General features: G+C 42.0%; 52 protein-coding genes (1 of these 52 cut by a window edge). 17 read left to right on the top strand and 35 right to left on the bottom strand.

Annotated elements, in window-relative coordinates; translation table 11 throughout:
- Positions 1–907: the beginning of a bifunctional DnaQ family exonuclease/ATP-dependent helicase gene (locus HMPREF9421_RS05145; protein WP_006595941.1), read on the bottom strand. The gene continues 1553 nt to the left of window position 1, outside the view; the window shows 907 of its 2460 coding nt (coding positions 1–907); the start codon lies at positions 905–907; its stop codon lies off the left edge, out of view.
- A gap of 158 nt (positions 908–1065) precedes the next feature.
- Between HMPREF9421_RS05145 and HMPREF9421_RS05140 the strand changes: the two genes are divergently transcribed.
- A complete protein-coding gene (locus tag HMPREF9421_RS05140; protein WP_006595940.1) occupies positions 1066–1707 on the top strand; it encodes an MBL fold metallo-hydrolase in 642 nt (213 codons plus the stop codon).
- Between the two features lie 38 nt (positions 1708–1745).
- On the opposite strand, the gene ftsX is transcribed toward HMPREF9421_RS05140, so the two are convergent.
- The 3 genes from ftsX to prfB form a co-directional block, all read right to left on the bottom strand.
- Entirely contained in the window at positions 1746–2672 is a 927-nt protein-coding gene (gene ftsX, locus HMPREF9421_RS05135; protein WP_006595939.1) for a permease-like cell division protein FtsX, read from the bottom strand.
- On the bottom strand, positions 2665–3357 hold the full coding sequence (ftsE, locus tag HMPREF9421_RS05130) for a cell division ATP-binding protein FtsE (protein ID WP_006595938.1): 693 nt from the start codon (positions 3355–3357) through the stop codon (positions 2665–2667). Before ftsE ends, ftsX begins: the two co-directional genes overlap by 8 nt.
- Before the next feature lie 42 nt (positions 3358–3399).
- A protein-coding gene (gene prfB, locus HMPREF9421_RS05125) for a peptide chain release factor 2 (protein ID WP_111674402.1) occupies positions 3400–4495 on the bottom strand; the annotation gives its coding sequence in 2 pieces (ribosomal slippage) (positions 3400–4422 and positions 4424–4495; 1095 coding nt in all).
- Positions 4496–4692: 197 nt separating this feature from the next.
- Between prfB and HMPREF9421_RS05120 the strand changes: the two genes are divergently transcribed.
- The gene (locus HMPREF9421_RS05120; protein WP_006595936.1) at positions 4693–5550 is read left to right on the top strand and encodes a metallophosphoesterase; all 858 of its coding nucleotides are present in this window, start codon (positions 4693–4695) and stop codon (positions 5548–5550) included.
- Between the two features lie 56 nt (positions 5551–5606).
- Here the strand turns inward: HMPREF9421_RS05120 and HMPREF9421_RS05115 are convergent, their stop codons facing one another.
- The 3 genes from HMPREF9421_RS05115 to HMPREF9421_RS05105 form a co-directional block, all read right to left on the bottom strand.
- A complete protein-coding gene (locus tag HMPREF9421_RS05115; RefSeq protein WP_006595935.1) occupies positions 5607–6275 on the bottom strand; it encodes an MIP/aquaporin family protein in 669 nt (222 codons plus the stop codon).
- Positions 6276–6398: 123 nt separating this feature from the next.
- Positions 6399–9083 (bottom strand): cation-translocating P-type ATPase, encoded by a 2685-nt coding sequence (locus HMPREF9421_RS05110; RefSeq protein WP_006595934.1) that lies wholly within the window; start codon positions 9081–9083, stop codon positions 6399–6401.
- 194 nt (positions 9084–9277) lie between these two features.
- Entirely contained in the window at positions 9278–9661 is a 384-nt protein-coding gene (locus HMPREF9421_RS05105) for a YwiB family protein (RefSeq protein ID WP_006597388.1), read from the bottom strand.
- Positions 9662–9771: 110 nt separating this feature from the next.
- Here HMPREF9421_RS05105 and HMPREF9421_RS05100 point away from each other — a divergent pair, with 110 nt between their 5' ends.
- The 4 genes from HMPREF9421_RS05100 to HMPREF9421_RS05085 are packed head-to-tail and all read left to right on the top strand — an operon-like array spanning position 9772 to position 14279.
- Positions 9772–11082 (top strand): HD domain-containing protein, encoded by a 1311-nt coding sequence (locus tag HMPREF9421_RS05100; RefSeq protein WP_006595932.1) that lies wholly within the window; start codon positions 9772–9774, stop codon positions 11080–11082.
- On the top strand, positions 11072–11881 hold the full coding sequence (yidA, locus tag HMPREF9421_RS05095) for a sugar-phosphatase (protein ID WP_006595931.1): 810 nt from the start codon (positions 11072–11074) through the stop codon (positions 11879–11881). Before HMPREF9421_RS05100 ends, yidA begins: the two co-directional genes overlap by 11 nt.
- A complete protein-coding gene (locus HMPREF9421_RS05090; protein WP_006595930.1) occupies positions 11881–13095 on the top strand; it encodes an aminoacyltransferase in 1215 nt (404 codons plus the stop codon). The genes yidA and HMPREF9421_RS05090 overlap by 1 nt, the downstream gene beginning before the upstream one ends.
- 8 nt (positions 13096–13103) lie before the next feature.
- Positions 13104–14279, top strand: coding sequence for an aminoacyltransferase (locus HMPREF9421_RS05085; RefSeq protein WP_006595929.1), 1176 nt, complete (start codon positions 13104–13106; stop codon positions 14277–14279).
- Between the two features lie 77 nt (positions 14280–14356).
- Here HMPREF9421_RS05085 and tpiA read toward each other — a convergent pair whose 3' ends face one another.
- From tpiA to ftsW, 4 genes are all read right to left on the bottom strand, one after another.
- The gene (gene tpiA / locus HMPREF9421_RS05080) at positions 14357–15115 is read right to left on the bottom strand and encodes a triose-phosphate isomerase (protein ID WP_006595928.1); all 759 of its coding nucleotides are present in this window, start codon (positions 15113–15115) and stop codon (positions 14357–14359) included.
- Positions 15116–15278: 163 nt separating this feature from the next.
- Positions 15279–16475, bottom strand: a complete 1197-nt coding sequence (gene tuf / locus HMPREF9421_RS05075) for an elongation factor Tu (RefSeq protein WP_006595927.1) — start codon at positions 16473–16475, stop codon at positions 15279–15281.
- A gap of 309 nt (positions 16476–16784) precedes the next feature.
- Positions 16785–19610: a phosphoenolpyruvate carboxylase gene (ppc, locus tag HMPREF9421_RS05070; RefSeq protein ID WP_006595926.1), complete on the bottom strand. Its 2826-nt coding sequence runs from the start codon at positions 19608–19610 to the stop codon at positions 16785–16787.
- A 28-nt stretch (positions 19611–19638) separates the two neighbouring features.
- Complete coding sequence (ftsW, locus tag HMPREF9421_RS05065; RefSeq protein ID WP_006595925.1) at positions 19639–20877, bottom strand: cell division peptidoglycan polymerase FtsW; 1239 nt, start codon at positions 20875–20877, stop codon at positions 19639–19641.
- 255 nt (positions 20878–21132) lie between these two features.
- Between ftsW and HMPREF9421_RS05060 the strand changes: the two genes are divergently transcribed.
- The 3 genes from HMPREF9421_RS05060 to HMPREF9421_RS05050 all read left to right on the top strand — a co-directional run bounded on the left by HMPREF9421_RS05060 (position 21133) and on the right by HMPREF9421_RS05050 (position 23193).
- Positions 21133–21996, top strand: coding sequence for a GH25 family lysozyme (locus HMPREF9421_RS05060; RefSeq protein ID WP_006595924.1), 864 nt, complete (start codon positions 21133–21135; stop codon positions 21994–21996).
- A 115-nt stretch (positions 21997–22111) separates the two neighbouring features.
- A complete protein-coding gene (locus tag HMPREF9421_RS05055) occupies positions 22112–22555 on the top strand; it encodes an aminoacyl-tRNA deacylase (protein ID WP_006595923.1) in 444 nt (147 codons plus the stop codon).
- A 14-nt stretch (positions 22556–22569) separates the two neighbouring features.
- A complete protein-coding gene (locus HMPREF9421_RS05050; protein ID WP_006595922.1) occupies positions 22570–23193 on the top strand; it encodes a histidine phosphatase family protein in 624 nt (207 codons plus the stop codon).
- Between the two features lie 313 nt (positions 23194–23506).
- Here HMPREF9421_RS05050 and lysS read toward each other — a convergent pair whose 3' ends face one another.
- The 4 genes from lysS to HMPREF9421_RS05030 form a co-directional block, all read right to left on the bottom strand.
- Positions 23507–24997, bottom strand: coding sequence for a lysine--tRNA ligase (gene lysS, locus HMPREF9421_RS05045; protein ID WP_006595921.1), 1491 nt, complete (start codon positions 24995–24997; stop codon positions 23507–23509).
- Between the two features lie 183 nt (positions 24998–25180).
- Positions 25181–26533, bottom strand: a complete 1353-nt coding sequence (locus HMPREF9421_RS05040; protein ID WP_006595920.1) for an ABC transporter permease — start codon at positions 26531–26533, stop codon at positions 25181–25183.
- Positions 26533–27228 carry an ABC transporter ATP-binding protein gene (locus tag HMPREF9421_RS05035; RefSeq protein WP_006595919.1) on the bottom strand — a complete coding sequence of 232 codons (696 nt, stop codon included), beginning with the start codon at positions 27226–27228 and terminating at the stop codon, positions 26533–26535. The genes HMPREF9421_RS05040 and HMPREF9421_RS05035 overlap by 1 nt, the downstream gene beginning before the upstream one ends.
- Positions 27212–28369: an efflux RND transporter periplasmic adaptor subunit gene (locus HMPREF9421_RS05030; RefSeq protein ID WP_006595918.1), complete on the bottom strand. Its 1158-nt coding sequence runs from the start codon at positions 28367–28369 to the stop codon at positions 27212–27214. Before HMPREF9421_RS05030 ends, HMPREF9421_RS05035 begins: the two co-directional genes overlap by 17 nt.
- 200 nt (positions 28370–28569) lie before the next feature.
- Between HMPREF9421_RS05030 and gor the strand changes: the two genes are divergently transcribed.
- Positions 28570–29919 carry a glutathione-disulfide reductase gene (gene gor / locus HMPREF9421_RS05025; RefSeq protein ID WP_006595917.1) on the top strand — a complete coding sequence of 450 codons (1350 nt, stop codon included), beginning with the start codon at positions 28570–28572 and terminating at the stop codon, positions 29917–29919.
- A gap of 364 nt (positions 29920–30283) precedes the next feature.
- Here the strand turns inward: gor and HMPREF9421_RS05020 are convergent, their stop codons facing one another.
- A complete protein-coding gene (locus HMPREF9421_RS05020) occupies positions 30284–31015 on the bottom strand; it encodes a cyclase family protein (protein WP_006595916.1) in 732 nt (243 codons plus the stop codon).
- A gap of 338 nt (positions 31016–31353) precedes the next feature.
- Positions 31354–31566, bottom strand: a complete 213-nt coding sequence (locus tag HMPREF9421_RS05015) for a YdbC family protein (protein WP_006597402.1) — start codon at positions 31564–31566, stop codon at positions 31354–31356.
- A 91-nt stretch (positions 31567–31657) separates the two neighbouring features.
- On the opposite strand from HMPREF9421_RS05015, the gene HMPREF9421_RS05010 reads away from it, so the two are divergent.
- Positions 31658–31987 carry a hypothetical protein gene (locus tag HMPREF9421_RS05010; RefSeq protein ID WP_040803002.1) on the top strand — a complete coding sequence of 110 codons (330 nt, stop codon included), beginning with the start codon at positions 31658–31660 and terminating at the stop codon, positions 31985–31987.
- 40 nt (positions 31988–32027) lie between these two features.
- Here the strand turns inward: HMPREF9421_RS05010 and HMPREF9421_RS05005 are convergent, their stop codons facing one another.
- Together HMPREF9421_RS05005 and HMPREF9421_RS05000 are read right to left on the bottom strand one after the other, a co-directional pair.
- The gene (locus HMPREF9421_RS05005) at positions 32028–33314 is read right to left on the bottom strand and encodes a peptidase U32 family protein (protein ID WP_006597406.1); all 1287 of its coding nucleotides are present in this window, start codon (positions 33312–33314) and stop codon (positions 32028–32030) included.
- A gap of 162 nt (positions 33315–33476) precedes the next feature.
- Positions 33477–34406: a peptidase U32 family protein gene (locus tag HMPREF9421_RS05000; protein WP_006597381.1), complete on the bottom strand. Its 930-nt coding sequence runs from the start codon at positions 34404–34406 to the stop codon at positions 33477–33479.
- Between the two features lie 131 nt (positions 34407–34537).
- On the opposite strand from HMPREF9421_RS05000, the gene HMPREF9421_RS04995 reads away from it, so the two are divergent.
- Positions 34538–34834, top strand: coding sequence for a DUF3270 family protein (locus tag HMPREF9421_RS04995; RefSeq protein WP_006595911.1), 297 nt, complete (start codon positions 34538–34540; stop codon positions 34832–34834).
- A 98-nt stretch (positions 34835–34932) separates the two neighbouring features.
- Here HMPREF9421_RS04995 and HMPREF9421_RS04990 read toward each other — a convergent pair whose 3' ends face one another.
- The 7 genes from HMPREF9421_RS04990 to HMPREF9421_RS04965 form a co-directional block, all read right to left on the bottom strand.
- Positions 34933–35403, bottom strand: a complete 471-nt coding sequence (locus tag HMPREF9421_RS04990) for a YtxH domain-containing protein (protein WP_006595910.1) — start codon at positions 35401–35403, stop codon at positions 34933–34935.
- A 15-nt stretch (positions 35404–35418) separates the two neighbouring features.
- Positions 35419–35802: a DUF948 domain-containing protein gene (locus tag HMPREF9421_RS04985; RefSeq protein ID WP_006595909.1), complete on the bottom strand. Its 384-nt coding sequence runs from the start codon at positions 35800–35802 to the stop codon at positions 35419–35421.
- Between the two features lie 11 nt (positions 35803–35813).
- The gene (gene lgt / locus HMPREF9421_RS04980) at positions 35814–36596 is read right to left on the bottom strand and encodes a prolipoprotein diacylglyceryl transferase (RefSeq protein WP_006595908.1); all 783 of its coding nucleotides are present in this window, start codon (positions 36594–36596) and stop codon (positions 35814–35816) included.
- Positions 36593–37525 (bottom strand): HPr(Ser) kinase/phosphatase, encoded by a 933-nt coding sequence (hprK, locus tag HMPREF9421_RS04975; protein ID WP_006595907.1) that lies wholly within the window; start codon positions 37523–37525, stop codon positions 36593–36595. Before hprK ends, lgt begins: the two co-directional genes overlap by 4 nt.
- 388 nt (positions 37526–37913) lie before the next feature.
- A complete protein-coding gene (locus tag HMPREF9421_RS04970; protein ID WP_006595906.1) occupies positions 37914–38189 on the bottom strand; it encodes a PspC domain-containing protein in 276 nt (91 codons plus the stop codon).
- A gap of 60 nt (positions 38190–38249) precedes the next feature.
- Positions 38250–38702, bottom strand: coding sequence for a SprT family protein (locus tag HMPREF9421_RS10325; protein ID WP_006595905.1), 453 nt, complete (start codon positions 38700–38702; stop codon positions 38250–38252).
- The gene (locus tag HMPREF9421_RS04965; RefSeq protein ID WP_006595904.1) at positions 38689–40815 is read right to left on the bottom strand and encodes a Tex family protein; all 2127 of its coding nucleotides are present in this window, start codon (positions 40813–40815) and stop codon (positions 38689–38691) included. The genes HMPREF9421_RS10325 and HMPREF9421_RS04965 overlap by 14 nt, the downstream gene beginning before the upstream one ends.
- A gap of 118 nt (positions 40816–40933) precedes the next feature.
- Between HMPREF9421_RS04965 and HMPREF9421_RS10960 the strand changes: the two genes are divergently transcribed.
- The 4 genes from HMPREF9421_RS10960 (at position 40934) to zwf (ending at position 44423) form a co-directional block, all read left to right on the top strand.
- Positions 40934–41080 (top strand): SPJ_0845 family protein, encoded by a 147-nt coding sequence (locus tag HMPREF9421_RS10960; RefSeq protein ID WP_006597372.1) that lies wholly within the window; start codon positions 40934–40936, stop codon positions 41078–41080.
- Complete coding sequence (locus HMPREF9421_RS04960; RefSeq protein ID WP_006595902.1) at positions 41077–41982, top strand: permease; 906 nt, start codon at positions 41077–41079, stop codon at positions 41980–41982. Before HMPREF9421_RS10960 ends, HMPREF9421_RS04960 begins: the two co-directional genes overlap by 4 nt.
- Positions 41979–42794 carry a TIGR03943 family putative permease subunit gene (locus HMPREF9421_RS04955; RefSeq protein ID WP_006595901.1) on the top strand — a complete coding sequence of 272 codons (816 nt, stop codon included), beginning with the start codon at positions 41979–41981 and terminating at the stop codon, positions 42792–42794. The genes HMPREF9421_RS04960 and HMPREF9421_RS04955 overlap by 4 nt, the downstream gene beginning before the upstream one ends.
- Before the next feature lie 162 nt (positions 42795–42956).
- On the top strand, positions 42957–44423 hold the full coding sequence (gene zwf, locus HMPREF9421_RS04950) for a glucose-6-phosphate dehydrogenase (RefSeq protein WP_006597382.1): 1467 nt from the start codon (positions 42957–42959) through the stop codon (positions 44421–44423).
- Positions 44424–44930: 507 nt separating this feature from the next.
- Here the strand turns inward: zwf and ftsY are convergent.
- From ftsY to yycF, 9 genes are all read right to left on the bottom strand, one after another.
- A complete protein-coding gene (gene ftsY / locus HMPREF9421_RS04945) occupies positions 44931–46601 on the bottom strand; it encodes a signal recognition particle-docking protein FtsY (protein WP_006595899.1) in 1671 nt (556 codons plus the stop codon).
- A complete protein-coding gene (locus tag HMPREF9421_RS04940) occupies positions 46601–47422 on the bottom strand; it encodes a Cof-type HAD-IIB family hydrolase (RefSeq protein ID WP_006595898.1) in 822 nt (273 codons plus the stop codon). Before HMPREF9421_RS04940 ends, ftsY begins: the two co-directional genes overlap by 1 nt.
- Positions 47419–48216, bottom strand: coding sequence for an HAD family hydrolase (locus HMPREF9421_RS04935; RefSeq protein ID WP_006595897.1), 798 nt, complete (start codon positions 48214–48216; stop codon positions 47419–47421). The genes HMPREF9421_RS04940 and HMPREF9421_RS04935 overlap by 4 nt, the downstream gene beginning before the upstream one ends.
- Positions 48206–51751 (bottom strand): chromosome segregation protein SMC, encoded by a 3546-nt coding sequence (smc, locus tag HMPREF9421_RS04930; protein ID WP_006595896.1) that lies wholly within the window; start codon positions 51749–51751, stop codon positions 48206–48208. Before smc ends, HMPREF9421_RS04935 begins: the two co-directional genes overlap by 11 nt.
- Positions 51742–52443: a ribonuclease III gene (gene rnc, locus HMPREF9421_RS04925; protein WP_006596983.1), complete on the bottom strand. Its 702-nt coding sequence runs from the start codon at positions 52441–52443 to the stop codon at positions 51742–51744. The genes smc and rnc overlap by 10 nt, the downstream gene beginning before the upstream one ends.
- Positions 52444–52601: 158 nt before the next feature.
- Positions 52602–52991 carry a YbaN family protein gene (locus HMPREF9421_RS04920; protein ID WP_006595894.1) on the bottom strand — a complete coding sequence of 130 codons (390 nt, stop codon included), beginning with the start codon at positions 52989–52991 and terminating at the stop codon, positions 52602–52604.
- A gap of 57 nt (positions 52992–53048) precedes the next feature.
- Positions 53049–53858, bottom strand: a complete 810-nt coding sequence (locus tag HMPREF9421_RS04915; RefSeq protein WP_006595893.1) for an MBL fold metallo-hydrolase — start codon at positions 53856–53858, stop codon at positions 53049–53051.
- Positions 53859–53866: 8 nt separating this feature from the next.
- A complete protein-coding gene (gene vicK / locus HMPREF9421_RS04910) occupies positions 53867–55213 on the bottom strand; it encodes a cell wall metabolism sensor histidine kinase VicK (RefSeq protein ID WP_006595892.1) in 1347 nt (448 codons plus the stop codon).
- Positions 55206–55907: a response regulator YycF gene (yycF, locus tag HMPREF9421_RS04905; protein ID WP_006595891.1), complete on the bottom strand. Its 702-nt coding sequence runs from the start codon at positions 55905–55907 to the stop codon at positions 55206–55208. The genes vicK and yycF overlap by 8 nt, the downstream gene beginning before the upstream one ends.
- Before the next feature lie 575 nt (positions 55908–56482).
- Here yycF and HMPREF9421_RS04900 point away from each other — a divergent pair.
- Complete coding sequence (locus HMPREF9421_RS04900; RefSeq protein ID WP_006595890.1) at positions 56483–57532, top strand: DUF389 domain-containing protein; 1050 nt, start codon at positions 56483–56485, stop codon at positions 57530–57532.
- Positions 57533–57671: the final 139 nt, after the last annotated feature.

Here is a 57671-nt window from a genome sequence, read left to right as displayed (position 1 = left end):
CCTTGGTTGGAACACTGACGACAATCTGGTCCCTTGTATGCGATAGTAAGGAAAGAAGGTAGCCATAGGTTTTTCCAATCCCAGTAGGTCCCTCGACAAAGGTTGCTACTTCTCTCGAAGACTGAAGACTTTCTTCAATTGACTGGGCAAACTCTTGCTGCAAGGGACGGGGTTCCATACCCATTAACTGGATATTAATAGCAAACTGATCAGAAAAATTCTTGGCATCTCTTTTGATCAGAAGCTTACGAAGAAAAATCCCATGGTGAGATGTCAAGTCCTCTTTATGAAAAGCTCCCGTATCCTCGAACGCATCCTCTATCAAGAGTCTCGACTCGTAAATCAGATTATCAGAAAATGACAGCAAGGTTTCCACCAATTCTCTTGGTAAGGAAGCAATCGTTTCACGAAGCTTAAGAAATAGCTGGGCGGTTGCTTGCGCATCAGAAATAGCTGAGTGGGCATGGTCTAGAGGAATCGCCAATTCTTCACACAGGCTACTTAAATTATATCTTTCTAGGGTTGGGAAAAAGACTTGGGCCAATTCAACCGTATCGATCCGGGGGGTTATGAGCTCAAAGCCTTCCCAAAACAATGATTCTGCCAAGAGATTGGCATCAAATTTGACATTATGAGCCACAAAGACAGCATCTTCAATCAGTTCGTATACTTGTCTGGCTACCTGTGAAAAGTCAGGGGCCTTCTTTAGTTGCTGATTGGTAATCCCAGTCAGTTGGCGAATATGTTCGTCTAGTTCCTCATGCGGATTGACATCAGTCTCATAGGTCTCTACAATCTGCCCATCTTGAATGATGACAATCCCGATTTGAATAATTTTTGCATTGCTGCTTGCACTGGTCGCTTCCAGGTCCACGACAGCATATTTTCTTTTAACATTCGTCGTCATAGCACTTAAAATTATATCATTTTCCGACTCGCTTTGCTTGGTATTTTATGACATTGAAAGGACCAAATCCAGCCAAGCGACAATTCTTCGGTTTCTAAAGGCGTTTTTGTCAGCTATTTTACAATATTTTTGATAGACTAATAGAGAAAGGAGCTCTTATGAAAATCCACCGCATTGTCAATCCCATCGCTTATGAAAACACCTACTTGCTTGAAAACGAGGACTATCTTCTGGTCGTTGATCCCGGGAGTGCCTGGGAACAAATTCGCAGCCGCATCGATCAACTCGCAAAACCAATTGCTGCTATTCTCCTCACCCATACCCACTACGACCATATCATGAGTTTAGAGAAGGTGCGGGAATCTTATGGCCATCCACCTGTTTATGTAGATGCTCATGAAGCAGCCTGGCTTCAAAGTCCTGTGGACAATCTTTCCGGACTAGACCGCCATTCTGATTTAATGGATGTGGTCTGTCAGCCAGCCGAAGAACTTTATGACTACCGAACAGATTATCATTTGAAGAATTTCCATTTTTATGTCCTTCACACACCAGGACATTCCATCGGAGGGGTCTCCTTGGTCTTTCCTGATGACCACCTTGTCTTGACAGGAGATGCCCTTTTCCGAGAAACTATTGGACGGACCGATTTGCCGACAGGAAGTGGTCCCCAACTCCTTGAAAGTATTGAGACACAATTGCTCACTCTTCCATCCTCTTACGCAGTATACCCAGGACATGGGAATGATACCACTATCGGTCATGAAAAAATGTTTAATCCCTTCTTTCGAAATCGATAAAAAAGGAAGTTCATCTGAACTTCCTTTTTTGTATATTCTTAAATCTTCAAGAAACGTCTCATTGAAATAGATGAGCCAATCGCTCCAATTAAAATACCGAGACCAAACAGTCCTCCGACCATAATCGGAACAAGAAGGTTTGGACTATATAAGAACAATTTCTGATCTTGTAGGGTATTGTACATAGACTTGTAGACAATATTATAGACATAATAAAGCAAGAGAGCTGGTGGAATTGCACCAATCAAGCCAATCCAGGCACCTTCCAGAAGGAATGGCGCACGAATATAGCCACTCTTAGCACCTACCAGACGCATAATCTTGATTTCTCGACTTCGTGAAATAATGGTAATCCGAATCGTATTAGAAATCAAGAAGACCGCGATAAAGATTAGTAAAGCGGCACCAATCAAGCCCCAAATACGGATGAAGTTCCCGAGAGCAAAGAGACGTTGAGTATCAACTCCCCCATCTTTTACTTCAGACACCCCTTCGATTTTCTTAGCGGCCTTGGAAACTTCTTTTACATACTTAGGAGCCGTTGTCTCTACAAAATAGGCATCATAGAGTGGATTGGCATCTCCGTCAAAAATTTTCCAGTTATTACCGGCAGTCTTGATCAAGTTTTCATATTGTTCTTCCTTGCTGGAGAACTCAACTTTATCAACATTCTTCATGGCTGTCAACGCATTATAGACTTTCTTGTAGTCCTCATTATCAACCATCTGGCCTTCTTTTTCGATCTGCTGGCTTTGATCTTGGATATCCTTGCGCATATAGACAACAATCCGTACACTATTTTGAATATCATCTGATAGCTTGATCGTATTCGCAATAACTGAGGCAAAAATCGCTACAAGTCCAAGTGTAATCATCACCGAACTAACTGCAGCAATGGTCATCCAGCCATTCCGTTTTAAACTTTTAAATGATTCAATGAGATGGCGGAAAAATCTTCTAATCATCGTATCCGTACTCTCCTTCCGCTTCATCCCGTACAACACGGCCATTTTCAATGGCGATAACACGGTGACGAAGTGTATTTACAATTTGGCTATTATGAGTCGCCATCAAAACAGTGGTACCTTGCAAATTAATTCGCTCTAAGAGGTTCATAATTTCCCAAGAGTTATCTGGGTCCAAGTTCCCTGTTGGTTCGTCCGCAATCAATACTTTAGGATTGTTGACGATGGCACGCGCGATAGCGATCCGTTGTTGCTCACCACCTGAAAGCTCATTTGGGAAGGAACGAACCTTGTGTTTCAAACCAACAAGGTCTAAAACTTCCATAACGCGTTTTTTAATGTTGCGACGACGCTCTCCGATTACTTCCATTGCGTAGGCAATATTTTCATATACGGTCTTTTTAGGAAGCAATTTGTAGTCTTGGAAGACTACCCCAACGTTCCGACGCAACATCGGAATATCGCGTTTTTTGATTTTATCTAAATCAAAACCAGCAACTTTCAAGCTACCTTTATCATGCTTCACCTCACGGTAAAGCAAGCGAATAAAGGTTGATTTACCTGCACCAGAAGGTCCTACAATATAGGCAAATTCTCCTGGTTCAATATGAACGGTCACTCCTCGAAGAGCTGTCGTTCCGTTGTCATACTTTTTGACAACATCTTTCATTTCAATCATTGACATGTATTGAAAATTCCTTTCCACATTTTATATAGAAGGAGGACTTTAATTGAGACGCCATTTTAAATAGGCATCAATAAAGCCATCAATATCTCCGTCCATTACTTTATCAACTTGGGCTACTTCATAGCTTGTACGGTGATCCTTCACCATGGTATATGGTGTAAAGACGTAGGAGCGAATCTGACTTCCCCAGGTGATTTCTTTTTTATCACCTTTTAAGGAATCTACTTCAGCTGCCTTCTTTTCTTGCTCCAATTGATAAAGTTTCGCCTGCAACATTTTCATTGCACGGTCACGGTTTCCGTACTGAGTCCGGTCAACCGTCGAAGCAACTACAATCCCTGTTGGGATGTGAGTCAAACGAACACCTGTAGAAACCTTGTTGACATTTTGTCCACCAGCTCCACCCGAACGGAAGGTATCCATCTTGATATCATCATCTCGGACTTCCACTTCAATGGTATCATCCAATTCTGGCATGACTTCAACTGATGTGAAGGATGTATGGCGACGTTTAGCTGAGTCGAATGGCGAGATCCGTACCAAACGGTGAACGCCCATTTCAGATTTCAACAAGCCATAGGCATGCGGTCCTTCAAAAGACAAGGTAACGGATTTAATCCCAGCCTCGTCTCCTGCCTGGTAGTCCAAGACTTCCACCTTGAAGCCATGAGCATTTCCGAAGCGGGTATACATCCGTAGAAGCATATCTCCCCAGTCCTGAGCCTCAGTACCACCAGATCCCGGATGGATTTCCAAGATTGCATTATTATTATCATAGGGTTCTGATAAGAGAAGCGTCATCTCATAACTGGTCATCATCTTATCCAACTCTATCAACTTCTCTTCTAGCTCTTCGTGAACGGATTCATCTTCTGAGAGAAACTCAAGAAGGATTTCGGATTCATCAAACAAGTCTGTCATTTGATGGAAATTCTCATAGGTTTGTTTCAACTCATTTAATTCCTGGGATGTCTTTTGCGCCGCAATATTATCATCCCAAAAATCAGGTTCTGTCATTTTGTTTTCCAAAATAGCAATTTCTTCTTCCAGACCCTCTAAGTCAAAGAGACCCCCTGAAAGAAGCTAATTTTTCACGATTCGCGTCAATTTTCTGACGGATTTCTGAAATATCCATAAGTACCTCTTTCTAAGTATCAGTCTATTATACCACAAACCCCGTCATTTGCACATAGTAAGAGATAGTAAGAATAGTTTACCCTACAAAAATCGCATAAAACCAGGTCGTTGTCACCTCCCTTGTTACATAATTGTTAGATTTGTTACATGTTGGTTACCTTTCACTTTCTCATCAACTTATGATACACTAGTGATATGACACGTATTGGTTTTATGAGTGACCTGCACCTGGATTCCAATCAGTTTGGCGAGGCCGAACGCATGCAACTCCTGCAGGTCCTACAAGAAGAACAGATTGATCATCTTCATCTAGCTGGAGACATCTCTAATGACTTTAAACAGATAAGCCTTCCCTTCATTCAGGACCTCCAAAGACAGTTTCCTGTTTCCTTTAACCTGGGCAATCACGATATGCTATCTCTTTCAGAAGAAGAAATCAAGCAGTATGATTTTCAGGTCCAGACCTTTGGAGACAGCCATTTAGTATCTCTTGCTGGATGGTACGATTATAGCTTTGTTCCTGAAAAGAGCAAGGAAGCCCACCTGCGTACCAAGAATACTTTCTGGTTTGATCGAAGATTGGAACGTCCTTTAGATGATCCAACCATCACGCAAGAAGATCTCTTCCGATTGGATCAGGTCCTCGCTTCTTTAGATGGTAGAATCATCGTCGCTCTTCACTTTGTCCCCCACAAGGACTTCCTCGTTAGTCACCCCTACTTTCAGAAATTCAACGCCTTCTTAGGTAGTCAAGCTTTTCACGATCTCTTTGTAAAGCACGAGGTAGCGGATGTCGTCTTCGGACACTTGCATCATCGCCATCCTTCCAGAGCCATCGATAACGTCCATTATCACATGCGGCCTCTTGGCTATATTCGAGAATGGCAACTGACAGAAGACTTTTTCAAGGCCTATCCACAGTACAAGATCCCTCACATGTATCGTCTTCATAAACGCTACAACGCTGTGAAAGACTTACCTGAATTTCATCAATACAAAAGACAGCAGTTAGCAAGCGAATTTCGTCAGGCTTTAACCATCCTTGACTGCTAAAAAGAAAAAGATTTCGACCCCACAGGGAATCGAAATCTTTTTTTCGTTAAAGTAGCTTAAGCTTCAGTTTCAAGGAGATTCTTTGCAACAAGCGCTGCCAAGACACCACCAACGATTGGAGCAAGGATAAAGATCCAAATTTGTTGGAGGGCTGCACCACCTACAAAGAGGGCAGGAGCCAAGCTACGAGCTGGGTTAACAGAAAGACCTGTAATGTTCAAACCAACAAGAATGATCAAGGTCAAGCTCAAACCGATGACAAGACCAGCAATCTTCCCGTTTCCTTTAGAAGCTGATGTCACTGTCATGATGACCAAGATAAAGATAAAGGATGCAATCACTTCAAACAAGAAACCGCCAAATGGAGTTACTCCTTTAGCCAAGGCATTTTCACCAAGACTAGCTGTTGACATCCCTGAATTAGACAAAAGGAAGAAGACAGAAGCAGTCGCAAGGAAAGCTCCTACTACTTGCGCTACAATGTAGTTGACTAAGTCTTTAGATGACAAGCGTTTGTTGACAAACATAGCAATCGAAACAGCAGGATTCAAGTGAGCACCAGAAACAGTCCCAATAGAGTATGCAGCTGCAACAATGGACAAACCAAATGCCAAGGCAATTCCTAAATGCCCAAGACCTTCTGTCCCATTTCCAAAAACAACTGCGCCAGTCCCGATAAAGACAAGCATAAATGTGCCGATTACTTCAGCAAAAAACTTTTTCATAATATAAGTTTCCTTTCTTCAAACTGTTGTCTAGTTTATCAAAAATCCAGTCTTGCCTCAAGAAATATGCCCAGACATCTCTGCACACAAAAAAGCCATCCGAAGATGACTTTTGATACGCGTTTAAATGGCGTTTTTATCCTTACCAAGTGCACGTTGAACGGCTTTGACAATCTCAACCAAAACAACAATCATAAGGGCACCTACAGCAACAACTAACCATTGCGTCAAGCTCAAATGAGACACGTGGAAGAGTTTATTGAATCCAGGTACCATAATCGTCGCCATTAAGAGAATAAAGGCAACTGGGATGGACCAGTTAAAGGTCTTGTTCTTGAAGAGTCCCACTTTAAAGATAGATTGGTAAACAGACTTGACGTTAAAGGCATGGAGTAATTGGATCAATCCAAGAGTCGCAAAGGCCATGGTCAAAGCATCTGCATGGATTTCTGCTCGGGTAGAGTGTTCAGGAAAAATCAAAGCCCAACCGTAAACACCAAGAACCAGCATAGTTTGGAAGATTCCTTGATAGAGGATAGCTCCGAAAACCCCACCGTCAAAGAAGTTAGACTTACGTCCACGAGGTTTGTGGGTCATGACACCTGGCTCAGCTGGTTCCACACCAAGAGCGATGGCTGGAAGCGTATCGGTTACCAAGTTGATCCAGAGAAGATGTACTGGTTGCAACACATCCCAACCAAAGAGGGTTGCAAAGAAGATGGTGAATACTTCAGCCATATTGGCAGACAAGAGGTATTGGATAGATTTTTGGATATTGGAGAAGACCTTACGTCCTTCTTCTACCGCTACGATAATAGTGGCGAAGTTATCATCGGCAAGGACCATGTCAGAAGCACCCTTAGAAACCTCTGTACCTGTAATCCCCATACCGATACCGATATCAGCTGTTTTAAGCGATGGAGCATCGTTAACCCCGTCACCAGTCATGGCAACAACTTTACCTTCATTTTGCCATGCTTTCACGATCCGAACCTTGTGTTCAGGTGATACACGTGCGTATACAGAGTATTGCTTGAAGACTTTTTGGAATTCTTCATCAGTGAGTTCATTCAACTCAGCACCCGTGAAGACATGGTCTTCTGTATCATTTGGATCGATGATTCCAAGACGTTTGGCAATAGCTTCTGCTGTATCTTGGTGGTCACCCGTAATCATGATTGGACGGATACCTGCTTCTTTAGCGACACGTACAGCTTCTGCAGCTTCTGGACGCTCAGGGTCAATCATGCCGACCAAACCTGAGAAGATGAGGTCAGATTCAACAATTTCAGATTCCAAGGTTGGGATTTCCTTGCTTGTCTTATAAGCCATCATCAAGACACGAAGGGCTTGTTTGGCCAAGTCTTTGTTGATTGCAAGGATAGCTTTCTTGTCTTCTTCTGTGATAGGGCGAACTTCTCCATTGACTTCAATACGTGTCACACGCTTGAGCAATTGGTCAGGGGCACCCTTCACAGCGATAAAGTAAGAACCATCTGCTTCCTTGTGGATGGTAGACATGAGTTTACGATCAGAGTCAAATGGCAATTCAGCCACACGAGGCTCATCCTTCAAGACTTCACGAACGTCAAAATTGTGGTCCAAGCCAAACTGTACAAGAGCTGTCTCAGTTGGATCCCCAATCAATTTGCCAGATGGGTCCACCTTGGTATCATTGGCAAAGTTCATGATACGAAGGGTATTGTTGCTAGCAGCAATTTCAGCTGCCGAACTTTGCAATTGACCGTTGGTATAGACTTTTTCAACCGTCATTTGGTTCATGGTCAAAGTACCTGTTTTATCAGATGCGATGATTTCTGTTGAACCAAGAGTTTCAACCGCTGGTAATTTACGAACGATTGAATTGCGTTTAGCAAGAGTAGTTGTTCCTAAAGATAGAACGATAGTTACAATGGCAGGAAGTCCTTCTGGAATCGCCGCCACCGCAAGGGCTACCGCAACCATCAAGCCTTCTAATGGATGCTCTCCACGAACGAAGACACCAACTAAGAAAGTAATGACCGCAATTACAACGATTAAGTAAGTCAAGGCTTTAGATAATTGTTCCAAGCTTTGCTTCAATGGTGTTTCAGTCTCATCGGCATTAGCCAACATATCTGCAATCTTACCAACTTCTGTATACATACCAGTGTTGGTCACGACACCAATACCACGACCGTAAGTTACGTTTGAGTTTTGGTAACCCATATTAACGCGGTCCCCGATTCCAGCATCTGCTTCAACAAGTCCAGTCACATCTTTTTCAACTGGGACAGATTCCCCTGTAAGAGCTGCTTCTTCGATTTTAAGGGAAGCTGCTTCAAACAAGCGCATATCAGCAGGCACGACATCCCCTGCTTCTAGCAAGACGATGTCCCCAGGCACCAATTCTTTTGAGTCAATCTCAATGACATGACCGTCACGACGAACACGGGCCATCGGGCTAGACATATTTTTCAGCGCTTCAATGGCTGCTTCAGCTTGCCCTTCTTGGTAAACACCAAAGGCAGCATTCAAGACAACAACGGCCAAGATGATAATGGCATCCGTTAGACCGTCCATTCCTTCTGTAATCACAGAAAGTGCCGCTGCCGCAAGCAAGATGATAATCATCAAATCCTTAAATTGATCAAGGAATTTAGCTAGTAGGCTACGTTTTTCGCCCTCTTCCAACTCATTACGACCATAAGTCGCTAAGCGTTCTTGAGCCTGGGCGGTTGACAAACCTTCGACAGATGAGTCCAAGTTCTTTAGGACTTCCTCAGAAGATTGCGTGTAAAACAAATCTTTATTTTGTTCTTTTGACAAAACAGTCTCCTCCTTTTTGGCCTCTTTTTACAAAAAAAGAGACCTGTTTTTTAAAAAAACAAGTCTCGCTGTTTAATATAGTGCCGGAAATAATTCGGAATGACGACACTATCGCGGGAAATCCGCCAGCTACTCCCTTGAGTGGTTTCATTATACCACAACTCGTAAAAAAATCAAGAAAAACTACTGATAAACTAGTCTTCCCATGTCAATTCTAAACGATAGGTCGCAAACTGTTGACTTCCGTCTGCCGTTAACAACTGATAAGACAAACCAAGCCTATTTTGCTCCAATCTATATTCCTGAGTATCAATCACAAACTGCTGCATGCCTAGGGGAGTTGGAATGAGCGCATGACCTTTCTCTGAAGCTATAAATTTCATGATGGATTTTGGCGTTGAAAAGCGCGTCATGGTCAATTCTTGATTATGAAATTTCAAAGCGACTTTTTCGCCTTCTTCGTTTACGTAAAGCAGATAGTGATAGCCACCTTTTTCCTTCCATTCCCCTTCGTAATATTGGTCCATCACTTCCACTTGATCATCAAATTGAATCTGATTTTGTATTCTAATCTTCAAAAGTTCCCATCCTTTCCCTCTTTCCTTTATTTTACCAAAAACTTCTTTCTTTTTCCTATTGCAACCATCTCTCGATACCAATTTAGGCCGTTTTCTGCTATAATAGAGGTATGAATGAAAAAGTATTTCGGGATCCTGTGCACAACTATATTCACGTGGATCACCCAGTCATTTACAAGCTCATTAATACGAAAGAATTTCAACGACTACGTCGCATCAAACAGTTAGGAACCTCTGGGTTTACCTTTCATGGGGGCGAGCATAGTCGTTTTTCGCACTGTCTAGGAGCCTATGAAATTGCTCGGCGCATCCTATCAATCTTTGATGAGAAATACACCGACCAATGGGACTCAAGCGAATCCCTTCTCACCATGGTTGCCGCCTTGCTCCATGATATCGGACACGGTGCTTATTCGCATACCTTTGAAGGGTTATTTGATACAGATCATGAAAAAATGACCCAGGAAATTATTACCTGTCCTGAAACAGAAATCTACCAGATATTAATTCAAGTAGCACCTGATTTTCCTCAAAAGGTAGCTAGTGTTATCGACCACACCTACCCTAATAAACAGGTGGTGCAGTTAATCTCTAGTCAGATTGATGTCGATCGCATGGATTACCTTCTAAGAGACGCCTACTTCACTGGTGCTTCTTACGGAAATTTTGATTTAACTCGTATATTGCGTGTCATTCGCCCAGTAGAAAACGGAATTGCTTTTCAGGTCAATGGGATGCATGCGGTTGAAGATTATGTTGTTTCTCGCTATCAAATGTATATGCAGGTCTACTTTCATCCAGCCACCAGAGCAATGGAAGTCCTATTGCAGAACCTGCTCAAGCGGGCACGTCATCTCTACCTTGAGCATAAGGAGTTCTTTCAAGCGACTTCTCCTCGACTGATTCCTTTTTTTGAGCACCAAGTTAGCCTGGCCGATTACTTGGCTTTGGACGACGGCGTTATGAATACCTACTTTCAATCTTGGATGGAGAGTCCTGACTCCGTACTCTCTGATTTGGCCCAGCGTTTTATCAATCGCAAGGTTTTCAAATCCATTCTCTTTCAAGATAAGGATGAAGAACAATTAGCTGCTCTCAAACAACTGATTCAAGAGGTCGGTTTTGATCCAACCTATTATACGGCTATTCATCGAAACTTTGACCTTCCTTACGACGTTTACCGACCTGATTCAGAAAAACCTCGTACTCAAATTGAGATCATCCAGAAGGATGGAAATTTAGCTGAGCTATCCCTTCTCTCTCCTATCGTTGCTTCCTTAGCCGGTAGCAGACAAGGGGATAACCGCTTCTATTTCCCAAAAGAAATGTTGCTTGAAAATAGCTTGTTTACACCTCAACTACACTTATTCCAGTCCTATATTGTTAACGATACCTTCACAGGAGAAAAAGATGAACATTAAACTTGTTGCACTTGATATCGATGGGACCCTTTTAACATCTGACGGCCAAGTAACCCCCGAAGTTTTTCAAGCCATCCAAGATGCCAAAGCTCAAGGGGTCCATGTTGTCTTAGCAACTGGTCGTCCTCGTTCGGGTGTCCTTCGATTGTTAGAAGAACTTCATTTGGATCAACCAGGTGACCTGGTTATCACCTTCAATGGAGGGCTGATTCAAGACGCCCATACTGGCGAAATGCTCTATGAAGAACACCTCTCCTACAAGGACTATTTAGATATTGAAGCGCTAGCTCGCAAATTAGCTGTTCCTATGCACGCTAGTACCAAGTCTGGCATTTATACAGCTAATCGTAACATTGGTACCTATACCGTTCATGAAGCCAAATTGGTCCACTCAGATCTTTTCTACCGCACTCCAGAAGAAATGGAGCATCATACGGTGCTCAAATGTATGTATGTCGATGAACCGGAAGTCTTAGAAAGAATCATCTCCTCTATACCAGATAGTTTTTACGACCGTTTTACGATTGTGCGTTCTGCACCTTTTTACCTTGAGATCTTGCCTAAGACAGTTGATAAGGGCCAGGCCCTCTTACACTTAGCGTCCAAGTTACACTTAAGTCCAGAACAAGTGATGGCGGTCGGCGATCAAGAAAACGATCAGGCCATGCTAGAGGTTGCTGGTCTCCCAGTCGCGATGGACAATGCTAGTCCTGAATTAAAAAAGATTGCGAAAGTTGTTACGCGATCCAACGATGAGTCGGGTGTTGCTTACGCCCTTAGAAAGTGGGTACTCCATTAATGTATACATACAAAATCGGCATTACTGCCGAAGAACATGATGAATTCGTTAAAACTAGCCCCCAAACCAATTTGCTTCAGAGCGCCGATTGGGCAAAGATCAAAGACAACTGGGGCAATGAGCGCCTTGGCGTTTACCAAGATCACAAACTAGTCGCTGTCGCAAGTATTTTAATCCAGCCACTTCCACTTGGTTTTACCATGCTCTATATCCCACGTGGACCTATTATGGATTATCAAAACAGCGAATTAGTAGCCTTCATGCTCCAATCCATCAAAACATATGCTAAAAGCAAGCGTGCTGTCTTCGCCAAGTTTGATCCCTCTCTTTTCCTAAGAAAAGGACTAATCGGCCAAGAAACAAGTGATCAAGAGGCTACTTTGGCGATTATCCAATCCTTAAAAGAATATGGAGTGGAATGGGTTGGACGGACAGAAGACATGGGAGAAACCATTCAACCACGTTTCCAGGCCAATATCTATAAGGAATACTTCACTGAGGACCAACTGTCCAAATCCACCAAGCAAGCCATTCGGACTGCTCGAAATAAAGGAGTTGAAGTCATCTTTGGAGGCACTGAACTCTTAGACGAATTTGCAGCTCTGATGAAAAAGACAGAAGCACGAAAAGGCATCCATCTTCGTGGAAGAGACTATTATGAGAAACTGCTAACAACCTATGCAGGACAATCTTATATCACTCTCTCAAGAATTAACTTAGCTCAACGTCTTGCTTCACTCAAGGAACAGCTGGAAAAAAACCAAGCCGAAGCTAGTCGTTTTAACGAAAAAACAAAACCAGGCAAGATCGATAATAACCGTCAAGAAAAAGAACGCTTGGAAGAAGAAATCCAATTTCTCCATCAAGAGCTAAAAGCTGGCCAAGAGATTGTTTCTCTTTCTGGAACCTTAACTCTTGAATTTGGAGGCACTTCAGAGAATGTCTATGCAGGAATGGATGAGAACTTCCGCCGCTATCAACCAGCTATTTTGACTTGGTATGAAACAGCCCAGCATGCCTTTGACCGTGGAGCTACTTGGCAAAATATGGGAGGAGTTGAGAACCAGTTAGATGGAGGACTCTACCACTTCAAGTCAAAATTTAATCCAATGATCGAAGAATTTGTTGGCGAATTCAACCTCCCAACTAGCATGCTTTATCCCCTTGTTAACAAGGCCTATCAGTTACGAAAAAAACTAAGAAATAAACAGTAAGGTGACCTATGACATTCAAGATTATTAGTAGGGAAGAATTTTACCAACACTCTCTTACTACTTCCAATCACTCTTTTTTACAGAGTATTGAAATGGCTGATTTGCTTCATAAAAGAGGCGCAACCATTCACTATATTGGATGGGAAGAGCAAGGAACATTAGCTATCTCTGCCATTTTATACAGCCTACCTATGACGGGAGGCCTGCATTACGAAATCAATAGCGGGCCAATCGTTACGGATACTCGCTACCTACCAGATTTTTACAAAGCAGTACAGGCTTATGTAAAAGAAAATGGTGGTATCGAATTCATTTTAAAACCCTATGACCACTATCAAGTTTTCGATAGCAATGGCAATCCAACTGAAGAAGAACAAAAACAGCTTCTCCAATCATTACTGGATCTTGGCTATCAATTTGATGGCTTACAAGTGGGCTATCCTGGAGGAGAGCCTGTTTGGCATTATCTGAAGGACCTCACCGATTTTGATGCGAAATCTCTCTTAAAATCCTTCAACAAGAACTGTAGCCGGAATATTACGACTGCCCTCAACTATGATATCTCTATTCGAAATATTAGGAGAGAGGAAATCCCTCAGTTTAAACAAATTATTGAGGAAACTGGAAAACGTCAAGGCTTTGAAGACAAGAGCCTGGACTACTACTACGATCTCTATGATACCTTTGGAGACAAGGCAGAATTTCTCATTGCTGAAATCAATACAGCTGATGCACTCGCTTATTTAGACCAGAAGATTTCCTTGCTCAATCCTTCATCCAAACAATATGAGCAACAATTGCAAAAATTAGAGAAACAAAAGACAATTGTCCGAGAGACCTTGGCTGACGAAACAGTTGAAACAGTGCCCTTGGCCTGTGCCCTGATCATCTATAATCCATCAGAAGTGACCTATTTGTTTGGTGGTTCGTATACCAAATACCAAAAATTTTCTGCAGCCTTCTTGATTCAATACCATGCCATGAAGCGTGCATTAGAAAAAGGAATCACCTTATACAATTTCCTTGGTATTCAAGGGGTCTTCGACGGCTCAGACGGCGTTCTTCGTTTCAAACAAAACTTCAATGGCTATATCGTTCGTAAGATGGGAACCTTCCGTTATTACCCAAATCCTCTGAAATTTAAAGCCTTGTCCTTGATCAAACGAATCTTAGGACGCTCATAAAAAACAAAAGCCAGCTTACTAGCTGGTTTTTTTAAGATAAAAAAAGACGAGAAATCTCTCGTCTTATATATTTTCGATTAGTTTACGAAGTTCAACAATGCCAAGAAGCTTTCTGGATCAAGTGATGCACCACCAACAAGAGCTCCATCAACGTCTGGACAAGCCATGTACTCAGCAACGTTTTCAGGTTTCACTGAACCACCGTATTGGACACGTACTTTGTCAGCTACTTCTTGACCGAAGTCAGCAGCTACAACGTCACGAACCACTTTACACATTTTTTGTGCATCGTCTTGTGATGCAGATTTACCAGTACCGATCGCCCAGATTGGCTCATAAGCGATAACAGATGCAGCTACTTGCTCAGGAGTCAAACCAGCCAAAGCAGCAGATACTTGAGCACCTACGAATTCAGCCGCTTTACCAGCTTCGTAAGTTTCAAGACTTTCACCACAACAGATGATTGGAAGCAAACCATTAGCAAAGATTGCTTTTGCTTTTTTGTTGATGTCTTCGTCTGTTTCGTGGAAGTAATCACGACGTTCTGAGTGACCGATCACAACATAGTCCGTACCGATTTCTTTCAAAACTTGTGGGCTAGTTTCACCAGTGAAGGCACCAGCGTTTTCAAAGTAACAGTTTTGAGCAGCAACTTTAAGGTTTGAACCTTTAGCAGCAGCAAGAACAGTCGTCAAGTCAAGAGCAGGTGCAGCAATCCCAGCTTCAACAAGATCAGATGAAGGAAGTTTTGATGCTACTGCTTCAACGAATGCTTTAGCTTCTTCTGGGTTTTTGTTCATTTTCCAGTTACCAGCAATAAATGGTTTACGTGACATTTCACATACCTCGTTTTTCTAATTTTATACTAACTATTTTACCATAATTTTCGTGATAATGAAAGGTTGCACAAACTCTTTTACTTTATAAAACAATAAAAACCCCGTCTTCACGGGGTTTTCTGTCTGTCTATATAATTGTTAATCTGGGAACTAGATCGAATTAAGCTTCGATTTCAGTAACCATACCTGAACCAACAGTACGTCCACCTTCACGGATTGAGAATGTAGTACCTTGTTCAACGGCGATTGGGTGGATCAACTCAACGTCGATAGTCACGTTATCACCAGGCATTACCATTTCAGTTCCAGCTGGAAGTTCGATAGATCCAGTTACGTCAGTTGTACGGAAGTAGAACTGTGGACGGTAGTTGTTGAAGAATGGAGTATGACGTCCACCTTCTTCTTTAGTAAGGATGTAAACTTCACCTTTGAATTTAGTGTGTGGGTTGATTGAACCTGGTTTAGCGATAACTTGTCCACGTTCGATTTCATCACGTTGGATACCACGAAGAAGCACACCAACGTTGTCCCCTGCAAGACCTTCGTCAAGTTGTTTACGGAACATTTCAACACCAGTAACAACCGCTTTTTGGATTTCTTCTTTAATACCAACGATTTCGATTTCGTCGTTGACTTTAACGATACCACGGTCGATACGTCCTGATGCTACAGTACCACGTCCAGTGATTGAGAATACGTCTTCGACTGGAAGAAGCAATGGTTTGTCAGTATCGCGTTCTGGTTCTGGGATGTACTCATCAACAGTGTTCATCAAGTCCATGATGATGTCTTCGTATTTAGCATCACCTTCAAGAGCTTTAAGAGCTGAACCTTGGATAACTGGAAGGTCATCACCTGGGAAATCGTATTCTGAAAGAAGGTCACGGATTTCCATTTCAACCAATTCAAGCAATTCTTCATCGTCAACCAAGTCAACTTTGTTCATGAAGACGATCAAGTGTTTAACACCAACCTGACGTGAAAGAAGGATGTGCTCACGAGTTTGTGGCATTGGTCCGTCAGTTGAAGCTACTACAAGGATAGCTCCGTCCATTTGAGCGGCACCAGTGATCATGTTTTTAACGTAGTCCGCGTGTCCTGGAGCGTCGATGTGAGCGTAGTGACGTTTTTCAGTTTCGTACTCAACGTGCGCAGTGTTGATAGTGATACCGCGTTCGCGTTCTTCTGGAGCAGCATCGATAGACGCATAGTCTTTTGGTTGGTTAACTGATGAAGGCAAGCGACGTGCCAAAACAGTTGTGATAGCTGCAGTTAGGGTAGTTTTACCGTGGTCAACGTGTCCGATAGTACCAATGTTAACGTGTGGTTTACTACGATCGTATTTTTCTTTTGCCATTTGAGTAAAAGCCTCCAATAAAATATATTTTATAGATAGACAGTAGGCAATACAGTCTAACTTTCCTTACTATTTTATCAAATTTCGTCTAAATTGCAAGTGTTTTACTAGCTTTTTTTCTTATTTCTTTTTTCTTAAAGGAATTTACCCAAATGAAAGTTTGTGAAATCTCATTTCCACTTCTTTTTTGAAATAAACAGCTAGATATTTCATTCTTTGCGACCAATCTTCGAGTTTTTCACAATCATTTTCACTTTATTCCAGTAAAAAACCAATCCCTTTAATCGGGATTGGTTTTATGGTTCACGATTAACCAGAATTACGCAATCCTGTTGCGACACCATTAATCGTGATATGAATCAACTTGTCCTGATCAGCAGGCAATTCGCCGCGTCTCTGGCGTTTAATTAATTCTAATTGAATATAGTTTAGAACATTAAAGTATGGCATACGATAATCTAAACTATCTTTTAGATAAGGGTTCTCAGCTAAGAGTTCATCATGACCTTCAATCTGTAAAATAACATCCTTAGTCAATTGCCACTCGTCCAGGATAATATTGAAGATGTCACGAACCTCCTCTTCCTCACAAAGCTTGGCGTATTCAAAAGCAATGTTCATATTGGCTTTTGAGAGCACCATGTCTACGTTTGAAAGAAGAGACTTGAAGAATGGCCATTTTTGGTACATATAACGCAAGGTTTCAATGTTTTCAGGGTCTGCATCAATAAATTCTTTAAAACTAGACCCTACACCGTACCAGCCAGGGAACATCACTCGGCTCTGTGACCATGAGAAGACCCAAGGAATTGCACGCAAGCCACCGATTTCTTTGATGGTCTTACGGGCTGCTGGACGGGAACCAATATTGAAACTAGAAATAGCCTTAATCGGACTGGATTCGAAGAAGTAATCATAGAAATGGTCATTGCCAAACACCAGTTCACGATAAATATCGTAGCTACGATTGACAATCTGGTCCATAATCTCATTGTACTGATCGGACATGCTCTTTTCACTCTTCTTCTTAGCAATCATCCGATTAATCGTTGCAGATACCAACATTTCCAAGTTGTAATAAGCTGCATCCTTGTTCCCATATTTATTGCCAATAACCTCGCCTTGCTCCGTCAAACGAATGCGGTCATTAATGGATCTCAATGGTTGTGAGGTGATGGCTTCATAGGTTGGACCACCCCCACGACCAACCGTTCCCCCACGGCCATGGAAGAAGGTAATTTTGACACCAAACTCGTCGCCAATCGCTGTTAATTGTTGCTGGGCCTTATAAAGAGTCCAACAAGAAGATAGATAACCACCATCTTTGTTACTATCTGAATAACCAAGCATAATTTCTTGGTAGTTATTCTTAGAAGCAATCCAGCGTTTAGCAATTGGAAGTGATAGATACTTTCTCATTGTATCTTCAGATTGATCCAAGTCTTCGATCGTCTCAAAGAGGGGAACAATTTGCACACGTGCGCTTTCCTTGTCAATCAGTCCCACTTCTTTCAACATGATAGCCAACTCAAGCATATCCGATACACTGGTTGCATGAGAAATAATGGTTTGGCGAATAACATCTTCTCCTAAGCGGTCTTTTAATTCACGCGCTGTTTGGAAAATAGCTAATTCTTTTTCCAGCAATTCTGATTTTTCTGCATGGGTAGCAGATAAAATACGAGGATCTTCTAACAACTCTTGTAAAAGCAACTCGCACTTTTCGTCTTCTGACAAATCACTGTAATGGTCATTGATTCCAGCTTCTTTGAGAAGTTCCGCAACACAAGCTTCATGGACACTCGAATCTTGACGCATATCGATCGAAGCCAAGAAGAATCCAAAGACTTCTACTGCTTCTAATAACTCAGCAAACTCCCCTGAGATTAAAGCTTCTGCCTTATTTTCAATCAATGACTCTTGAATAAGGGTCAAATCCTGTTTAAATTCTTCAACTGTTTCGTAATAAGGAGGGCGATCTTCTGCCAACTCTTGGATCGCTCCACTGATGCGATTACCAATATAATCAGAAACCACTCCTTGTTGATGGGTGTGAGCACCGAGAAGACGTTCAACCGGATGACGGTCATCTACTGTTGAGCCAACGACAGACCATTCCTTAATATTCAATAAGGTTTGGACCAACTTGGATTGAATATAATGGAAGGCCCGACGGTAAGGCTCCTTCTCTCTAAAGACAGATGTATCACTGGAACGAGCCGCCATCTCTTCAACCGCTTGACTGGTTTTTGAAAGATTGGTAGAGAGGGAGAAGTTCCGATAAAGACTAGAGATTTTCTGAATATAATAGTTCAGAATGACTTCACTTTGAATCGTAGCTGATCGCTTCAAGGTCTCTGCAGTTACAAAAGGATTCCCATCCCGGTCTCCACCAATCCACATTCCCATCGTAATCGGTTTAGGGTGTTGCAACTCAATCCCTTGCTCCTTGGCAAGACGTTTGTATTCCAACATTAAGTTAGGAACAGCCTGAAGAAAGGAGCTATTATAGTATTCCATGACGTTGGTAATCTCATTGGTTACCTTGAGTTTCTTTTCACGGATCATATCGGTTTGCATCATAATTTCGATATTACGACGCAAATTATTGTACCATTTGGTCTCGTTCATCAAGCCAGCTTTTACATCCCGATGTTGGCGCAAAAGACTGTGAATGTGAGTGGTTAAGTCCAACATGGTTTTCCGTTGCACTTGGGTCGGATGAGCGGTCAGTACCGGTACTACATTGAGGTGCTCCAAGATTTCCTGTGCATTTTCAGTCTCAGCTACCTCACGAATGGTGGACGATAGTTTCCCTAGATAGTCCTGCCCCACATTATTTTGATGATTGATTTCAAAAGCCAAATCAACGTCTTCAGAGATATTAATCAACAAGGGGAGAATGGCAAAGTAGCGAGAAATCACGGTCATCTCTTCATTTGATAGCTCTTTGACAATTTGATCCAATTTTAAATAATCTTTTGAAACAGATAGTTTTTTCAATTCAAGAATCTTATCAAAGGTTTCTGGACTCACCAAATTTTTTGCAATATCTTCTAAAATAGTGGTTAAAATCTCAGCTTCTTCTTTGATAATCTCTTTGTTGGTGTAACTCTCTAGTTTTTGTAAAGTCATGATAACTCCTTTCTTTACTCACTCCGATTTAGTAATAGCTCTGAATTTTCTGAGGCTTCTCGTAAGAAGGGGCCTCTTGAGTAGCTAGGGCGCGCTTTTCACTCGCATCAATATTTAAGACAAGGGCAATCGCAATGGATAAGACCCACAAACTATTTCCTCCTTGTGAAAGGAAGGGGAAGGTCACCCCTGTCGAAGGAATCAGCCCAGAAATCCCACCAATGTTGATGAAGGTTTGGGTTAGGAGCATTCCTCCTATACCAATCGCCATCATCGAATTAAATGGATCTCTTGCCCGAATCCCGACAAGAATAATCCGCAAAATTAAGAAGAACAATAAGGCTAAGATGAGACTAGCTCCCACAAAACCAAGTTCTTCAATAACGATTGAAAAGACAAAGTCTGTATGAGCTTCTGGCAAGTACCCTTGCTTTTCAATCGAATTTCCAAGTCCCAAGCCAAACCAGCCCCCATTACTCATGGCGTAATAAGAATTGGCTAGTTGGTGTCCCGAATCTGATAAATCATTAAAGGGGTTGTAAAAAGCACTGAAACGTTTCGCTACATATCCAAAGACAGGGATTTTAGAGAAACGCTCTACCCCAATTAGCTGAATGGAATAAAGAAGAACGGTTGACCCCCCCACTAAGATAGCTAATAGGCTTGAGAACCAGCGGTAAGCTATCCCACTTGCACTAATCATGATTAAAGTTGTTAGTGCGAGAATAGTCGCATTTCCTAAGTCTGGCATGATGACTACAATAGCAACCAGGAAGAGCACCATCCAACGCCAATCCGACAAATCTCGAGGAAGCCATTGATTGTGGGTTAATGCTTGGTAATCATATCGCTGAATTTCTTCTTGCTTTTTTGAGAATACCAAAGCCAAGTACCAGACGATGATAATTTTCAAATACTCAGCTGGCTGAATCGAGAAACCTCCAAAACTTAACCATCCATGCGCACCATTTACCGTATCTGTAATGAAACGCGATAACAAGAGAAGGATCGTCTCAGCTATAATGAAAATTCCAATAAAGCCCTTTTTCTTCAGGACATTTAATTTCACCTTATAGGTAATCAGAATAGTGATCAAACTTAGGACAAAAAAGATCCCCTGGCTTCTAATCATCCCGAAAGGACTAACCCCTTTTTGGATGGCTAAGGCACTCGTTGTCGAGTAGACAATAATCAATCCCAATATTGACAAAAGGAGGTAAGGGATCAGGATTGAATAGTTTAAAAAATGACGTTTATCTAATTTCATGTAACACCCATACTTCTAATTTTCAGTTTTCATTATATCACCTTTCAATAGTAAAAAAAGGAAAGACCAAATAAGATTCGGTTTTCACTTTCAAAAGATGATAAAACAGACCAGTTCAACTCACTTTTCCACTTGTACTATTGAAAGAAGGTAAGAAAACTCGAACCTCCTATTCACTATAATATCATCTTGTTTTTCTTGTTTTCGAACCCTTTGTTTTGCCTTTTTCCATCTTTTGCGGTAAAATGATTCTGTATGAGAAAAAGGATTAAACCAATTGTCCTCTTTGTCTTTTTCGCAAGTATCTTTTCCTTTCTGCTAATTTCTAAGACAGTAGCAGATATCCAAAGGAATCAACTTGCTAGAAACAAGACCCTACAAGAGGCAAAGAAAACCAATCAAACAAAAATCCCGTCTTCCTCTTCTTCTGACTCAGTTGAAGAATTAGATCAAGAATTTTTGAATCGACCAATTATCGATATCTCTGGTTGGCAATTGCCAAGCGAGATTGATTATGATCTCTTAGCACAGAATGTTTCTGGAGTCATTGTTCGAGTTCATAGTGGTGCTCAAGCTAAAAAAGAAAATGCTGCGACTTATTTAAATGGAATAGACAAATCATACGAAACTCATATTAAAGAGTTTCAAAAACGAGATATTCCAGTTGCGGTATATGCTTACGTAGCTGCCAAGGACAAAAAAGAAATGGAAAAAGAAGCAGAAGAGTTCTATCAGGCATCCAAAAAATACAAACCAACCTATTATTGGCTGGATGTAGAAGAAAAAACGATGGGTGATATGAACGCTGGAGTGGAGGCCTTCCGTGCCAAGCTAGAATCATTGGGAGCCAAAAATATCGGAATCTATATCGGGACCTATTTCATGGAAGAACATAGTATCTCCACTGATAAATTTACCGCCCTCTGGATTCCAACTTATGGTTATGATGATGGCTACTACAATGCAGCTCCATCTACTGATGATGAGTATGACCTTCATCAGTACACCTCTCAGGGACAATTGAATGGCTTCACCCACTACTTGGACTTGAACCAGATTGCACCCACACAAGATCAAGAAAAAATCTACCGAAAACTATTTACTGTAGAAAAGAATTAAAAGAGGCAACTGCCTCTTTTTCTCTTGAACGGAAACTCAAAGAGTATGATATAATGTTAGGAAATTAAGAGAAAGAGAATGATAAGATGGCAAAAAAGCAAAAAGTAAAAAAACATTGGTTGAACAAATTTTGCAAAAAGCTAAAATCGACCATACAGGATTACAAATCAATGCCCTTGAGGGAATCATTCCAGAAGGGATTACGACTGAGCAAATCTATAAGACACTAGCCCTAACAGGTGATAAAACTGGTCCTGTCATCGGAATTGTTCCCATCTCTGCCCATTTGTCAGAGAAAAAATTGGCCAAACTATCTGGCAATAAAAAAGTTAGTATGATTCCGCAAAAAGATTTAGAAAAGACGACGGGCTATGTCCACGGGGCTAATAATCCTGTTGGGATTCGACAAAAACACAACTACCCTATTTTTATTGATCAATCCGCCCTGGACCTAGATCAGATGATTGTCTCTGCAGGTGAAGTTGGTCACAGTATTCAAATCAAGGCGCAAGATTTAGCTGATTTTGTCAAGGCTAGCTTCGAAGACTTAGTCGAGTAAAGGATCAAACACATATGAAACTATATTTTGTCCGTCACGGACGTACTGAGTGGAATGAGGAGGGCCGTATCCAAGGGGCAAATGGCGACTCCCCGCTGTTAGAATCTTCCATCCAGCAGTTGGAAGCCTTGGGCCAGCATCTATCTCAAACATACTTTGACGCTGCTTATTCAAGCGACTTGCCAAGAGCCGTCCATACTGCTCAAATCCTCCTCAAACAAAACCAGCATCCCATCACCCTTCAAGAGGTTCCTGCTCTCCGGGAATGGCGACTTGGTAGGCTAGAAGGTAGAAAAATTATGGAGCTGAAAGCTCTCTACCCAGAGGAAATGGAAGCTTTCCGCCATGATCTATCACAATTCCATCACAATCTATTCGATGCGGAATCTCTTTCTGATACGACCAAGCGGACCTGTGATTTTGTAAAAAGCTTGAAAGGAAAAGAACTCGATACCGTTCTTATCGTTGGACATGGGGCTAATTTAACAGCTTCTATTCGGACTCTACTTGGCTATAAACCAGAGGAACTCCGTAAAAATGGGGGCTTAGACAATGCCAGTGTGACCATTTTGACAACAGATGATTTTGAGCACTATCACTTAGAGACTTGGAATGATACCTCTTATTTGGAAGACTAAAAAACACTGATCTTGTGATCAGTGTTTTAGAATGCAGGCAAACTGTTTATTACCTATAATAGCTAGTTGAAACTTCAAAAAATGATCCTATTTTCTTTAATTAGTTTAGTGGATACAAAACTTTCCGCCGTGAGAAAAGTGCCTGAAACACAATTGTTTCAGGCACTCGGAATTATTGAGACATTAGGCTCAATAATTAGTCATGGAACTTCGAAGAAGTTCGCTGACGTCCGTACTCACCTAAGGAAAGTTTTTTAGAAGTCTTTTTCTTCAATCTGATATACTGATTGCAAGATCAGTGTTTTCTTATAGCTTATTTCATAGTTGGGAAGAGAAGAACATCACGAATAGTAGTCGTATCAGTAAGGAGCATGCAGAGACGGTCGATACCGATTCCCAGTCCTCCTGTTGGTGGCATACCATACTCAAGAGCTTCTACATAATCGTAGTCAATACCAGTTGCTTCGTCGTCTCCCAATTCTTTAGCACGCGCTTGTGCTTCGAAGCGTTCCAATTGGTCGATTGGGTCGTTCAATTCTGTAAAGGCATTGGCATATTCCTTGGTCATGATGAAGAGCTCAAAACGATCCGTGAAACGAGGATCCTCGTCATTCTTCTTAGCCAATGGTGATACAGCTACAGGGTGGCCATAGACAAAGGTTGGTTGTGTCAAGGTTTCTTCCACATATTCTTCGAAGAAGGCATTGATGATATGACCCACTTCAGTGTAGTGTTTTTCAACTGGCACATGTTTTTCTTTGGCAAGGGCTACTGCTTCTTCAAAGCTCATGTCTTGCCAGAAGTCAACACCAGCAATTTCCTTGATTGCATCCACCATATGAACACGCTTGAATGGTTCATTGATCTTGATTTCAGTTCCTTGGTAATTAACTGGACCATCCCCATGGATGGCTTTCGCAGCGTGTTGGATAATGCCTTCCGTCAAGTCCATAATATCTTGGTAGTCAGCATAGGCTTGGTCGACTTCAATGGATGTGAATTCAGGGTTGTGAGTAGCATCCATTCCTTCATTTCGGAAGATACGTCCGATTTCATAAACGCGCTCCATTCCACCAACGATCAGGCGTTTCAAGTGAAGTTCGGTCGCAATACGAAGGACCATGTCAATGTTTTGGGCATTGTGGTGAGTGATAAACGGACGCGCAGATGCTCCACCAGCCTCATTGTGAAGGACAGGAGTTTCTACTTCAAGGAAGCCTTGACCATCCAAGTAACGACGGATTTCTGAGATGATTTTTGAACGAGTTACAAAGCGCTCGAAACTTTCACGGTTAGAAATCAAATCCAAGTAACGTTTGCGGTAGATGGTTTCCACATCTGAAAGTCCGTGGAATTTTTCAGGCAAGGGACGAAGAGCTTTAGACAAGTGTGTGATGTGAGTAGCTTTGATTGAAAGCTCACCCATGTCTGTCCGCATCACTTCTCCTTCTACCCCAAGGAAATCTCCAAGATCTGCCTTTTTGAAAATTTCATAATTTTCTTCACCAACTGCGTCTTTACGAACGTAAATTTGGATTTGACCTTCACGGTCTTGAAGGTGGGCAAAACCAACCTTTCCTTTTCCACGTTTGGTCACAAGACGACCCGCAATAATGGCTGTTTCGTTCAAGTCATGAAGTTGTTCTTTATCTAATTCTGAATATTTTTCTTTCAATTGACCAGAATCTGCAGTACGTTCGAATCGCTTTCCAAATGGGTCGATTCCTTGTTCACGAAGGGCCGCCATTTTCTCACGACGGACAATCTGCTGGTCATTTAATTCTTCCATATGTTCAGTAGTCATTTGGAACCTCCTAAGTTATTCTCCCCTATTTTATCATATTTGACGGGGAAATACACTATTCTTGAGCAGGAAAAATGAAAAAAGGAATGGAAAGAAAGGGTTCCTTCTCCCTTTTCCATCACATTCCATTCATTCATGATCAAATTTTACTTCATCCGAATCAACTATGTAGGTCATTCATCCTTATTCATAGCGAAGAGCTTCAATCGGATCGAGTTTTGATGCCTTGCTTGCTGGTAAGATACCAAAGACAATTCCAACACAAGCTGAAAAGATGATACTTCCAATAGCCACCGACATAGAGACGACTGGAGGTCCTTCTAGAGCACCTGCAGCTGCTGTGGTGATGAGGGCATTGACACCATAGGCCAATCCCAGCCCGAGAATTCCTCCCATCATGGTCAATACCATGGATTCAATGAGGAATTGAATCAAGATTTTTCCACGAGTAGCTCCGAGGGCTTTTCTCAGACCGATTTCACGTGTCCGCTCAGTCACAGAAACCAACATGATATTCATGACCCCAATCCCACCAACGAGAAGGGAGATTCCTGCAATCGCACCGATGACTGTTGTCATAATTCCGAGCATTTGATTGGTCTGCTCCAAGATACTATCCATGTTAAAGATTTGGAATTCTCCTTGGCGAACTCCCGATAACTCGGTTAATTTTTTCGCTGCTTCGATTCCAGTTGGTTTAATCTGTTTGACATCCGGGATATGCACGACAATAGTAGAAATTTCTTCTGTTCCAAATTCTGAAGCGACTTGGGTATTAGCCATCAAGGCACTCCCTCCAGAAGAAACTCCATACAAAGCAGATCCAGCATTTGGATCCTTGAAGATCCCTACCACCCGATAGTTATTGTCTCCGACAGCAACCACTTGGTTGAGGGCACTTTCTGTCCCAAACAAGGTCGAAGCTAAACCTTCATCCAACATGATGACCCGTGAGAAACTCTGATAGTCTGAAGCATTTAGTTTTCTTCCTGAAACCAATTCAAATTTTCTGACAGAGAAATAGGTATCATTGACCCCCATGATATTCACCCCTTCAGATTTTTTCTTCTGAAAGGAGATAGTGGCATTGGCTGTATTACCAACATAGTAGCCATCAATGCCAGGAATCTTGGTCAGTTCCTTGACCCATTCTTCTTGAACGACGGGTGGTGTTTCAAGGATTGGGTTGTCAACATCTTCGCTACTTTCCTCTCCATAGCCAGCTGGCGGTGACATTCCTTGGTCTTCTTCACTTGCAACACCGCCTTCCCCACCACCTTCAGCGCCACCTTCTTCTGAGACAGGTTCTGGGCCAAGATTAAAACCAGTCATGTAGTCACTCTTTCGGGCGGAGTACGAAATCTGAACATATTGCTGATCCTTGGTAAAGGTCTTAGTTACTCCAGCTTTCATCCCATCTCCGAGAGCCATGATGACAACGACCGAGGCAACCCCGATGATAATCCCCACCATGGTTAAGAACGATCTCATTTTATGTCCCAAAATGGAACTAATGGCGAATTTCCAGTTCTGCATCAGGCCCTCCTTTCATTGCGGCTATCCGAGGATATAACCCCATCACGAATGACAATCTGCCGTTTGGCATAAGCGGCAATCTCCGTTTCGTGGGTTACCATGATGATGGTTTTCCCTTCTTGATTGAGTGCTGTCAAGAGCTCCATAATTTGATCGCCAGTTTTGGAGTCGAGAGCTCCAGTTGGTTCATCCGCTAAGATAATAGAAGGATGATTGACCAAAGCACGCGCAATGGCCACCCGTTGTTTTTGCCCTCCAGACAATTCCGAAGGAAGATGGTGCATCCGCGTATCTAGTTCAACTTTCTTTAAAAATTGTTCAGCTAATTCCTTTCGTTTAGAAGGATTCACTCCTGCATAAATCAAGGGAAGCTCGACGTTTTGAAAGGCATTGAGTTTTGATAGGAGAAAGAATTGTTGGAAGACAAAGCCTATTTGCTCATTGCGAACCTGGGCTAACTTCTTCTCACTAAGATTTCCTACTTCTTCCCCCTCTAGCCTGTACTCACCACTGGTCGGACGATCTAGAAGTCCAATGATGTTCATTAGGGTAGATTTCCCAGACCCGGAAGGTCCCATAATAGCTAGAAATTCCCCTTCTTCCACATCTAAATGGATATCCTTTAATACCTGTAAGGTTTGATCACCATTTTGATAACTTTTATTGATGTTTTTCAGCTCAATCAATTTTGTCATATTTTCCGACCTCTTTCCCATCTTCCAAATCGCCAGAAGGGTTGGTGATGACTTGAGCATCCTTGTTCAAACCAGATAAGACTTCTTGATTTTCTGCATCTGCATTTCCTAAGGTAACCATGACTTTTTTAGCCTTGCCAGCTTCAATCGTCCAAACATAGCTTTGATCGCCATCTGATAAAACACTTGTCACAGGAACCAAAGGATGGATGGTTGAACTTTTTACTTCAATATTGACAGAGAAACCTTGTTTCAAATCACCGATTTCACTGGTAATATCTACCGTAAATGGATATTTAGCTCCCCCTGTTCCTTGTCCAGAACCTGCGGCATTTGCACCAGCCTGACCAGCATCTGTCGGATAATTGGCAACGTAGCTAATCTTTCCAGTCCATTTTTTCCCAGGATAGACCTTAGAGGTTAAGGTCACTTCCTGACCAACTGAAATGTTGGCTAGATTGTACTCAGACAACTCACCTTTTACTTGAAGGTTACCGTTGCTGACGATATGAACAAGGGTTTGGTTGGTTCCGGTTGTTGATTTGGAGACATCTTTATTGACTTCTACAACCGTTCCATCTGTACTACTTTTTACGGTTGTAGCATCCAACAAAGCTTTAGCCTTTTCCATATTGGCTACAGCATCCGCACGGGCATCGCGTAAATCACCCACTTGTGTGTCCAAAGAGCGTTGGGCTTGAGAGGCTGATTTGCTATCAGCTTCCTCATCCCCTGTTGTATCAATGGTCACTCCATTGGTCATGAGATCGTTCAATTGACGATCTGCCTTATTGACCGCACGTACTGCCGCGTCATAGGCAGATTGCGCTTCTGTACTACTATATTGAACAATAGCTTGGCCAGCGGTTACTTGATCCCCGACATTCACTAGGATGGATTGCAAATCTCCTTTTGTTCCGTCAAAGTAAATATATTGTTCTTGATTGGCTGTGACCTTACCCGTCAATAAGACAGAGGAAGCAATCGAACCTTCTTTCACGGTTTGTACCATAGGTGTCATATCGACCATTTCTTCAGGGCCACTGCCTGATTTTCCAAAGGCAAGCCAACTCCCCACTCCTACAACTGCTATTGCAGCACCTGTCGCTGTAATAATTTGCCATTTTTTAAATTTCTTCATTTCTTTCCTCCAATATTCGAAAGCGTTTCAAATTATAAGTTTAGTATATCATATTTCCTCATTTTTCAATTCAGAATCATCTGTTTTGCACGTTTTTTTTGCTATCTTGTTTTCTCCTCCTATTCAACGATGGCAATTTCTTGATTTTTGTAACCTTTGTTGTTACAATGGAAGTGTAAATCAACAAAGGAGTACTAACCATGAAAGAATTTGATATTATCTCCATTGGTGGAGGTAGCGGAGGGATTGCTACCATGAACCGAGCTGGAGAACATGGAGCCCGCGCTGCTGTTATTGAAGAAAAGCAGCTAGGTGGGACCTGTGTCAACAAAGGATGTGTCCCTAAAAAAATTATGTGGTATGGCGCCCAAATTGCTGAAGCCATTCGTGATTACGGTCCAGATTATGGGTTTATTTCTGAACAGACCAATTTTGATTTTGCGACCTTAAGAAAAAATCGCGAAGCCTATATTGATCGGGCTCGTTCTTCTTATGATGGCAGTTTTAAACGAAACGGTGTGGAGTATATCCAAGGTCGCGCTCGCTTTGTCGATGCCCATACGGTTGAAGTCAACGGGGAAACCATCAAAGCTAAACATATTGTGATTGCTACAGGGGCTCATCCCTATATTCCTGACCTTCCGGGGGCAAAATTAGGAGAAACCTCTGAAGATGTCTTTGCTTGGGAAGAACTACCAAAATCAGTGGCTATTATCGGTGCTGGTTACATTGCGGTAGAACTGGCTGGTGTCCTCCATGCCCTTGGTGTTAAGACGGATCTCTTCGTTCGCCATGATCGTCCCTTAAGAAAGTTTGATTCTTATATTGTCGATGGTTTAATGGAGGAGATGGTAAAGCAGGAACTACCTTTCCATCCTTATAAGGTACCCGTCCAACTAACTCGTGAAGAAAGTGGTCAAATCCGTATCTATTTCGAAGACCAAACTTCCTTTGTTGCTGAACATGTCATCTGGGCAACTGGACGAAAACCAAATATCCAGGATTTAGGTTTGGAACTGGCTGGCGTCCAATTGAATGAACGAGGCTTCATTGCAGTCGATGCCTATCAAAACACTAGTGTTCCTGGCATCTATGCTCTTGGAGACGTCACAGGAGAAAAAGAATTAACTCCTGTCGCTATCAAGGCGGGGCGTACCCTATCCGAACGGCTCTTTAATGGAAAAACCGATGCTAAAATGGACTACGCAACCATTCCGACCGTTGTCTTTTCCCATCCCGCTATTGGTACAGTCGGTCTCACTCAAGAAGAAGCCGAAAAACAATATGGGAAAGACGCCATCAAGGTCTATACCTCTAGTTTTGCCTCTATGTATTCAGCTGTGACCCAGCATCGTCAGTTGGCTAAATTTAAACTCATCACTGCAGGACCGGAAGAAACCGTTGTCGGTCTCCATGGTCTTGGATACGGGGTGGATGAAATGATCCAAGGATTTGCCGTTGCTATCAAGATGGGAGCCACAAAAGCTGATTTCGATGCAACCGTCGCTATTCATCCAACTGGATCCGAAGAATTCGTTACCATGCGCTAATATCAGAAAAGGTTTGTTCGACAAGCCTTTTTCTTCTGTTTAAATTTTAATGTATCATCGCTGAAGCTTCCATAGTCTAATCTTTCATTTTACCTTTCTTACCTTACATTTTTGTAAGATAAGAACCTTCGAAAGAAATGAAAGCTAGCTTCACTAGTCATGTTCTTAAGATATTAAAAAAAGAGACTGGGACAAAAGTCCGGCCTCTCAATTGTCTTTGGATTGTCGAGTAAGACGCAGTGGTTGAGTGGGCTCTACTACGCTGATTTCATCAGCTTTTACAGCCCTACTCAACTGTGCGGAGGTAGGACGACGAAATCGAATTCTAACGAATTACCGATTTCTGTCCCACTCTCTCTGTTGTTTATGGCAAGATAGCAATGGCACGAACAGGTGAACCAGTTGCCTTATCCCAGTGAGGGAAGGCAATTGAAATCAAGGCACCTACTGCTGGTACTTGATCCAAGTGGTTCAAGACTTCAACTTGGTAGATATTTTGTTCCAAAAGGTAGTATTCATTGACCAAGCCATGCTCTGCTGCTGGAATACCTGCATCAGTATCGAAGGTTTCATGACCCACAGCCTTGACATGGCGTTCATGAATCAAGAATTCCAAAGCTTCTCGGCTCCATCCTGGACTTTGTTGAACCCCATTTTCATCTAGATTACGCATAGCATCTTGATCTGGCCAACGTTTTGACCAATCACTACGGAAGGCGACAAAGGCCCCTTCTGCAATTTGTCCATATTCAGCTTCAAAATCTAAAATATCTTGTTTTCTCAAGATAAAGTTTGGGTTGGCTGCTACTTCTTTAGACTTGTCGATAACATAGAGTGGCAAGAGAAGATCTTTGAGGTCAATCTCATCCAACCAACGGCCACCTTCTACAAAATGAATCGGAGCATCAATATGCGTTCCGTATTGACCAACCACTGTAAATTTTTGGACATGGAAGCCATCTTTTAGTGTGAAAAGGTCTTCTTGTTGCAAAGCAGGGAGAGCTGGAAAGTGAGGACTTTCTGCATTGATCTGGTGACTCAAGTCCACCCATTTTTTAGCTTGCAATTCTTTATAAATACTTAGTAAATCTGACATATGGATTCCTTTCCTATAAGGGCTACATGAAATAAACGAATAAGGTTATTATAACAGTCCATCTCATCATCCACAATGATTTGCGTTAATCTTGTTTTCTTGAATGGGTTATAGTTTCAAGCTATAGTTATTGAAAGCATCAAAAAAGAGAGTGGGACAGAAATCGGTAATTCGTTAGAATTCGATTTCGTCGTCCCACCTCCTCACAGTTGAGTAGGGCTGTAAAAGCTGATGAAATCAGCGTAATAGAGCCCACTCAACCACTGCGTCTTGCTCGACAATCCAAAGACAATTGAGAGGCTAGGACTTTTGTCCTAGCCTCTTTCTTACTCATCCTATTACTGTTTAAATGCATCTAGCAAAACTTGGAATTCTTCGTTGGTCAAAGTGATCCCCTTGCCCATCTTCGTATGGTCAGGGCTCCAAGTTCGGATATCATACTTGGCAGGTGCTCCATTAAAGCTAACCCGGTTTAACTCCTTGGTCCATCCTTTTTCATTTTCAGATAAGACCAAGAGTTGTTCTTCAATTTCAAAACTAAAATCTGCCATTTCATACTCCTTTTCAATGTCTTTCACCTTAATAATTCGTAAAAAATTTTACAAAATGAATGAAATTTTCTATAATATATTGTATCAACTTATGGAGAATTATGCTATGAAAAGATTTCTTGAGCTTCTCAAGGACAGAGCCAATGAATTTTTCAACGATAAAACCTCTCAACCAGCTCCTTTAGAGGATGGTAAAACGATTCAGATTATTGAACTGGCCCTTCGAAAAAAACAAGGAGTCCATGTCATCTTCCAAAATAAGAGTTTTACAGGCGATATCGTGAAATATGATCAGGAACGAAAACAACTCATTGTCAAGAATTTTAAAAAGAGTATGTCAACCATCATTCGAATTTCTGACATTCAAAAGATTAGTCTCGTTCCACATACGATTCGAATCGCACAACAAAAAACACCGTAAACTTCCAAGCTTGGGAAGCATGCGGTGTTTTTTTTACGTTTTAGGCACGAACCGTTTGGCTGGTTCCATCTTCTTTATAGAGGTTGATCAAGCCTTCTTTAAGAGCACGGATCATATCACCTGGTTCAACTGGTGTTGGCATATGAATGGTCAATAACTCCATCGGATTTGGAGCCCGATCAATTTTATTGCCCTTGGCATCATGCAAATCTTCAATCACCGTTTCAAAATGACGGAACCCAGGTCCATAAAATTCCACTTGGTCTCCTTCATTGATGACATTCCGTTGTCGAATGGTCGCAATTTGTTGCTCTGCATCATAGGAAACCACTTCTCCAACAAACTTGTATTCTGGAATCTTCCGACGAGCCCCAAACAGTTGCTCGTTTTCAGATGGTGTTCCGTAATAGAATCCGGTAGCTAACTCACGTTGGGCTACCTTCCACATCTCATCAATCAAGTCTTGCTTAATCGCTTCAAACTTCTCAGGACTTTCCAAATAAGCATCAACAGCCGCCTTGTAGCAATTCGTTACGGTAGAGACATAGTGAATGGACTTCATCCGACCTTCAATCTTAAGGCTGTCCACTCCATTTTCAATCATATCAGGGATATGGTCAATCATCGACATGTCCACAGCTGACATCGAGAATTCTTCAGGGATTTCCCCTTTGAGACTCTTGCGTTCTTGGCCAAATGGCATATCGTAGAGATCGTACTTCCAACGACAAGATTGGGAACATCCTCCACGGTTGGCATCCCGCATACTCATATGATTGGACAAAGTACAACGGCCAGAGTAGGAAATACACATTGCTCCGTGAACAAAGGCTTCAATTTCAACATCTGTCCGCTTACGAATTTCAGCTAGTTCTGCCATCGAAACTTCCCGAGCCAAAACGACCCGTGTCAAGCCCAAGTCTTTCCAAAACTCGAGAGTTTCATAGTTAGTCGCACTAGCTTGAGTAGAGAGGTGAATTTCCAAGCCAGGTGCTTCTGTCGCTGCGATGGTAATCAAGGCAGGGTCTGAAACAATGACCGCTGCGATTCCGATATCCCGTAAGCGACGAAACCATTCACCAGCTCCAACTTCATTTCCTTCATGCATGACCATATTGGCTGCAACATAGACCTTGGCTCCATACTTGGCCGCAAATTGGACTCCTTCTTCCATTTGCTCGAAAGTGAAGTTCCCTGCACGGCTACGAAGACCATAGGCCTGACCACCGATGAAGACAGCATCCGCACCATAGCGCACAGCAACCTTTAGTTTTTCAAGTGTTCCCGCAGGTGATAGAACCTCAGGACGTTTCAATTGTTTTGTCATCATATCTCCTAGTATATTACAAGTATATTAGTTAGATTATCAATCTTGTCTATTTTATAGCAAATCCAGTCGAAAGGCAATGGTTTGGGAATTGTTTTGACAATTCTCATTCTTTACCATCACTAAAAAGGAAGGCCCGCACTCCTGGCAGGCTTTTCTCCTTTATTTAACCATGTCTGGATCGTAATCATAAAATCCAGTGTCAAGGAAACGATTCTTAGGATGCAATTGGTGAATCTGCTCATCCAATAAGAAGGCTTGATCAGATGTGAAAGTCCCAGCTTCTAGAAGCTCACGTGCTTTCACAAAACACTTGGCAATTTCCACAAAGTTTTGACCAGGTGTATAAATCCCCTCTAACTTCCAGTGGGTGAAACCATGCTCCACTAACTCAGAGAGTTTGGTCATCAAATCCAGGTCATTATTGGCAAAAATATGAGTTCCATGCTTGTCCTCAAAGATAGAATAGTGGCTTTCTGGATCTCCTGGTTCTGCCAAAAAGAGATCGCGCTCTCTCGTCTTTTCGTCATCGATGTGCGTAAAATTGTAGTAATTCTGCAAAAGAGGGCGTTTGGAATGATGAATCACACTGGCCCCATAAACCAATACTTCAGCAGGAATCTCTAAGATTTCTGGCATCTTGAAAAGCTCTGCAGATGGGATTTCTCGAGCAAGAACTGCTTCTGAAGCACCAGCCTTTTGTCCCCAGAAATTGATCTGACGGCTACTTGTCACCATGGTAGAAGCATCATAAATGGTTTTAAAGCTGTAGCCATCCCGCTTCAATACATAAAAGACGCCTGCATCTCCTACCGTGATATAATCGACGTTAATCGAAGCAAGGAAATCTAAAAATGGTTTGATACGATCCATCATGTCTTGGTGCATCAAGGCATTGACAGCCACTGTCATTTCCTTACCTGCCGCATGGACTAGATCAGAAATTCGACTTAATTCGTCATACGAGAAAGTGTGAGGAAGTCGTAATCCAAATTCCTTTTCTCCGACATAAATACGGTCCACACCTACTTCTAGAAGGGCTTGAACCTGTTCAATACTTTCAGCTGTAGCTGTAATAATTATCTTTTTCATGAAAACTATTATACCAAAAAAGTCATTTTGCTCTCTAAATTTCTTAATTTTGTAAAAATTGTAACAGTTTTGTAACATTTCTATGCTTGAAAACGTGTTAAAATAATAGAGTACTGTTAGGAGAGAGAAATATGCCCGCAAGAAAACTTAGAGTTGTTGAAGAATACGACTATGTCGAAGTCCCTCTTCAACAAGAGAATACAACAACTAATTATGATTTTAACCTTGATACTGAACCAGCTCCGCAATTAAGTGAGCTACTATTTTTCCTTAATATTGCTGTGTTTTGTGTCTTAACTGTTTTATTTAGTTTCGTCTTTTTATCAATGAAGATGAATACCTTTTTTGCTTTTGCCTCAGCAATTGCTTGTAGTTTGGGAAGTATCCAAGCTTTCCGCATTTTCCAGTTAAAACGGAAAAAGGACTAAGATGAATTTTTTAGCCTCCTTCGGGAGGCTTTTTGGCATTTCCCATCCACGTTTGTCATTGTATAAGAGAAATCCCTCACCAATGGTGAGGGATTATTTTATTCTTCTTCTACAGCTGTTTCTTTGATCTCTTCTTCCACTTCTGGAAGAGCTGTTTCTTCTTCCAATTCAAGGACAATCTCTTCACTTTCTTTTTCCTGTTTAGGCTGGAAAGGACTTGCTTGATTGCCGGTCTTTTGCTGGATTTTTTCCTTAATCGTTTGGATAGCATCTTGTGAAAATTCTACCACATCCTGCGTCTTATCTTTCACTGTCTCGATAACAGTGTCTTTGTTGATCTCGCCACTTTCAACTTTTTCCTTGGTTTGCTGAATAGCGTCTGATGCTTGCTTGGATAGTTCCATTGCAGATTGTTTCACAGAATCATGAACTTCTTGTGGATTCTCTTGGTATTCTTTTACAAAACCTTTGACTTTACCAGTCAACTCTTTCCCTTTTTTGGTTGTCAGGAAATAGGCGGCGGATGCGCCAGTGATCGTTCCAATTAATAATGATGATAAACGTCCCATAAGGTACCTCTTTTCTTATTTAAATAATTTCATAGCCATGCGAGCTGCTTTTAATCCGACGGATGTTTTAACAGTCTTTCCACCAACAACGACAGCTTTTTTGCTAATCTGACGTGCTTGATCATTCAGATCCGACACAGATACAGATAAATCTGCCACTGCTGTGAAGAGTGGATCAATGGTTGCAACTTTTTGATTCAAATCTTCTGTCAAAACATTCACTTTTGCTAACAACTCATTGGTTTGGTGTAAGGTTACATTTACATCTGATGTCAAGGTCTTAATCGTTACTTGAGTCTCATCTACAACTTTTCCAATCTTTGAAAACAAGATAATCAAGTAGATGACCAAAACTACTAAAGCTAACCCTAAAAGCCCATAGGCAATTTCAATAAACATTTCTTTTCTCCTTAATCTATTTCCGTTCTATAAAATGGTGCATTCTTTTTTCGTTGATAGATCATGATGCTGATTCCAAGCAGGATGAGGACCAGGGAAAGCCATTGTGAAACTCGAATTCCCAAAAACATCAAGCTATCTGTCCGCATTCCTTCAATAATCATTCGACCAAAGCCATACCAGATTAGATAGAAAGCAGTAATTTCGCCCTTTCTCAACAGTTTCGGACGACGACGCAAGTAAAGAATCAGCACAAAACCAAGCAAGTTCCAACAAGATTCATATAAGAAGGTCGGTTGACGGTAATGTCCATCAATAAACATCTGATTCCGAATGAAAGAAGGTAAATAATCTAAATTCTTAACAATGGCTCCGTAGGCTTCTTGGTTAACAAAATTGCCCCAACGGCCAATACTTTGAGCAATCATGACACTCGGTGCAGCGATATCTAAAAAATCAACTGGGTCAATCAAACGACTGCGTGAAAATAGGTAGAGGACTAGAGCCCCTGCCAGGAGTCCACCATAGATAGCAATCCCACCGTTCCATACGGCAAAAATCTCTCCTGGGTGTTCCCTGTAATAAGACCATTGAAAAATAACATAGTAAAGACGGGCCCCTATGATCGCTACTGGAAAAGCAATCAGAATGAAATCAATAATATCGTCTGACTCTATCCCTTTACGAGGGGCTTCTTTCATAGACAGGATAACCGCCAAAAGGAGACCGAGGACGATACAAATCGCATACCAGCGAATGCTAAAGGGACCAAGTTGAATGGCTACTGGATTCATACTTTCACCTCATTCTGATCAATCAACTGGGTCAATCGATCTTCAAAGGTTTTAGTAGCATCATATCCCATTTCTTTGGCGCGGTAGTTCATTGCTGCTGCCTCAATGACAACGGAAATATTGCGACCTGTCTTAACAGGGATGCGAATTCTTGGAATAGTCACTCCACAGAACTCAATTTCTTCTGCATTATTGCCAAGACGATCGTAGGTTTGTTCCTTGGTGTAGTTTTCTAAATAGACCGCGATTTGAACCTGTGAAGAATCTTTCACAGCACTGGCACCATAGAGACTCATAACATCAATGATCCCTACTCCCCGAATCTCTAGCATATGACGTAGAATTTCAGCAGGCTCACCCCACAAGGTCATCTCATCACGGGCGAAGACATCTACCCGGTCATCTGCTACCAAACGATGCCCTCGTTTGACGAGCTCTAAACCAGTCTCACTCTTCCCGATTCCACTATCTCCTTGGATCAGAACCCCCATGCCATAGATATCCATCAAGACACCATGGACACTAGTTCTTTCCGCAAGGAGAGAATCTAGGTAGCTTGATAGTTCACCAGATAGGCGACTAGTTGGAACGCGACTGCTTAAAATCGCGATTTGCTTTTCCTCTGCAGCTAGGAGCATTTCTTCAGGAACCTCTAGATCCCGCGCGATAATGAGTACGGGCGTTTCCGGCTGAAACATCTTTCTCAATACTTGGTGTCGATTGTGGGAGGTCATCTTGATGAGGTAAGACCACTCTTTCATCCCAACCAATTGAATCCGCTCTGGAGTATAGTAATCAAAATATCCTGTCATTTCAAGTCCAGGTCGTGAAATATCTGCCGTTGTAATCTCCTTATCAAAGAGACTTTCATTGCCATAAATAACCTTCAAACGAAGCTTTTTAATTAAATCTCGGACTGTTATTGCCATAGGCTTCTCCCTTTTTCTTTTCTCTTTCTATTATAGCAAATTATTCCCTGGTAAGACTTGCTCAAGCATCATTTTTTAGTATCGAAACTGAGGCTATTATTCTCACACGCATTCCAGTACCCTTTGATTTCCCTATTTATCCTTTTTTCCCATTTTTCAATCGTTTCTTCTTTTGAAAAAAAGATGAGAGTGGGACAGAAATCGGTAATTCGTTAGAATTCGATTTCGACGTCCCACCTCCGCACAGTTGAGTAGGGCTGTAAAAGCTGATGAAATCAGCATAGTAGAGCTCACTCAACCACTGCGTCTTGCTCGATAATCAAAAGACAATTGAGAGGCTAGGACTTTTGTCCCAGCCTCACATTCTTATTCGATTCATGAAAATTCTTTAAAAGAATGAATCGTCATCTTTGATCACTTGAGCATCCTTACGTTTGCGAGGTCCGAGGCCGTACTTTTCTCTTTCAAGATCTTCTTTATAAGGCAAGGAGAAGGCACAAAGGCAATAAATAGCTAAGCCTACAAGCCCATAAAAATGAAAGATACTAAAAAGCACAAAGAGAAAACGCAATAGGTTTGCATCGAGCCCAAATCGATCCGCTAGTCCAGCAAATACTCCAAAAACGATTCTGCCTCGACGTACTTTATAAAATATTGGATTCAAGGGCCTACCTCCTATTATTTTAGAACAGTATATCCCGAAATCAAGTCACTGTCATCAGACTCAAGGCCGATTTCCTAGTTTAGTTGTACCTTGATACCTGAGTAGTCCTCTGCACCGGCCACAGCGGTACTTTTGAAGATTAATCTGCCGCTTTCTTCTGAATTTTTGCCCACAGCTCGTACAAACATAAATCTTATAGTTTTCCTTATCAACTGAAGGGGCATAACGCAAGCCATCTACCTCTTTGAGCAAGGCCTTGAAATCTTGATCCTGATGACGATACCCTTTTTTCATATAGTAGAGATGATAGTGACACAACTCATGACGGACAATCTTTCGAAAAATCTCCCAGCCAAATCCTTCTAGTATTCTGGGATTGAAATCTAAATGACCATCTTTAGGAAAGAAGCGACCACCGGTCGAACGCAGGCGATTATTCCAGATGGCTTGATGAAGAAAGGGGCGGCCAAAATCTTCCAACGATACTTCTTGAACGTATTTAGTTAGATTCATGTGGTGCCAAGAGGGAAAGATTTACTTTTTCCCGTTCTAAATCAATCTTGTAAACCCAAACGGTCACTAGGTCGCCAACTGAAACAACTTGACTTGGATGCTTGATAAATTGCTGGCTCATTTGTGAAATGTGGATCAAACCATCTTCATGAATCCCAATATCGACAAAGGCCCCAAAGTCAACAACATTGCGGACAACCCCTTCTAGTTTTTGACCAATCTTCAAGTCCTTCAAATCAAGAACATCCTGGCGAAGGACGGGAGCATCAAAAGAATCACGTAAATCACGACCAGGTTTGAGAAGATCTGCGACAATATCTTTTAAGGTCTCAGGGCCAATTTCAAGCTCCTGGGCCATAGAAACTGTGTCAATTTGTTTTAATTTGACTTGGGCTTCTTCATCCATCTCCCTAATCCCTAGTAAGGTAAAGAGCTTCTTCACTGCAGGGTAACTTTCTGGATGGACCCCTGTCCGATCGAGGAAATTCTCACTTTCTGGAATCCGTAAGAAACCAGCTGCCTGTTCAAAAGCCTTGGCTCCCAGACGAGGAACCTTTTTAATCTGTGCCCGAGAAGTGATCAACCCTTCTTCTTCCCGGTACTTCACGATGTTCTCAGAAATGGTTTTATTGAGACCAGCCACGTGGGACAAGAGGGCTGGACTAGCAGTGTTAATATTAACTCCGACTTGGTTCACCACAGTATCGACAACAAAATCAAGGCTTTCAGATAATTTCTTCTGGCTGACATCGTGCTGGTACTGGCCGACTCCGATTGATTTCGGATCAATCTTGACCAACTCAGCCAATGGATCCTGCAAACGACGGGCAATGGAGATGGCTGAACGCTTTTCAACTGTCAGTTCCGGAAACTCATGGCGAGCCAATTCACTAGCTGAATAAACAGATGCACCACTTTCATTCACAATGACATAACTCACATTTGGAACTTCCTTGAGGACTTCCGCAACAAAGGCTTCGCTTTCTCGACTTGCCGTTCCATTCCCAATCGCAATGATTTCCACGCTGTATTGACGAATCAACCGTTTCAGTTCTTCTTTTGCAGCTTCAATTTGTGTTGCTTTAGCCGGTGCAACAGGATAAATCACCTGAGTGGTTAACATCTTTCCTGTTTGATCGACAACAGCCAATTTGGCTCCTGTCCGGAAAGCTGGGTCAAAGCCTAAGACCACGCGCCCCTTGAGGGGAGCAATCAGCAAGAGGTGACGAAGATTTTCAGAGAAAAGCTGAATGGCCCCATCTTCTGCCACTTCTGTAAATTCTGTCCGAATTCGACGCTCCATAGCTGGTAGCATTTTCTTTTTCAGAGCTTGGTTAATAACTTCTTCGATGTAGCTATTCTTCGATTTAAATCGAGCTTCAAAGTGACGAATCAAACGGTCTACAGGATGCTCAAATCCAACCTTTAATACCCCCAATTTTTCTCCACGGTTTAAGGCAAGTGTTCGGTAGCCCTGCATGTTTGCAATCTTCTCAGAAAAATCATAATAGATTTGGAAGACTTGCTTCTCGTCTTTGCTCTCATCCTTCAAGCTAGAAGTGATCAAGGAGTGTTTGCGAATCTCCTGGTAGGTGAGGTTACGCAATTGCGGGTCTTCTGCAATCGCTTCGACCAAGATATCGATAGCACCAGAGATTGCATCCTTTACAGTTGGAAATCCTTCAGATAGGAATTCTTCTGCTGAAGTTTCCAAGTCCTTTTGATCTTGCAAAATCATCCGAGCAAGTGGGAAAAGGCCTGCCTCACGCGCAATGGTAGCCTTGGTCCGGCGCTTTTCCTTGTAGGGAAGATACAATTCTTCCACATCTGCCAGTTTTTCAGCCTGCTCAATCGCTTCTTTTAAGGCTGGGGTCAGTTTCCCAAGCTCTTCAATCTTAGCGAGGACAGTTTCTTTCCGATCAGCCAAGGCTGTCAAAGACTTGTCCATATCGATAATAGCTTTGATGGCTACTTCATCTAGATTCCCTGTAGCATCTTTCCGATACCGAGCGATAAAGGGGATGGTGTATCCCTCTGCTGTTAAGGTTAAAACAGTATCAATTTGTTTGAGACTGACGCCCAGTTCTTGGGCTATTTTTTCATATTTTTCCATAGCTTCTATTATACCATAGAAGGCCTTCTATACTGCTTTTTCATCTCACTTTTGGACTTGATTTTCCCCTCTTTTTTGAGAATTTGATATAATGAGAAAAAAGAAAAGGAGACCTATCATGGCGATTAAATTTTCAAAAACAGACGATTTAGACAAACTCTTTGAGGAATTTGCTGTCTTCCCAGATCCCCCTCAAGTCACTTTACCAGATGACAAGAAGAATGAAACAGCAGGGGAAAAAGTGCAGAAGGATTCTGACAAATGAGTTTCTTCCAACAGCTGCCAACCAGTGTCCTTCAAGCTGGAGCAATTTTTCTTTCAATTATGATTGAAGCCCTTCCTTTTGTTTTGATTGGAAGTCTCATTTCAGGGGCAATCGATGTCTATATCACCCCTGAAAAAGTCTACCGAGCTCTTCCTAAAAATAAATGGGGGAGAATTCTGTTTGGGACCTTGATTGGCTTTATTTTCCCTTCCTGTGAGTGTGGCATCGTCCCCATTATCAATCGCTTTTTAGAGAAGAAGGTCCCTAGCTATACAGCTGTGCCCTTCCTAGTGACAGCCCCGGTTATTAACCCCATTGTGCTCTTTGCTACTTATTCTGCCTTTGGGAATTCCATTCAAATGGCTCTCCTACGGGCCATCGGATCGATCCTGGTGGCAACTGTTCTGGGGATTTTCCTAGGATTTTTCCAAACAGCTTCTATCCAACGGGCCAACCGTAAGGAAGTCCATGTTCATGACTTTTCAAAACTATCCGCCGGTCAACGCTTCTTTCAAGTATTTGTGCAGGCCATTGATGAGTTTTTCGATACTGGACGCTATCTGGTCTTCGGTTGTTTATTTGCCAGCGTGGTTCAGGTTTATGTGCCAACTCGCGTGCTGACTTCTATCTCCGCGACGCCACTCCTAGCCATTCTTCTCCTTATGCTTCTCTCCTTCCTCCTCTCTTTGTGTAGTGAGGCTGACGCCTTTATTGGCTCTTCCCTCCTCTCAAGTTTTGGCTTGGCTCCTGTCCTAGCCTTCTTGGTTATCGGACCTATGCTAGATGTCAAGAACCTCTTGATGATGAAGAATTATCTGACCAATCGCTTTATTGTCCAATTCATTAGCATCGTTAGCCTAGTTGTCTTGGTTTATGCTTGGTTTGTGGGGGTGGTCCTATGATTCGATTTGTCATTTTAGCAGGCTATTTCGAAATTACTATGTATTTGCAGCTATCTGGTAAGCTCAACCAATACATCAATATGCATTATTCCTATTTAGCCTATATCTCAATGATTCTTTCCTTCCTCTTGGCTGTCGTCCAGCTCTATATTTGGATGAAGAATCTGCCCGTTCATAGTCATCTCACCAGTAAAAAAGCCAAAGTCATGAGTATTCTTCTGCTCCTGATTCCCTTGATTGTAGGGATCGGCTTCCCGACTGTGACCTTGGACTCCCAAACGGTTTCAGCCAAGGGCTATCATTTCCCCATTGCGGCTGGCTCTTCTAAAGATATTCAAAATGACGAGGGAACAACCAACCAATACCTCAAGCCAGATACCAGCAGTTATTTCACCAAATCCGCTTATGAATCTGAGATGAGGGCTGCAGCCAAGAAGTACCTCAAGCAGGATCATATCCAGATCACGACAGAAAACTATATGGAAGTCATGGAAGTCATCTACGACTATCCAGATGAATTTGCTGGAAAAACCTTCACCCTAACCGGCTTCATTTATAAGGATCCCCAGGATCCGGGCAGTCAGTTCCTTTTCCGTTTTGGGATTATCCACTGTATCGCCGACTCAGGTGTCTATGGTTTGTTAACCAAAGGAGCCTCTCAAACCTATGAAGACAATACCTGGGTCCAAGCGACTGGAACTCTCAAGATCCAATACCATAAACAACTTGGCCAAAGCCTTCCTGTCTTAGACATAGAGGAAGCTCACTCAGTAGAAAAACCCGCCAATCCTTATGTTTATCGGGTATTCTAGGCAGTCTATCACTCAACAGGTTGTGACCTTTCGGTCCAACCTTTTTTCGTGGCTTCTCTCCTTTTCTTTCCTATGAAAGTCAGGATACTTTTACTTTCAAAGAGAAATTTTCTGAATTTTATGGTAGAATATGGTTTATCAAGTTAGAAAATAGGTATGAACATGTCCTCAAAAGTAATTGTAACCATTTTCGGGGCCAGTGGAGATTTAGCCCACCGCAAGCTCTACCCTTCCCTTTTTAGACTCTATAAAACTGGAAATCTTTCAGAGCATTTTGCAGTGATTGGAACTGCTCGTCGTCCTTGGAGCAAAGAATACTTTGAATCCGTTGTCGTTGAATCCATTTCGGATTTAGCAAACAGTCCTGAACAGGCGCAGGAATTTGCCAGTCATTTTTACTATCAAAGTCACGATGTTAATGACACGGAGCACTACATCAAGCTTCGTGAACTTCAAAATCAGCTCAATGACACCTACCAAGCTGAGCATAATAAACTCTTCTTCCTATCCATGGCACCTCAATTCTTTGGAACAATTGCCAAACATTTGAAATCTGAAGGCATTGTGGATGGAAAAGGTTTTGAACGTTTGATCGTTGAAAAACCATTTGGAACGGATTTAGAAACAGCTAGTCAGCTCAACAAAGAACTGGAAGAAACCTTTGAGGAAGAGCAAATTTTCCGGATTGACCATTACCTCGGTAAAGAAATGATCCAGTCCATCTTCGCCCTCCGTTTTGCCAACCTAATCTTTGAAAACGTCTGGAACCGTGACTATATCGATAATGTTCAAATCACTTTCGCAGAACGACTAGGAGTCGAAGAACGTGGTGGCTACTATGATGAATCTGGTGCCCTCCGCGACATGGTCCAAAACCATACCCTCCAATTGCTTTCTCTCTTAGCTATGGACAAACCAGCCTCCTTCACCAAGGAAGACATCCGTAAAGAGAAGGTGAAAGTTTTTGAACAATTGGTTAACCCTTCTGATGAAGAATTAAAGAAACAATTTATCCGAGGCCAGTACCGTTCAGGAAAAATCCAAGGAAAAAAAGACATCTCTTATCGCAGTGAACCAAATGTCAATCCTGAGTCCATGACCGAGACCTTTGCCTCTGGTGCCTTCTTTGTGGACAGCGATCGCTTCCGTGGAGTACCTTTCTTCTTCCGTACAGGAAAACGTCTGACAAAAAAGGGAACCCATGTGAATGTGGTCTTCAAACAGATGGACTCTATTTTTGGTCAAGAAATTGCACCAAATGTGCTGACCATCTACATTCAACCGAATGAAGGTTTCTCTCTCAGTGTCAACGGGAAAGAAGTCGGTGAACAATTCCAGATTGCTCCGATATCTTTTGACTATGAAACGGATGCGACAGCGACCGGTGCTTCTCCAGAGCCTTACGAAAAGTTGATCTATGATGTCTTAAATAATGATTCTACCAACTTTAGCCATTGGAACGAAGTAAAAGCATCTTGGAGCTTGATTGACCGAATCGAACACATGTGGTCTGAAAATCAAGTACCTCTTCATGAATATAAATCTGGAACCATGGGACCTCAAGCTTCCTTCGACCTCTTGAAGGATTACAATGCTGAATGGGTCTGGCAACCAGCAATTGAAGAATAAATCGTTCAACTGACTAAAGGTGCAACTTAAAAACTCATCTCCGAAGAGAGATGAGTTTTCAGATTGAAGATAAAGTCTTCTGAAAAACTTCCCTTAGGTGAGTACGGACGTCATGGAACTTCTACGAAGTTCCATGACTTATTAAGATACAAAGGGCGTCTGCGGATAAAGTCAAAATAGGAAGTTTGACACAGAATCTTTCGATTCTAGGAGAACTTATCTTTTTGACACAATCCGCAGCCCGTGTTCAATTAGTTTTGAGCCTCTTCGCTTTTATATTTCTAGGCTTAGGCTAAAACAGTTCGCCGAACTGTTTTACTCTCAAAACTCCCGAGTGCTAGAAACACTAGTGTCTCTAGCACTTTTCTCACGGCGGAAAGTTTTCAATCTTCTTAAATGGCTAAAAAATAAAAGTCATTTTTTGAAAATCATCTAGCCGTTTTATGTAAAACAATAGTTTGTCTACATTCAAAAAACTCATCTCTCTTCGGAGATGAGTTTTTTTGTTTATATCAAACCTTCTAACAAGCCACGCATAAAGTTTTCAGAATTAAATTCACCGATATCATCGATTTTTTCACCAAAACCGATTAATTTCACTGGAATATCCAATTCTTCTCGAATCGCAAGAACCACTCCTCCTCGAGCTGTTCCATCAATCTTAGTGAGAACGATACCAGTAATCGGAGTAATCTTTGAGAATTCCTTGGCTTGAACCAGCGCATTTTGTCCTGTAGACGCATCCAGGGCCAAGAAGGTTTCATGAGGGGCTGTAGGATCCACTCGCTTGATAATGCGACCGATTTTTTCCAACTCGGCCATAAGATTGTCTTTATTCTGAAGGCGGCCGGCTGTATCAATCATCAAAACATCGACTTGTTCTGCTACTGCCCGTTCCATTCCATCAAAGACCACACTTGCAGGATCTGATTTTTCAGGACCAGTGACAACAGGTACATCCACACGGCGTCCCCATTCGGCCAACTGAGCAACGGCGCCTGCTCGGAAGGTATCTGCTGCGACTAGCATCACTTTTTTGCCTTCCTTCTTGTACTTATGAGCTAGTTTTCCGATAGAAGTGGTTTTCCCAACGCCATTAACTCCCACAAAAAGCATGACAGTCAAGCCATCTTTAAAGTTGATTTGCTCATTGTATTGGCCATCCTTTTCGTAGAGATCCACCAATTTTTCAATGATCACTCGGCGCAAGACATCCGGTTTCTTGGCATTTTCCAAACGCGCTTCATAGCGGAGCTCTTCTGTCAGATTCGATGCGACCTGGACCCCTACGTCACTCATAATCAAGAGTTCTTCTAACTCTTCAAAGAAATCTTCATCGACAGAACGGAAGTTGGCAAAGAAGGCATTAAGAGCTGCTCCAAAGCCGGTCCGAGTTTTCTTCAAGCTCCGATTGTATTTATCTTGAACCGTTTCTGTTGGTTCAGCAATTTCTGGCTCACTTGTCGTTTCTTCTACTACAGGCTCTTCTTCAACCTCTTCGGAAATTTCAGGTTCGCTAGTAGGTTCTTCTACTGGTGATTCTGCTTCAAGCTCTTCGGTTACTGCCTCTAAACTTTCAAGTGTTTCTTCTTCAAGAATTGGTGCTTCCTTTACCACTTCCAATTCTGGCACAACTTCAGACTCTTCTTCAACTACCTCCTCAGGTTCTTTGGAAGGGCTTGAAGTCTCAGCTTCTATATCTGGCCTTACAAGAACTTCTTCTTCAAGGGCTTCTTGGACAAGATCTGATGAAGAATCTAGTTGCTCCTCATTCACACTCACTTCTTGTGAAGCTTCTAGTTCTAAAGTCTGGTCTTCAGTCACAGAAGCTGGCTCAGCTACTTCCTCAGGAGAGGTATCCTGCTCTACTTGAGAAGCGGCCTCTTCCTGGACAGCTGTATCCTGTTTGACAGGCTCTTCTGTAGGTGATTCTTCAATAAATGCTTTCGACTCTTGAGCTGATCGCGCTGATTCGGCAGCCATTCGCTCCTTCAATTCCGCATAGTAGGCTTCCATTGCCGAAATCTTAGCTTCATCACTTTGTGAAGCCTTACTTGTTTCTGGCTCAACTAAGGAACTTGCTTCCTCAGGACTTTCCACAAGCTCTTCTGTAAGTTCTTGGGCTTGTGGTTTTGTTTCTTCTTTTTTTCTTCCAAATAGTCGGTCAAATAATCCCATTATTGACCCTCCTTCAATACATATTCTTCAATCGCTCTTCCGACTGCATCTTCATCATTGGTGTAGCCTGAGACTAGTGTGGCAATCTCTTTCACCTCATCCACCGCATTGGCCATGGCGATTCCTAGTCCTGCCCATTTTAACATGCTGGCATCGTTGGCCTCATCTCCACAAGCCATGACTTGGCTAGCATCGATTCCTAAATACTCCACCAAAGCTTCTAAGCCTCGATCCTTTTGCACTCCTTTGGGGCACCATTCCAAGAGCATGTCTCTAGATTTAAAAATCTCAAAACGCTCTCTTAATTCAGGAGAAATCTTTGGAATAGCTCCATCCAAATAGTCCTGTTGAAAGGCCGTTACACACTTATTATAAGCTATCTGACTGGACAAATCCTCAATAGAAACAGGAATAAAGTTCAAGTAAGGATTATAGAGAGGGTAAAGAGATTCTTGATCAGATGCCAGTGTATAAACATCCCCCTCACTAATGGCGTCTAAGGGCAAACCAAGGGCTTCTGTCTCTTCATAAATGCGGACGACATCATCTCGAGAGAAAACTGTTTTCGCAATGATCTCTCCTGTATTCTTTTGTACCAAGCCTCCATTAAAGGTAATGGTGTATTCATCCGACAAGCCGGCTGTTCCAATCTCTTGGAGCAGAAAATCCATGGCCTTGAGAGGACGTCCCGTCGTCAAAACCACCTTGACCCCTTTTTCTTGTGCTGCACGAATGGCAGCCAGGTTCCGAGGGGAGATTTTCTTTTCTGAGTTTAAGAGAGTACCGTCCAAGTCTAGTGCGACAACCTTAATCTGACTCATAATTCTTCCTCCATATAGCGCAGGACAGATCCTGTCGAATGATGGGGCAATATGGTTTCAGCCAATTCCAAAATCTCTGGACGGGCATTTTCTGGTGCAATTGGATGGCCAACAACCTGCATCATATGAAGATCATTGAGATTATCTCCAAAAGCTAGGACTTGGTCTCGACTAATGCCCAACTGATCCATTAGGGCTTGAATGGCGACTCCCTTGTCCACATAATCCAAGACAATATCAATACACTCATAACCCGTCGTCATGGCCTTAACACCCTCAACATTTTGGGTAACCCAGGCTTCACCTTCCGCTAATACTTCTTGGTCAAAATTGGTGGTCATCTTAAAGACAAGATCATCAATTTCTGAAAAATCTGACACCATTTGAATGTTTTCATTGTAATTTTGCGAAGCAGTTAGATAGTCTGAATCAACGGTCTTTAAAACATAGCTCCCGCGTTTTCCCGTTAACAAGCACTTATTTTTATCGAAATAGGGACTTTCTTGTAACTTGGCAAACATAGCTTGATAAAAATCTGGACTCATGGTCGCTTCATAGACATCTTCACCATGAAACTCAACAACACTGCCGTTTTCAGCTATGAAAATAATCTGATCCTGGACCTCTTTAAAGATTGTCTTCAAAGAGAGGAGAGGCCGACCACTTGCTGCCGCAAAGTAGGTCCCTTTTTCTTGAAACTTCTTTAGTACCTTTAGGAATAAAGCTTGATCAAATTGATGATTTTCATCCAAAAAGGTCCCATCCATGTCTGTTGCGACTAATTTAATTTCCATTATCCATTCCTTCTATATCTTTCAGCTTCACAGATACAATCTTAGAGACTCCGGATTCTTGCATGGTCACTCCATAGATGGAATCTGCTGCAGCCATGGTTCCCTTACGGTGGGTAACCACGATAAACTGACTTTCCTTATCAAAACGATTAAGATAATCTCCAAACCGTTTTACATTGGCTTCGTCTAGAGCCGCTTCTACCTCATCCAAGATGACAAATGGAATAGTCTTGACACGAATGATTGAGAAGAGTAACGCCAATGCTGACAAAGCTTTCTCCCCACCACTCATCAAATTCAAGGATTGAATTTTCTTACCAGGCGGTTGGACAGAAATCTCGACCCCAGCTGACAAGAGATCTCCATCCGTCAAGATAAGATCAGCTGATCCTCCCCCAAACATCTGTTTAAAGGTGACTCGGAAAGATTCACGAATCGCTTCGAATGTAGATTTAAAGCGTTCTTTCACCTCATCATTCATGTCATTAATGGTTTCGAGAAGAAGATTTTTGGCTGCCAAGACATCTTCTCGTTGTCCGGAAAGGAAATCAAATCGCGTCTTGACCTCATCGTATTGTTCGATAGCATCAATATTGACAGGTCCTAAGGCTTTAATCGCTTTCTCCAAGTCTTTTAAGACTTGCTCAGACTGAGCTAGATTTTCTAGTTCGTTGGCCTGATTAGATGCCTCTTCAAAACTCATCTTGAATTCATCGGTCAGAGCTAACATCAGTTTATTTAGCTTATCTGCCAGGCGATCACGATTAGATTCTGCTTTAGCCTGGAGGCGAATCCACTCCTCATTTTGACGGCGGGCTTGTTCCATATGACCCGCTACATCTTCAGACTGGCCTTCCAAATCCTCTAATTCAAATTGCTTACGAATCACAGCTTGCTCCAGAGCGGTTTTCTCTTGAAGGGTTGCTTGCAGTTGTTTTTCAAGGACAGAAACATCGATTTGCTCATGTCGATCTTCTCCCTGCTCAATCGCGTATTGGAGAGCCTGGATTTCCCGTTCAGTAGTAGCCAACTCTTGCTGCAAGCGTTCGGCATCTGTCTGGTCATAGGTCAATCGACTCTTCAACTCTGTTTTCTGTAATTGGAGCTTGGCAATGGCTGCTCGTAAATTTTCAATTTTCTCGACAACGACATCTTTATTGAGCTTGACTTCTTCAATCTCAGCAGTGACTTGCTCTTTTTCCGCCTCAATTTCTTTCAGTCGCGCTTGCAAGTCATCCCGTTTTTGGAGGAGCTCCTGGTCGCTACCTTCATCCAGCTCTGTACGGATAAGTTCTAACAGTTCTTGGGCATCCAAGAGTTGCTGGTGAGCTTGCTCAAAAGCCAATTGAAGGCGTTGCTCTTCTAGTCGTGCCCCTTCTCCTTGACCTTTCAAAGATTCTAGTTTTTCTTGTGATTGGGTCACTTGGTCCTGTTGCTCTTGCACTTGCCCTTCTACTTCTCGCAAGTTCTTCTGAAGAGAGACCAATTCTTGGTGCAAGCGATCCAGTTCTGGCTTGATAAAAATCGAATTATTGCTTCGATTCGCTCCCCCTGCATAGGAACCACCCGTGCGCAGTTCGGTTCCATCGAGCGTCACGATACGAACTTGGTAGGCAACCTTGCGGGCAGCCACCTTGGCGTGCTCAATCGTATCAAAAATAGCTGTGACACCCAAAAGGTTTTGAAAAATCGACTCGAGGGAAGGATCATAGTCCACCAAACTGCTAGCCATCCCTAGGAATCCTGGACAGGATTCAATCAGTTCTTGATTCTTTCCTGCAAGGTAGCGTGGTTTAATAGTTGTCAAAGGAAGGAAGGTTGCCCGACCCGAGCGATTCTTCTTCAGATGTTCGATTGCCCGTGTTGCTGCTCCTTCGTCTTCTACGATAATATGCTGACTGCTGGCTCCCAGAGCAATCTCTAAGGCAGTCTGATACTCTGGTGAGAAGGAAAGTTTTTCACTGACAGCTCCCACGATTCCACCTAAGCGAGTCGCTTCTTGCAAGACACTCTTCACGCCCGCATAAAAATTACTATGATTTTTTTGAATCGCCTCTAAACTGTTAATGCGAGCCTGTTTTTCCTTACTTTGATCAAGTAGATCAAACATCTTGGCTTGCGCTTCTTGATAAGCCTTGCGAGCTTCCTCAAACCGTTTTGCCTCTGATTGATAGGTCTCAAGCAAGTGTTTCAGATGCTCTTGAGCTCCTTGATAAGCTTCTTGAGCAACCTGCTCTTTTTCCTGCAACTCTGTCACCATTTGGATTTGATTTTGGTAATCTTCCTTTTTACTTTGTGACAATTGAGCTGAGGCTTCCAATTGATTTTCAATGGTTGTTAATCCGTTTGATCGCTCCGCTTCATCCTGCATCAAGGCCACGTATTTTTCACGTAAATAATCAATCACCTGATCTGGATCTTCTGAGAAGCTGGCCAACTCCTTCTCCAGACCTTCAAGAGCTTCTTGGCTCTTTTCCAGTTCTTCTTGAAGACTTTTTGTATTGACTTGTTTTTCATCCAACTGATTCCGAAGAACTTGTAGGCGTTCTTCCAGACTATTGACCCGCTCTTGATTTTCCTGACGGCTTCGGGCGACCTGTTGCGACTCCAGGCGTGCCAATTCGATTTGTTTTTCCAAATCACTTAAGAGGCGAGTCAATTCTAAGAGACTAGCTTGATCATCCGATAATTGGTGCTGAAGGGCCTGACGACTCTGTTTCAAGCGGAGACTTTCCGCCTCATACTCTTCTCTTTTCTGGTAATAAGCCTTTAATTGTTCCTGAATGGAAGCTTCTTCTTGGACGGCTTGATCATAGTCTTTCTTATTGACTTCAATTTGTGCGATCAAAACATCCAAATAGAGAATTTGGCGTTCTTGATCCAATTCTAAGAAACGTTTGGCCACAAGCGCTTGCTTTTCAAGCGGTTTGATTTGCCCTTCTAATTCAAAAATAATGTCTTCCAGACGGTCCAAATTATCCTGGGTCTGAACCAACTTAGCTTCCGTTTCCTTGCGACGAGTCTTAAATTTAAGAACCCCAGCGGCTTCCTCAAAAATAGCCCGTCTCTCTTCTGGTTTGGAGTTAAAGATTTCTTCAACCTTCCCTTGGGAAATAATAGAGAAAGAATCTCTACCAAGTCCAGTATCCATAAAGAGATCATGGACATCTCTCAAACGAACTTTCTTACCATCAATCTTGTACTCACTATCACCCGAACGATAAATATGACGCTCCACTCGGATTTCCTTAGCAGCATGTTTGATAAAAGCGTCCCGGTTATCCAGTACTACCGTTACGCAGGCGTAGTTCAAGGGTTTCCGAGTTTCAGTCCCTGCAAAAATCACATCCGGCATCTTGCCACCACGTAGGCTCTTGACGCTTGACTCTCCTAAAGCCCAGCGCAGACTTTCTGTAATGTTTGATTTTCCAGATCCATTAGGGCCAACCACTGCGGTGACCCCTTGGTCAAAGATAACCCGGGTCTTATCTGCAAAAGACTTAAACCCTTGAATCTCAATTTCCTTTAAATACATGAGGGATCCACCTTATTCTCCACAGCTTTTTTAGCTGCCTCTTGTTCTGCAGCCTTTTTTGACCGGCCACGTCCTTGACCAATTATTTTCCCATTGACAGACACTTGCACTTCAAATTCTTTGGCATGAGCTGGTCCTGACTCACTCGTCACCTCATAGGTAATCAAGACATCCCCATGGATTTGAAGAATTTCTTGCAAGCGCGTCTTATAGTCAATCACTTGCTCAAATTGGCCTGCCTCGACTTTAGGAATCATGACTTGCTGAATGAAATCCCGAACAGTCTCCACACCCTTATCCAAGAGCAAGGCTCCTAAAAAAGCTTCAAACAAATCTCCTAAGATGGTGTCGCGGTTCCGTCCACCAGATTTTTCCTCTCCCTTGCCAAGTTTGATAAATTGATCGAAACCACAATCACGGGAAAAGCCGGCCAGGCTTTCCTCACGAACAATCATGGAACGCATTTTTGACAAATCACCCTCTGGCTTACTTGGGTAGAGGGCAAATAAATATTCGGAAATCACTAACTGGAGAATAGCGTCTCCTAAAAATTCCAAACGTTCATTATGTGAAATTTTTAAGAGGCGATGCTCATTCGCATATGAGGTATGTGTAAAAGCTGTTTCCAACAATTCTGTATCGTCAAAAGTCAGACGAAATTTCTCAGCAAGGAGGTTATATAAGGCTTGCATCACGTTACTACTTTCTTTCTTCATTTATGCATCTGGATCGAATCCTGTAACCTATTCTGTCCAAAAGATACACCCCTCTATTATACCAAAAAAGAGTGCGTATCGCACTCCTTTCCCTTGTTTTCAAGATAGGATTTAGGACCTATTCTTTCCTTATATTATTCTTCTTTATCCGGAATCACTTTGAACAAATAATAACTGATAAAAATAGTTAATCCCAATAGACCTAATTTCACAAACCAGAGTGGTGCCAGGTAAATGGAAATCCCCATCAAAAGATAAATTTGTAGAATAATTCTTTTTTTCCGCTTTTTAGAGATCGACTTGGTTTCCCGATAATCCGCTACATAAGTTTGGTACAGCTTGGTCCCATGCAACCATTTTTCAAAGCGTTGAGAACTCTTGGCAAAACAAGCCATAGCTAATAAAAGAAATGGGGTCGTTGGTAAAATAGGTAATGGAATCCCAATAATCCCTAATCCTAAGGAAATAAACCCTACTGTTATATACACATATTTCAAACTAACTGCTCCTATCCTTCCACTCATTTCAAGCTTACACTACTGACCTAAAAAGGAGATGAGCTCATCTCCTCTTTTAATCATCTAGATATCTACTAATGGAGTCGCTGTATCTGGAGATGTATCCAAGACGTCAAAATCATGCCCCACTGCTAGATCTGCTCGAGCCAGTTGATTAACCATGGTCATATGGGCCAATTCCTTGATATTGTTTTCTTTCGATAAGTGGCCCAGATAAATTTTCTTAGTCTTATTGCCTAGAGTCCGAATCATGGCATCCGCACCATCTTCATTAGAGAGGTGGCCCAAATCAGATAAAATCCGCTGCTTTAATCGCCAAGCATAAGAGCCAGCTCGTAGAATTTCCACATCGTGGTTGGACTCGATCAAATAGCCATCTGCATTTTCAATAATCCCTGCCATTCGATCACTGACATAACCTGTATCGGTCAGCATGACAAAGCTCTTCCCATCCTTCATGAACCGATAGAACTGGGGAGCCGCAGCATCATGGCTGACACCAAAACTTTCCACATCCAAATCCCCGAAGGTTAAGGTCTTGCCCATTTCAAATAAATGTTTCTGGGAGTCATCGACCTTCCCAAGGTATTTGCTTCCCTCCATGGCCTTCCAGGTAGCTTCATTGGCGTATAGGTCCATCCCGTATTTACGAGCTAGCACACCAACGCCATGAATGTGATCCGAATGTTCATGTGTGATCAAAATAGCATCAAGATCTTCGGGTTTGCGATCAATCTCTGCAAGCAAACCTGTAATTTTCTTCCCGGACAAGCCTGCATCTACTAGAATTTTCTTCTTAGGAGTCTCTATGTAAAAAGAATTACCACTCGATCCTGAAGCTAAAATACTATACTTAAACCCTTTTTCATCCATTTGTTTTCTTATTCACCTTCATTATCCCATCCATCATCTAGGATAGCATCTTTATCATATGGTAGAACAATCGTGAAAGTAGAACCTTTTCCATATTCACTCTTGGCCCAGATAAATCCTTTGTGCTGCTTGATAATTTCCTTGGCAATGGCCAGTCCTAAACCAGTCCCACCCTGGGCGCGACTACGTGCCTTATCCACGCGATAAAAGCGGTCAAAAATTCGTGGGAGGTCCTTTTTAGGAATCCCTAAGCCCTCATCCGAAATCGAGATAATCAACTGGGCATCTGTCGTTTTCATTCCCACACGAATTTCCCCACCATCTGGGGAATATTTAATGGCGTTATTTAAGATATTGTCTAAAACCTGCGTCATCTTATCTGTGTCAATTTCAACCCAGACAGGAGAAATGGGATAATCACGAACAATATCATATTTCTTCTCTCCAGCCTGACTCTTCATCTTATCGAATCGATTCAAAATGAAGGTGATAAAGGCTGTAAAGTTGGTCAATTCAACATCCAATTGACTGGTTTCATTATCAATCCGTGAAAGACTCAATAAATCCGTCACCATCCGCATCATCCGGTTGGTCTCTGTCAAAGATACTTTGACAAATTCCGGTGCGACTGGTTCCGAAATGGCCCCATCATCCAAGGCTTCCAAGTAGGATTTGACACTGGTCAGCGGTGTTCGGAGTTCATGACTTACGTTGGATACGAATAAACGACGTTCCCGCTCTTCCTTATCCTGTTCGGTTGTATCATGCAAAACGGCAACTAGACCAGAAATGAAACCAGACTCTCTCCGAATCAAGGCGAAGCGAACCCGTAAAGAGATGTACTCCCCATTTTCATCCTGCGAATCGATAGTCAGTTCCGGAACATTGGTAATCAAGTCTCGCAGTTCATACTCTTCACTAATACCAAGCAAATCCAGAATACTGATGTTCATGACCTCTTCGACCACGACATTAAGTTGTTTGGCAGCCATTTCATTGACCAGGATAATCTGCCCACGACGATTGGTCGCTAAAACCCCATCTGTCATATAGGAAAGAATGCTGGTCAAGCGCTTGGTTTCTTGCTCCAAATTTTCATGAGTCAAACGGATAACTTCTGATAAATCATTGATATTGTTGGAAATCTCTGTCAATTCAGGACCTCCTTGTAAATCAATGATATCGGAATATTCTCCAGCAATCAAACTCTTAATTTTATCATTCAACAAGCGTAGCTTCATGTTATCCCGACGATTTTCTAGAATCAGCAAGGCCACCACGATAATAAACCCAAGAGTGAGTAATATAAAAACAAAATTATAAGAGGTCATGACTTCTTTGATGTGATTAATCATTGTTTCTCATATAGTAACCGACACCGCGGCGCGTTAAAATATACTCCGGACGGCCTGGAATATCTTCGATTTTTTCACGCAAACGTCGAATCGTTACGTCCACTGTCCGAACATCCCCAAAATAATCGTAGCCCCAGACTGTTTCCAGCAAATGCTCACGGGTCATGACTTGGCCTACATGGGTCGCCAAGTGATAGAGCAACTCAAATTCGCGATGGGTCAACTCGAGCTCTTTGCCTTTTTTCTGAGCAAGGAAGGTATCCGGAATGATTTTCAAATCACCAATCACAATATCTGAATCTGATGTAGACTCTGTCTGTGATTCTACCGTTAGTTCTGTCCGACGCAACAAAGCTTTTACGCGAGCTTGAAGCTCACGATTTGAGAATGGCTTAGTCACATAGTCATCCGCACCAATTTCAAGACCGATAACCTTATCAAATTCTGTATCTTTTGCAGATAAGACAATAATCGGTACATTACTGGTCTTTCGAATGGTACGCGCTACTTCCAAACCATCAATTTCAGGAAGCATGAGGTCCAAGATCAAAATATCTGGGCTCTCAGCTTCGAAAACAGCCAGTGCTTCTTTTCCATCGAAGGCAGTCAAGACTTCATAGCCTTCTTTGGCCATATTGAATTTTATAATATCAGAAATCGGCTTTTCATCATCTACAACAAGAATTTTCTTCATACATGTACCTACTTCTATTTTTTCTTTGCTTCTTCAAATCTCTGTCCTTTCATTATAGCAAATTTCTTTGAAAAATGGGAGTTATACTTTGATTTGTAAAGAAAGAGAAAGAAAAAGGTTGTGCAATAGAAAAAATAATAATCACAACATAGAGGTCACTAAAATAGCGCTTGAATAATTATTTTCAATCCACAAAAAAGCTAGGTTTGAAGCCTAGCTTTTCTATCTGTTATTTTTCAACACGAGATTTGTTGGCGATATCAGCTAGGATTGCTGCAACACACTCATCATGTTTAAACATTAAAACGGTATCTTCTTTCAGAGGAGATACCGTTCTTCTTTCCTTGAATAAGGAATCTAAAATTTCTGACTTTCTCTATCTGTTCAATTGATAGATTTCTTCAGAAAAAGGCTGTGAAATTTTTGATATAATGTTAAGGATGGACTGATGGCTACTTAAAGGAAAATTTTCAAAAGAATAATAGGTGAGAATTTAAAGTATGTAAGATTGAACATAAGTCTCTCTACCATCATCCATTCAGAAACAAGATTATATGAAATAAAAGGAGTAACCAATGACCAGAAACTATTCAACACGTGAATTCCGCGAGAAACTATATGATGACCTTCATGTTCGATTAAGAGATACAGTGATTTTGATGTGTTCGATTTTTATTGCCTCTATAGGTCTAAATATGAATTCAACAGCTGTCATTATTGGAGCCATGCTGATTTCCCCTCTTATGACACCGATTATTGGACTGGGGTTTGGTTTAGCTATTTTTGATACGCGTTTAATCAAGCAATCTCTAGGGGTTTTATTTACTCAAGTATTGGTCAGTTTGCTTGTCTCGACTCTATATTTCTGGATTTCTCCCTTATCTTATGCAAGTAGCGAATTGATTGCACGAACCTCTCCAACCATTTGGGATGTTCTCATTGCTATTGCTGGTGGGATAGCAGGTTTTATTGGTTCAAGGAAAAAAGAAGCAAACAATATTGTGCCAGGAGTAGCCATTGCAACTGCTCTAATGCCACCTATCTGTACTGCAGGTTATGGTTTAGCTAATGGAAATGTACGATTCTTATTTGGAGCTCTCTATCTTTTCTTGATCAACTGTGTCTTTATCATGCTAATCAACATTGTTGGAACAAGAATTTTGATGAGAAAATCTCCCTTAAGTTCATTTAATGAGCTAAACATTAAAATGAAAATTGGGTTGATATCCTTGATTGTATTATTGGTCCTTCCAGCCTGCTATTCAGCAGTCACTCTGACGATGGATCAAGCGCGAAAAGAAGGGATCAAACAGTTTGTAGGAAAAGAGTTCGCTAATCATACGGTCATTAATCAAGTCTACAAGTCAAGGAATAATGAATTGGTCTTGACAGTTGTTGGAGATCCGATTTCAGAAGAAGAATTAGAAACCATTCGCCAAAAACAAGCCTCTTACGGTATTGAATCTGTTCAATTGAAAGTCAATCAAGTCCATAATTCGACAAAATTAGATAGTGAGGCGACCAAGGAATTTTACGAAAACATTGACAAGTATATCGATCAAAAACTCTCTGAAAAAGATTCACAAAACGATCTCGTAAAAGAAAATGAGGCAAACAAGGATTGAGGATAATCAACTCATCTAACTCATGGAAGCAAATCTTGGGAGGATATCCTATATCCAAAAGTTAATGGATAGAAAGGATTATTGATGAGGATACTATTTGTGGTGGTTTGACCAATCACTACTAGCTCAGGTTAAACAA

The sequence above is a fragment of the Streptococcus australis ATCC 700641 genome, from assembly GCF_000186465.1.
GTDB classification, from domain to species: domain Bacteria; phylum Bacillota; class Bacilli; order Lactobacillales; family Streptococcaceae; genus Streptococcus; species Streptococcus australis.
This window is presented reverse-complemented; position numbering and strand designations above follow the sequence as displayed.

What these genes read in the sequence shown, in the direction of transcription:
- HMPREF9421_RS05140 (WP_006595940.1), top strand. Translation starts at nt 1,066, where the DNA reads ATGAAAATCCACCGCATTGTCAATCCCATCGCTTATGAAAACACCTAC.
- ftsX (WP_006595939.1), bottom strand. Translation starts at nt 2,672, where the DNA reads ATGATTAGAAGATTTTTCCGCCATCTCATTGAATCATTTAAAAGTTTA.
- ftsE (WP_006595938.1), bottom strand. Translation starts at nt 3,357, where the DNA reads ATGTCAATGATTGAAATGAAAGATGTTGTCAAAAAGTATGACAACGGA.
- HMPREF9421_RS05120 (WP_006595936.1), top strand. Translation starts at nt 4,693, where the DNA reads ATGACACGTATTGGTTTTATGAGTGACCTGCACCTGGATTCCAATCAG.
- HMPREF9421_RS05115 (WP_006595935.1), bottom strand. Translation starts at nt 6,275, where the DNA reads ATGAAAAAGTTTTTTGCTGAAGTAATCGGCACATTTATGCTTGTCTTT.
- HMPREF9421_RS05100 (WP_006595932.1), top strand. Translation starts at nt 9,772, where the DNA reads ATGAATGAAAAAGTATTTCGGGATCCTGTGCACAACTATATTCACGTG.
- yidA (WP_006595931.1), top strand. Translation starts at nt 11,072, where the DNA reads ATGAACATTAAACTTGTTGCACTTGATATCGATGGGACCCTTTTAACA.
- HMPREF9421_RS05090 (WP_006595930.1), top strand. Translation starts at nt 11,881, where the DNA reads ATGTATACATACAAAATCGGCATTACTGCCGAAGAACATGATGAATTC.
- HMPREF9421_RS05085 (WP_006595929.1), top strand. Translation starts at nt 13,104, where the DNA reads ATGACATTCAAGATTATTAGTAGGGAAGAATTTTACCAACACTCTCTT.
- tpiA (WP_006595928.1), bottom strand. Translation starts at nt 15,115, where the DNA reads ATGTCACGTAAACCATTTATTGCTGGTAACTGGAAAATGAACAAAAAC.
- tuf (WP_006595927.1), bottom strand. Translation starts at nt 16,475, where the DNA reads ATGGCAAAAGAAAAATACGATCGTAGTAAACCACACGTTAACATTGGT.
- ppc (WP_006595926.1), bottom strand. Translation starts at nt 19,610, where the DNA reads ATGACTTTACAAAAACTAGAGAGTTACACCAACAAAGAGATTATCAAA.
- ftsW (WP_006595925.1), bottom strand. Translation starts at nt 20,877, where the DNA reads ATGAAATTAGATAAACGTCATTTTTTAAACTATTCAATCCTGATCCCT.
- HMPREF9421_RS05060 (WP_006595924.1), top strand. Translation starts at nt 21,133, where the DNA reads ATGAGAAAAAGGATTAAACCAATTGTCCTCTTTGTCTTTTTCGCAAGT.
- HMPREF9421_RS05050 (WP_006595922.1), top strand. Translation starts at nt 22,570, where the DNA reads ATGAAACTATATTTTGTCCGTCACGGACGTACTGAGTGGAATGAGGAG.
- lysS (WP_006595921.1), bottom strand. Translation starts at nt 24,997, where the DNA reads ATGACTACTGAACATATGGAAGAATTAAATGACCAGCAGATTGTCCGT.
- HMPREF9421_RS05040 (WP_006595920.1), bottom strand. Translation starts at nt 26,533, where the DNA reads ATGCAGAACTGGAAATTCGCCATTAGTTCCATTTTGGGACATAAAATG.
- HMPREF9421_RS05035 (WP_006595919.1), bottom strand. Translation starts at nt 27,228, where the DNA reads ATGACAAAATTGATTGAGCTGAAAAACATCAATAAAAGTTATCAAAAT.
- HMPREF9421_RS05030 (WP_006595918.1), bottom strand. Translation starts at nt 28,369, where the DNA reads ATGAAGAAATTTAAAAAATGGCAAATTATTACAGCGACAGGTGCTGCA.
- gor (WP_006595917.1), top strand. Translation starts at nt 28,570, where the DNA reads ATGAAAGAATTTGATATTATCTCCATTGGTGGAGGTAGCGGAGGGATT.
- HMPREF9421_RS05020 (WP_006595916.1), bottom strand. Translation starts at nt 31,015, where the DNA reads ATGTCAGATTTACTAAGTATTTATAAAGAATTGCAAGCTAAAAAATGG.
- HMPREF9421_RS05015 (WP_006597402.1), bottom strand. Translation starts at nt 31,566, where the DNA reads ATGGCAGATTTTAGTTTTGAAATTGAAGAACAACTCTTGGTCTTATCT.
- HMPREF9421_RS05010 (WP_040803002.1), top strand. Translation starts at nt 31,658, where the DNA reads ATGGAGAATTATGCTATGAAAAGATTTCTTGAGCTTCTCAAGGACAGA.
- HMPREF9421_RS05005 (WP_006597406.1), bottom strand. Translation starts at nt 33,314, where the DNA reads ATGACAAAACAATTGAAACGTCCTGAGGTTCTATCACCTGCGGGAACA.
- HMPREF9421_RS05000 (WP_006597381.1), bottom strand. Translation starts at nt 34,406, where the DNA reads ATGAAAAAGATAATTATTACAGCTACAGCTGAAAGTATTGAACAGGTT.
- HMPREF9421_RS04995 (WP_006595911.1), top strand. Translation starts at nt 34,538, where the DNA reads ATGCCCGCAAGAAAACTTAGAGTTGTTGAAGAATACGACTATGTCGAA.
- HMPREF9421_RS04990 (WP_006595910.1), bottom strand. Translation starts at nt 35,403, where the DNA reads ATGGGACGTTTATCATCATTATTAATTGGAACGATCACTGGCGCATCC.
- HMPREF9421_RS04985 (WP_006595909.1), bottom strand. Translation starts at nt 35,802, where the DNA reads ATGTTTATTGAAATTGCCTATGGGCTTTTAGGGTTAGCTTTAGTAGTT.
- lgt (WP_006595908.1), bottom strand. Translation starts at nt 36,596, where the DNA reads ATGAATCCAGTAGCCATTCAACTTGGTCCCTTTAGCATTCGCTGGTAT.
- hprK (WP_006595907.1), bottom strand. Translation starts at nt 37,525, where the DNA reads ATGGCAATAACAGTCCGAGATTTAATTAAAAAGCTTCGTTTGAAGGTT.
- HMPREF9421_RS10325 (WP_006595905.1), bottom strand. Translation starts at nt 38,702, where the DNA reads ATGAATCTAACTAAATACGTTCAAGAAGTATCGTTGGAAGATTTTGGC.
- HMPREF9421_RS04965 (WP_006595904.1), bottom strand. Translation starts at nt 40,815, where the DNA reads ATGGAAAAATATGAAAAAATAGCCCAAGAACTGGGCGTCAGTCTCAAA.
- HMPREF9421_RS10960 (WP_006597372.1), top strand. Translation starts at nt 40,934, where the DNA reads ATGGCGATTAAATTTTCAAAAACAGACGATTTAGACAAACTCTTTGAG.
- HMPREF9421_RS04960 (WP_006595902.1), top strand. Translation starts at nt 41,077, where the DNA reads ATGAGTTTCTTCCAACAGCTGCCAACCAGTGTCCTTCAAGCTGGAGCA.
- HMPREF9421_RS04955 (WP_006595901.1), top strand. Translation starts at nt 41,979, where the DNA reads ATGATTCGATTTGTCATTTTAGCAGGCTATTTCGAAATTACTATGTAT.
- zwf (WP_006597382.1), top strand. Translation starts at nt 42,957, where the DNA reads ATGTCCTCAAAAGTAATTGTAACCATTTTCGGGGCCAGTGGAGATTTA.
- ftsY (WP_006595899.1), bottom strand. Translation starts at nt 46,601, where the DNA reads ATGGGATTATTTGACCGACTATTTGGAAGAAAAAAAGAAGAAACAAAA.
- HMPREF9421_RS04940 (WP_006595898.1), bottom strand. Translation starts at nt 47,422, where the DNA reads ATGAGTCAGATTAAGGTTGTCGCACTAGACTTGGACGGTACTCTCTTA.
- HMPREF9421_RS04935 (WP_006595897.1), bottom strand. Translation starts at nt 48,216, where the DNA reads ATGGAAATTAAATTAGTCGCAACAGACATGGATGGGACCTTTTTGGAT.
- smc (WP_006595896.1), bottom strand. Translation starts at nt 51,751, where the DNA reads ATGTATTTAAAGGAAATTGAGATTCAAGGGTTTAAGTCTTTTGCAGAT.
- rnc (WP_006596983.1), bottom strand. Translation starts at nt 52,443, where the DNA reads ATGCAAGCCTTATATAACCTCCTTGCTGAGAAATTTCGTCTGACTTTT.
- HMPREF9421_RS04920 (WP_006595894.1), bottom strand. Translation starts at nt 52,991, where the DNA reads ATGAGTGGAAGGATAGGAGCAGTTAGTTTGAAATATGTGTATATAACA.
- HMPREF9421_RS04915 (WP_006595893.1), bottom strand. Translation starts at nt 53,858, where the DNA reads ATGGATGAAAAAGGGTTTAAGTATAGTATTTTAGCTTCAGGATCGAGT.
- vicK (WP_006595892.1), bottom strand. Translation starts at nt 55,213, where the DNA reads ATGATTAATCACATCAAAGAAGTCATGACCTCTTATAATTTTGTTTTT.
- yycF (WP_006595891.1), bottom strand. Translation starts at nt 55,907, where the DNA reads ATGAAGAAAATTCTTGTTGTAGATGATGAAAAGCCGATTTCTGATATT.
- HMPREF9421_RS04900 (WP_006595890.1), top strand. Translation starts at nt 56,483, where the DNA reads ATGACCAGAAACTATTCAACACGTGAATTCCGCGAGAAACTATATGAT.